A 55,300-nucleotide genomic window follows, 5' to 3' on the forward strand; every position below is an offset into this window, starting at 1 on the left:
TGCCGTTCATTGTCGGGGCGTTCATTGTCGTGGATTGTCATCGTCCATCATCCCGTTCGTGCCGCCTTGCCTGTCGGGTAGGGCGGGATGTTGTCCTCGGGCGACGGTTTAGCGCAACGTGCCGCGCGATGAAACCGCCCGGGTGTCGCAGGCGGCATCACAATATGGCTACAGCGTGCGGCCGTCCGGTCCGAACCGGTAGGTGCGGGCGGGATCGGGCGTGGCATGGAGCGTCGCCCCCGGCTCGGCATTGTAGACGCCGAACAGGCGCACGGTGATCAGCCCCGCCTTCTCGCAATCGAGATAGAGATTGGTGTCGGCGCCGAGATGCTCGGCATGGATGACGGTGCCCTTCCAGTCGCCCTTGTGCGGATCGACGGCGATATGCTCCGGCCGCACGCCGATGGTCTTGACGCTCTCGCCGAGCCTTGCACCGTCGATGAAGTTCATCTTCGGCGAGCCGATGAAGCCGGCGACGAACTCGTTGGCCGGCGAATTGTAAAGCTCCATCGGCGCGCCGATCTGCTCGATGCGGCCGCCGTTCAGCACCACGATGCGGTCGGCCAGCGTCATGGCCTCCACCTGGTCGTGGGTCACGTAGATCATCGTCGCCTTGAGACGGCGGTGGAGTTGCGCGATTTCGAGCCGCGTGTTGACGCGCAGCGCCGCATCCAGATTGGACAGCGGCTCGTCGAACAGGAACAGTTCCGGCTCGCGCACCACGGCGCGGCCGATGGCGACGCGCTGGCGCTGGCCGCCCGACAGTTCCGCCGGCCGGCGTTGCAGATAAGGTTCCAGCGACAGCATGGCCGACGCCTGGGCTATGCGCTTGTCGATCTCGGCGGTTGGCGCACCGGCCTGCTTGAGGCCGAGGCCCATATTGTTCCTCACCGTGAGGTGCGGATAGAGCGCATAGGTCTGGAACACCATGGCGATGCCGCGTTTGGCCGGCGGCGTCGAGGTGACGTCCTTGCCGTCGATGACGACGCGGCCCGACGTGGCGTCCTCCAGCCCGGCGATGACCCTGAGCAGCGTGGACTTGCCACAGCCCGACGGGCCGACGAAGACGACGAATTCGCCATCTGCCACCTCGAGGTCGATGCCTTTCAGCACATCGACCTTGCCGAAGGATTTTTTCACATTTTCGATGTTCAGCGAGCCCATGTGCGGTCCTTGTTGAATGTCGCGACCCGTCTCACAGCCGCACCGCCTTGCCGGTGCGTACGCTCTCGTCGGCGGCAAGGCAGACGGCCAGAGATTTCACGGCGTCGTCCATGTGGCGGGCGAGGTCGATGTCCTCGCGGATCGCCTTCAGCACGAAGGCCTGTTCGAGGTCGCACAGCTCCTGATGGCCGGGCTCGCCCTGCATGGACAGCAACCGGTCCTCATTCGGGAACCGTCCGTCCGCTCCGGTGGCGGCGCTGTGCAGGCGGATGGTCGAGGTCTTGGTGTGGGTGTCGATGTCGTCGGACTTCGCACCCTCGGCCATGACGATCGACACGCAGCCATTGGGCGAGATCACGTCCTTCACGAAGAAGGCGGTCTCGGAAATCATCGGCCCCCAGCCGGCCTCGTACCAGCCGACCGAGCCGTCCTCGAACAGTACCTGCAGATGGCCGTAATTGTACATGGCAGGATCGATTTCATCGGAAAGGCGCACGCCCATGCCGCGCACCTCGACCGGCCTGGCGTCGGTGATCTGGCACATCACGTCGAGATAGTGCACGCCGCAATCGACGATGGGCGAGGTCGTCTTCATGAGTTGCTTGTGGGTCTCCCAGGTCGAACCGGAAGACTGCTGGTTGAGGTTCATGCGGAACACATAGGGGCCGCCGAGCAGCCTAGCCTCCGCGATCAGCCGCATCCAGGACGGGTGGTGGCGCAATATGTAGCCGATCACCAGCTTGCGGCCATTGGCCTTTGCCGCGTCGACCACGCGCCGGGCATCGGCAACCGTCGTGGCCAGCGGCTTTTCCACGAAGACATGGCAGCCCGCCTCCAGCGCCTGCACCGCATAGTCGGCATGGCTGTCGGAATAGGTGGCGATGCAGGCGAGGTCCGGCTTTTCCCCGGCCAGCGCTTCGGTGAAGGAGCGGCGGATCGGCTGGCCGGCGAGCGGCCCCGGCAGCTCGACATCGGAGCGGTTGACGAGTGCTGCGATCTCGAAGCCCGGATTGGTCGCATAGGCCAGCGCATGGCTGCGGCCCATGTTGCCGAGCCCGGCGACGACGACGCGCAGGGGGGGTTCCGAGGGCATCATTGCCTCCTGCCAGTACACTTCGTTGATGAAACGAGGGCGCAGCCCCTCTCCGCCCTGCCGGGCACCTCTCCCCGTGAACGACGGGGAGAGGAACGTAGCTGCGACGCCGGTGTGCCCCTCTCCCCGCTTGCGGGGAGAGGGTAAGGGTGAGGGGCAATCGTGACGGCGTTCACTTCACCGCTCCCGACGTGATGCCGCGGATCAGTTGCCGCGAGAAGACGAGGTAGAGTAGCAGCACCGGCAGGATCGCCAGCGAGAGTGCGGCCAGCACCGCGTTCCAGTTGGTCACATACTGGCCGATGAACATCTGCGCGCCGAGCGTGACGGTCTTGGTCGCCTCGGATGGCGCAAGGATCAGCGGAAACCACAAATCGTTCCAGATCGGGATCATGGTGAACACTGCCACCGTCGCCATGGCCGGCCGCACCAGCGGCAGCACCAGACGGAAGAAGATGCGGTATTCCGACAGCCCGTCGATACGCCCGGCATTCTTCAGGTCGTCGGACACGCCGCTCATGAACTCGGTGAGGATGAAGATGGCGAGCGGCAGGCCCTGTGCCGTGTAGACCAGCACCAGCGCCGTCAGCGTGTTCACCAGCCCCGAAGCCACCATCATCTGGAGAATGGCGACGGTGCCGAGGCGGATCGGGATCATGATGCCGAGCGCCAGATAGAGCCCCATCAGCCGGTTGCCGCGGAAGCGGTACTCCGACAGCGCGAAAGCGGCCATCGCCCCGAACAGAAGCACGAAGAACAGCGAGGCGACGGTGACGACGAAGCTGTTCTGGAAATAGGTGAGGAAATCGCCCTGCGTCAGCACCATGCGGTAGCCGACGAGGTCGAACGTCTCCGGCGTCGGCGGCGCCATCGGCGCCCCGAAGATGGACCGGCGCGCCTTGAACGAGTTGATGAGGATCAGGAACACCGGAAACAGCGCGATGACGGTGTAGGTGATCAGGATCGCGTGGGCGGCGACCGAGCGGGGCAGCGAGGTGGTGGCGCGGCTCATCGTTTCCCTCCTCAGAACTGGTAGCGGCGCAGCCGCGTCTGGATGAGGAACAGATAGAGGCACACGCCCGCCAGGATGATGAGGAACATCATGGTGGCGATGGCCGCGCCCATGTTGCGGTCGCCCACCTGCAGCTGGAAGCCGAAGAAGGCGCGATAGAGGAAGGTGCCGAGGATGTCGGTCGAGTAGTTGGGACCGGCAAGCGCGCCCTGCGCCGAATAGATCAGGTCGAAGGCGTTGAAGTTGGCCACGAAGGTCAGGATCGAGATGATGCCGATGGAAGGCAGGATCAGCGGCAGCTTGATCTTCCAGAACTGCGCCATGCCGGTCACGCCGTCGCACTCGGCCGCCTCGATCACCTCGTCGGGAATGGACAGGAGGGCTGCATAGATCAGCATCATCGGTATGCCGACGAACTGCCACACCGAGATCAGGCTGAGCGCCGTCAGCGCATATTCCTCCTTGCCGAGCCACGGCGTGAACAGGCTTTTCAGGCCGACGAGGTCGAGCAGGTTCGGCGCGACGCCCCAGATCGGCGACAGGATCAGCTTCCAGGCGAAGCCGACGATGACGAAGGACAGGATGGTCGGGATGAAGATGGCGGTGCGGTAGAAGGCGGAAAAGCGCAGCTTGGGGCTTGAAAGCAGCGCCGCCAGCAATATGCCGACCGGGTTCTGCACCAGCATGTGGATGATGAAGAACCAGACATTGTTCCACAGCGCGTTCCAGAAGCCCCGCGACCAGTTCGCGTCGCCGAACAGGGTGCGGAAATTGTCGAGGCCGACGAAGGTCTGTCCGCCGGGAGCGTTGCGGAACAGCGCAAGCTGCAACGTGCCGAACAGAGGCACGATCATGATTGCCGTGTAGACCAGCACCGCCGGCGCCAGGAACACGACGATATGCCAGCGGAACGGTCTCTTGGGTGCAGCTTCTGCCGTCATGGATGCGATCTCATATGGCTGCCGGGTCTGGAAAGCATAGCCTTTTCGGGGCGCGCGGGCTCAGTCTTTTGCAAAGGCGTAACGGTCGTAAATTTGGCCAGCGCCTGTTTCGCGGGGAGGGGGCATGGATTCGCGACACCTGCCGCTCCCTGCGGTCGCTCAGGGTCGGGAATGATGAGGGGAAAAACCTGTCCGTCATTCCCGGCCTCGAAATGAGCGAAGCGAGTGGAGAGTGTCGGGAATCCATGCCGAGACGCGGGCAATGTCGTCTCCCGACAGCAAATCCGGTCTGCCCTCCCCGTCAGGAGAGGGCAGGCGCCATTGCTACGAGGCTCATTCGGCCGGCTTGTACCAGGCGTCGAGACCGGCCTGCAGCTTCTTGGCCGCGTCTTCCGGGGTCACGGTGCCGTTGATGACGTTGGCCGATTCCACCCAGGTCTCGTTTTCGAGGTTGGGCGTGCCGCGCGACAGGATCTGGTAGGTCGAGCGGATGGTCGACTTGCACTTGTCGCGCCAGGAGACGAATTCCTGCGCCAGCGGATCTTCCATCTTCACCGGGGTCGAGTTCAGGCTGAAGAAGCCGGGCAGGGCGTTGGCGTAGATCTCGGCGAATTCCGGCGAGGCCACCCAGGTGAGGAAGGTCTTTGCCGCGTCCGGGTTCTTGGTGGCGGCGTTCATGCCGATGCCGATGTCGGTGTGGTCGGAGATGTAGCAGGTGTCGCCGGCGGCCTTCACCGGCGGCGGGAAGGCGCCCATCTCGAAGTCGACCTGCGTGTTGAACACCGAAATCTCCCACGAGCCGGCCGGGAAGATGGCGGCGCGGCCGAGCGTGAACAGATTCTGGCTGTCGGGATAGGTCTGCGCCTCGAAGCCGTCGCCGAGATAGGGCTTCCACTTGGCCAGCGTGGCGAAGGGTTCCACCCATTGCGGGTCGGTCAGCTTCTGCTCGCCCTTGATGAGCGCCAGGCGGCCTTCCTCGCCATGCCAGTAGTTGGGGCCGATGTTCTGGTAGCCCATGGTGGCGGCTTCCCACAGGTCCTTGGTGCCCATGGCGAGCGGGATGAAGGTGCCGTCTTCCTTGATCTTGTCGAGCGCGGCGAAGAATTCGTCCTCGGTCGCCGGCGGCGTGATGCCGAGCTGCTCGAAGGCGCTCTTGTTGTAGATGAAGCCGTGGATCACCGAGGCCATCGGCACGCAGAAGGTCTGCTTGCCGTCGTCGGTGGTCCAGGCCGACTTGGCGACGTCGGAGAAGTTCTCCATGCCCGAAAGGTCGGTCAGGTCGCCGAGCTTGCCGTTCTTGAACAGGTCGAGCGAGGCGTCGAACGGCCGGCAGGTGATGAGGTCGCCGGCCGAGCCGGCATCCAGCTTGGCGTTGAGGGCGGCGTTGTATTCGGTCGGAGCCGAGGGCGAGAACACCACCTTGATGTCGGGGTGCTTGGCCTGGAAGGCGGGGATCAGCTTTTCCTGCCAGATGGCGAGGTCGTCATTGCGCCAGCTTTCGATGGTCAGCGTGGAGTCCTGGGCGAAGGCGGCCGAGCACAGGAGGCTCGAACCGAGAAGCGCTGCCGTGAAGAGTTTCGTGTTCATGCTCATTCTCCCTGTTGAGCCGTGTCAGGTCTGTTTGTCGAACGGTGTGGCGCGCCGGGACGAGGATGCCGCCGGCCGGCGTGGCGTGTCGCTGCATGGAGAAGAGGCGCGGGGCAGCCTGTCGCCGCCACGCCTTCCGGAGACCCTGTGGGGTCTTGCGGCGGTCTGGCGCGGTGCTTGGCAACGGATATCCATATACCCCTGTCCTCCCTGCCAAAAAGATACCAAAAAAATACCACTTGTCCATAAGGATTAACGTTTTCCTGCGAGCGGGCAACGCACTTCCTGAAATGCATTTGTTTTTAAAAGGATTTTAAAAGTATGTGACGCTGCGTCAGAGCGTGGAAATTAACGCTTGGATATTGGTATTTAAGTGGTATTGTATGGCTTGGAGGACCGGACGTGGATTTCATTCTCGGCATCGATGGCGGCGGGACGAGTTGCAGGGCAGCACTTGCCATGCCTGACGGCCGGGTACTTGCGCGCGCCAGTTCCGGCGCGGCCAATATCCGCACCGACCTGACCAATGCCCGCACCCATATCGTTGAGGCGGCGCAACGGGCCTTCACCGAGGCCGGCCATGACCCCGGGCTGGTGGCGCGCACCCCGGCCGTGCTGGGGCTTGCCGGCGCCAATGTCGGCACCTATCGCCAGCAATTGCAGGCCATATTGCCGTTCCGGGAAAGCCAGGTGGAAAGCGACGCAGAGATCGCGCTGGAAGGCGCGGTCGGCTCCGGCGACGGCGCCATCGCCGTGCTCGGCACCGGCAGTGCCTACCGGGTGCGCCGGGGCGGCGTATCGCGCCCCATCGGCGGCTGGGGGTTCCAGGTGGGCGATCAGGCAAGCGGCGCCCGCATCGGCCGCGACCTGCTGGAGCAGACCCTGCTCGCCTATGACGGCATCTGCGAGGCCTCGCCGCTGACGCGCGAGATCATGGCCGTCTTCCGCGACAATCCCGAGGATGTGGTCGAGTTCACCGTGGCCGCCAAGCCCGGCGACTATGGCGGTTTCGCGCCCAAGGTGTTCGAGCATGCGGCGCAAGGCGATGCCGTGGCGCGCCATATCGTTTCCAAGGCTGTCGCCGATGTCGAGGCGGCGCTCGGTGCCTTGGATCTGCGCGACGGCGATGTGCTGTGCCTGCTCGGCGGCCTTGCCGGGCTCTACGCGCCGCTGCTGGCGCCGCGCTACCGCGCGCTGCTCGGCCAGCCGCAGGGCGATGCGCTGAGTGGCGCGGTGCGCATGGCGGCGCGCTTCTTCGGCACCGCGGCGGCGGAGGCTGTCGATGGCTGACGCGGCCGAGACCCTGTTCGCCGATCTCAAGCGCAACGCGCGCGGGCAGCCGCTCTATCTGCGTCTGCGCCGGGTCATCGAGGATGCCGTCGACGGCGGCCTGCTGGGGCCGGGCGATGCCTTGCCGTCGGAGCGCGACATCGCCTTGCAGGCCGATATCTCGCGCGTCACCGTGCGCAAGGCGGTCAGCGATCTGGTCAAGAGCGGGGTGCTCGTCCAGCGCCACGGCTCCGGCACCTTCGTGGCGCCGCGCGTCGAGCGCGTCGAGCAGTCGCTGTCGCGGCTCACCTCCTTCACCGAGGACATGGCGCGGCGCGGCAAGACCGTGCGCTCGCAATGGCTGGATCGTGGCGTGTTCGCGCCTTCGCCGGACGAGATGATGGTGCTCGGCCTTTCGGCCAAGGAACTGGTGGTGCGCATGGCCCGCCTGCGCATCGCCGACGGCACGCCGCTGGCCATCGAGCGCGCCTGCCTTTCGGCCAGCATGCTGCCCGACCCCGAGCGCATCGGCTCCTCGCTCTATGCGGCGCTGGAGGAGACAGGCTATCGCCCGGTGCGCGCCGTGCAGCGCATCTCGGCCGCCAACCTGACCGGCCAGGACGCCGAACTGCTCGAAGTGCCGCCCGGTTCCGCCGGCCTGCGCATCGAGCGCATTTCCTATCTCGCCAGCGGCAGGGTGGTGGAGTTCACCCGCTCGATCTACCGGGGCGATGCCTATGATTTCGTGGCCGAGCTGCGCCTGAGCGGCCCCGCGGAGAATGACGGAGCAAGTGCATGACGACGGCCAAGACCCATATGCGAACCGAGGTCGAGGAGATTCCGCAGGCCGTGGCCCGCTTTCTCGACGGGGCGGCCGACGTGCTCAAGGAGGTGGGGCAGGACCTGCGCCGCTTCGATCCGGCTTTCGTCGTCACCGTGGCGCGCGGCTCGTCCGATCATGCCGCCACCTTCCTCAAATATGCGGTCGAATTGACGGCCGGCCTCGCGGTCGCCTCGGTCGGGCCCTCGGTCGCCTCGATCTATGGCGCGCGGCTGCGCCTGAAGGGGGCGGCCTGCGTGGCCGTGTCGCAATCGGGCAAGAGCCCCGACATCGTCTCCATGGCCGAAAGCGCCAAGGAGCAGGGGGCGCTCACCATCGCGCTCACCAACACGGCCGGCTCGCCGCTGGCGCGCGCCAGCGACCATGCCATCGACATCATGGCCGGACCGGAACTCAGCGTCGCCGCCACCAAGACCTTCGTCAACTCGGCCGTCGCCGGGCTGGCGCTGATGGCGCATTCCACCGGCGACGAGCCGTTGCTTGCCGCGCTGCGGGACCTGCCCTTTTGCCTCGAGCGGGCGGTGGCCTGCGATTGGAACGAACTGATCGCGCCCTTCGACAAGCAGCCCTCGCTGTTCATTCTCGGGCGCGGCCCCGCGCTCGCCATGGCCGGCGAGGCCGCCCTGAAATTCAAGGAGACCTGCGGCGTCCACGCCGAGGCCTACAGCGCCGCCGAGGTCATGCACGGGCCGATGGCGCTGGTCGGCCCCGGCTTCCCGGTGCTGGCGCTGGCCGCCCGCGATGCCGCCGAGCCGTCGCTGGTCGAGGTCGCCGATGCCCTGGCCGCCAAGCAGGCGGCGGCCTTCGCGACGAGCGATAAGGTGAAGCAGGCCGCCCGCCTGCCTTTCGCCGCCACCGGTCATCCGCTGACCGATCCGCTGCCGCTGATCGTGTCCTTCTATGCATTCGTCGAGGCTTTCGCCCGGCATCGGGGCCTCAACCCGGACAAGCCCCGCAACCTGCGCAAGGTGACGGAGACGATATGAGCGAGCGCTTCGCCCTTTCGGGGGCCAGGATATTCGACGGCGAGGCATGGCACGAGGATGCCGCCCTGATCGTGGCCAATGGCGAGATCGAGGCGATCCTGCCGGCCGGCACCGTTCCCGCCGGGGTGAAGCAGGTGGAGGCCGACGGCGCCATGCTGGTGCCGGGCTTCATCGACCTTCAGGTCAACGGCGGCGGCGGGGTGATGCTCAACGACCATCCCGATCTCGCCTCCATCGAAACCATCTGCGCCGCGCACGCGCCTTTCGGCACCACGGCCCTTTTGCCGACGCTGATCACCGACACGCCCGAAATCACGGCCAGCGCCGTGGAGGCTGGCAGGCAGGCGGCGAAAAGAAGGGTTCCCGGTTTCCTCGGCCTGCATCTGGAAGGCCCGCACCTGTCGCTCGCCCGCAAGGGCGCGCACGATCCGGACCTGATCCGCACGATGACCGATGCCGACCTCGAGGCATTGGTGGCGGCTGCCGATGAGATGCCGGTGCTGCTCACCACGGTGGCCCCGGAATCGGTCAGTGCCGAACAGGTCGAGACGCTGGTGCGCGCCGGCGTGATCGTCAGCCTCGGCCATTCCGACACCGCTTATGCGAATGTCGCCGCCTACGCGCAGGCCGGCGCCAGCATGGTCACGCATTTGTTCAACGCCATGAGCCCCCTGGGCAGCCGCGAACCGGGGCTTGCCGGCGCCGCGATCGATACCGGCACCTTGTTTGCGGGATTGATCGCCGACGGCATCCATGTCGACCCGGCCACGATGGGCATTGCGCTCAGAGCCAAGCGCGGCCCGGCGAAGATTTTCCTCGTCACCGACGCGATGGCGCCCATCGGCACCCCCATGACGTCGTTCACCCTGAACGGCCGCACCATTTTCCGCAAGGAGGGCAGCCTGCGGCTGGCCGACGGGACGCTGGCCGGCGCCGATCTCGACATGATCTCGGCGGTGCGCTTCATGCATCGCACCATCGGCCTCGAGCTCGGCGAGGCGCTGCGCATGGCCTCGCTCTACCCGGCCGAGGCGGTGGGCCAGTCGAACCGGCTCGGAAGGCTGGCCAGGGGCGCGCGCGCCAATATCGTCGCCCTGTCGGGCGATGTCGAAATCGGGTCGGTCTGGATCGACGGGGTGCGGGCGTTCAGGGCCTGAACCGATCAGCCGCGCGCCGCATCCGCGGCCTGGCGGATCGCCTCGATATTGGCGCGGTAGGCGTCGACCGTGCCGCCCTTGAACACGGCGGCTCCCGCCACCAGCACATCGGCGCCCGCCGCGGCTACCAGCGGGGCGGTTTCGGGCGTGACGCCGCCGTCGATCTGGATATGGATCGGCCTGTCGCCGATCATCGCCTTGACGCGCTTCACCTTCTCGACCACGGCCGGGATGAAGGCCTGCCCGCCGAAGCCGGGGTTGACCGTCATCAAAAGGATCAGGTCCAGCCGGTCGAGCACATATTCGATGACGCTTTCGGGCGTGCCGGGGTTGAGCGACACGCCGGCCTTCTTGCCGAGATTGCGGATGGTCTGCAACGAGCGGTCGAGATGCGGACCGGCCTCGGCATGGACGGTGATGCCGTCGCAGCCGGCCTCGGCGAAGGCGGCCAGATAGGGGTCGACCGGCGCGATCATCAGGTGGGCGTCGAAATAGGCGTCGGTGCGGTTGCGGATCGCCTTGATGATCGGCGCCCCGAAGGTGATGTTGGGCACGAAATGGCCGTCCATGACATCGAGATGCACCCAGTCTGCGCCGGCCTCGACAATGGCTTCGACCTCGTCGCCGAGCCTTGAGAAATCCGACGACAGAACCGACGGTGCGATCAGGGTTCCTGCGCTCATCCTTGCACTCCTGCCTTTCGATGCCGTGCCTGTGGCGTGAGGCCTGCCTATAGCATCGGATAAGAAACGGGAAACCGCTTTTTGGATTTATCCTGTGCTTGTCCCGGTCATTTGCCGGGGACAGCCCACACATTGCCAGAATCGTGCCATAAGCCAGCCGTGAATCATATTCCGGAGGCAGGATTGAACAGGGCGGTCACAACGATCCGGGTTTGTGTCGCCGGGGCCGGCATCATGCTGGTGGGGTGCGGCAACTCCCTGACCGAACGTCAGGATCAGGCGGTCGCCTCGGCCTTGCCCTATGACAGCGTGGCTTGCGATCAGCTCTTCGCCCGGCGCGATGCGCTGGCCATGCAATATGGACTGCCGCTGGATGCCAAGCCCGTCTTCATGCGGCAGCCTTACGGCATGGGGCCGCTGACGCCCGATATCCGCCCCGAACGCCGCCGCCAGGCAGAAGCGGCACGCGGCGAGATCGACGCCATGAACCGCTCCCTCACCCGCCGCAAATGCGCCGAGGAAACCGGCCGGATGGCAGCACAGGAACCGACGGCCCAGTAGTCGCTACTTTAGTAGCCGGCAGTGCGGTCGATCAGGTTTTCCAGCTCCTCGCCCCGCTCGTAAGCCTCCATCTGCTTCAGCATGACCGGCACCAGATGGTCGGGGTCGGAGGTCGCGGCCACATGCGGGGTGATGAACACCCTGGGATGGTTCCACAGCGGGCTGGTCTTCGGCAGCGGCTCGATCTCGAACACGTCGAGACTCGCTTCCTTGAGGGTGCCGTCGTCGAGGGCGCGCAAAATGTCGGCCTCCTTCTGCAACCGGCCCCGCCCGCCATTGATCAGGACGGCGCCGCCCAGCGCGTTGCGCTTCCGCAACTGCTTGAGAAGGGTGTAGTCGATGATGCCGGTCGTGGCCGGCGTCAGCGGCAGCAGCACCACCAATATGTCGGTCGCGTTGAGGAAGGGCACCAGCCCAGCCTCGCCGGAGAAGGTGGAGACGCCTTCCATTTCACGGGCCGAGCGTGACCAGCCGTTGACCTGGAAGCCGAGCGCCAGAAGGGCGCGGGCGGCGGCGCGGCCGAGATGGCCGAAACCCATGATGCCGACCGAAACGTCCTCGGCCGGGCGCTGCGTCAGGTCATGCCAGGCGCGCTGGCGCTGCTGCTCGCGATATTGCCGGCCCTGCCGGTGATGGTCGAGCACCCGCCAGACGACGAATTCCACCATATGCCGGGTGAGGTCCTCGGCCACCACCCGCACCACCGGTATGCCGGTGGGGATGGTCTTGTCCTCGATGATGTGGTCGACGCCGGCACCGACCGAGAAGATCACCTTGAGGTTCGGCAGCCCCGCCAGCAGGTTCGGCTTCTGCTTCCACACCACCGCATAGGAAATCGACGGATCGTTCGATCCCTCGGGTTCCAGCACCACCTCCCGCTTGCCGGAAAGCAGTTCGTACCAGCGTTGCGGATGGAACATGTTGACCGCAAGCAGGATGCGGTCTTGGCCAGGGGCGGACATTTCTTTCTCCTTTCGGGCCGGGGGCGCTCCCGCTTGCTCAACTCGCGAAAATGCCCCGGATTTTTCATTTTGACGCAATTCCGGGCGCAAACCGCGCCCTTGCCGGAACTGCCCTATTCGGAAACGACACCCTGCGGGGCGGTCTCGATCCGGAACGCGGCCGATATCAGGGCGCGTGTGTAATCGGTCTCGGGCGCTTCGAAGATCTGCGCCGAGGGGCCGGCCTCGACGATCCTGCCGTTGCGCATGACGATAACCTCGTTGGCGAGCGCGCGCACCACCTTCAGGTCATGGCTGATGAACAGATAGGCAAGGTTGTGTTTGGCCTGCAGGTCGCGCAACAGGTCCACGACCTGGGCCTGCACGCTCATGTCGAGCGCCGAGGTCGGCTCGTCGAGCATGACGAAGCGCGGCTTCAGCACCATGGCGCGGGCAATGGCGATGCGCTGGCGCTGGCCGCCGGAGAATTCGTGCGGATAGCGGAAGCGGGTGGCGGGATCGAGGCCGACCTCGGCCAGCACATCGACCACGCGCTGGTCGCGCTCGTCCATCGAGAGCTTCGGCTCGTGGATCTTCAGCCCTTCCTCGATGATTTCCGCCACCGACATGCGCGGGCTGAGCGAACCGTAGGGGTCCTGGAACACGATCTGCAGTTCGCGCCGCAGCGGCCGCATCTCGTTGAAGGACAGCGCATCGATATCGCGGCCGGCGAAGCGGATTTTGCCGGTGGACGAGATCATGCGGGCCAGCGCCAGGCCGAGCGTGGTCTTGCCGGACCCGGATTCGCCGACGATGCCCAATGTCTGGCCTTCCCGGACGGTGATGTCGATGCCGTCCACCGCCTTCACATGGTCGACGGTCTTGCGGAAGAAACCCTGCTTGATCGGGAACCAGACCTTCACGGCCTCGCCGTGCATCACCGGCCTGGCCTGCGGATCGGCGGCGGGGGGCCTGCCCTTGGGCTCGGCGGCGAGCAGGTGGCGCGTGTAGTCGTGCTGCGGGTTGGCGAAGATATCCTTCGTCACCCCGGTCTCCACCACCTTGCCCTTGGTCATCACGCACACCCGGTCGGCGATCTTGCGCACGATGCCGAGGTCATGTGTGATGAACAGCATCGACATGCCGTTCTTGGTCTTGAGCGTGTCCAGCAGTTCGAGGATCTGGGCCTGCACCGTCACGTCGAGCGCCGTGGTCGGCTCGTCGGCGATCAGCAGTTCCGGCTCGTTGGCGAGCGCCATGGCGATCATGACGCGCTGGCGCTGGCCGCCCGAAAGCTGGTGCGGATAGGCGGAAAGGCGCTTTTCCGGGTCGCGGATGCCGACCTCGTTGAGCAGGTCCAGCGTGCGCTTGCGCGCCTGGCTGTCACCCATGCCACGATGCAGCTTCAGCACCTCGACGATCTGCTGCTCTATCGTGTGCAGCGGGTTGAGCGAGGTCATCGGCTCCTGGAAGATCATGGTGATCTTGTTGCCGCGCACCTTGCGCAACGCGTTCTCGTCGAGCGCCATCAGGTCCTTGCCGCCGAACAGGATCTGGCCGGACGGATGGCTGGCCGGCGGATAGGGCAGCAACTTCAGCACCGACAGCGCCGAGACGGATTTGCCAGAGCCCGATTCGCCGACCAGCGCCAGCGTTTCGCCCTTGGCGATGTCGAACGACACATGGTCGACGGCGAGCGAGGTCTGGCCGCCTTGCGAAAAGGCCACCGAAAGGTCGCGGACGGAAAGCAGGGGAGAGGTCAAAGGACGGCCTCGATATCGGTGTGGCGGAAGTCATCGCCCTTGAACAGCAACGGTTCGCCGCGGGCCTTGGCGAGTGCATAGGCGAAGCAATCCCCGAGATTGAGCCGCGCCTCGTGGTTGCCCTTGCCGTAGCGCCGGTAGGCCTCGCGGGCGAGGTGGGCTTGCTCTGGCGTGATCCTGGCGATCTCGACCGAAGCGAGCCTCAGCAACTCATCCAGCTTTCGGGACTTGGATGCGGACTTCAACTGGTCGATGCGAACCGAGGCCTCGAGGAAATTCACTGGCGACATGGCCGGCGGGGTCAACGAGGCCGCCAGTGCGTCCTCCATTTCCCTGCCTTCTGGTTCCTCGAAGAGAATGGCCAAAATAGCCGATGCATCCACGATCAATTGGGTAGCCCCCATTCATCGTACAGATCAGAATGATCACTGGTGACGCCTTCAGGAACTGGCCCGAAGCTTTCGACAAGTTGCCTTATCTTGCGTTTGCGCTCCGCCACATCGCGTTCCCGGTGCAGGCGCGTGAGTTCAGCTTCGAGAGCCTGCTCAACGGCTGCCGTCATGCTCTGCCCGGTTTCCTGCGCGAGCTGCCGGGCAAGTCTTTGCGCCTTCTCACTCTTGATGTTCATGCCCATGACGGTCTCCATGGTAGAAATGGAGAGAAATTATACCATGGCTTGCCGGTCACCGGAACGTCTTCCTCGGGTCGAAGGCGTCGCGGGTGGCCTCGCCGATGAAGATCAGCAGGGAGAGCATGATCGACAGGGTGACGAAGCCGGTGATGCCGAGCCAGGGCGCGTTGAGGTAGCGCTGGCCCTGCTTGAGCATTTCACCCAGCGAGGCCGAGCCCGGCGGCAGGCCGAAGCCGAGGAAGTCGAGCGAGGTCAGCGTCGAGATCGAGCCGTTGAGGATGAAGGGCAGGAAGGTCAGCGTCGCCACCATGGCGTTGGGCAGAAGATGGCGGAACATGATGGTGCGGTTGGGCACGCCCAGCGCGCGCGCCGCGTTCACATATTCGAAGTTGCGCGCCCGCAGGAACTCGGCGCGCACCACGCCGACGAACGCCACCCATGAGAACAGCAGCATCAGGCCGAGCAGGATGAAGAAGCCGGGCGGCAGCACCGCCGCCACGATCAGCAGCAAATAGAGCACGGGGATCGCCGACCAGATCTCGATGAAGCGCTGGAACAGGAGGTCCACCCAGCCGCCGAAATAGCCCTGCACGGCGCCCGCCGAGACGCCGATGACGGCCGAGCCCAGCGTCAGGATCAGCCCGAACAGCACCGACACGCGGAAACCGTAGATGACGCGCGCCAGCACGTCGCGGGCCTGGTCGTCGGTGCCCAGCCAGTTCCAGTTGCCGAGGATGCAGTCGGGATCGGCCTCGCCTTGCGGATATTGCGCGCAGCGCGTGGCCGCATCGTAGCGCCACGAGGGCTTGGCCGGCGCCGCCTGCGGCACGGCGTTGTTGACGGTACGGTAGGAGTAGCGGATCGGCGGCCAGATCATCCAGCCATTGGCCTCGATCTCGTCGCGGATCACCGGGTCGCGATAGTCGGTGACGGCATAGAAGCCCCCGAATTTTTCTTCCGGATAGGCGACGATGACGGGGAAGAGGATCTCGCCCTTGTAGGAGGCGATGATCGGCTTGTCGTTGGCGATGAACTCGGCAAACAGCGAGGCGACGAACAGGACGAGGAAAATCCACAACGACCAGTAGCCGCGCCGGTTGGCCTTGAAGTTGGCCCAGCGCCGCTGGTTCAGCGGCGACAGCCACGGCCGCCGGCGCTTGGGCGCGCCGGCCTGTGCGCCGCTCTCCACAACCGCGTCCGCCATCACACGTCCCTCCGCTCGAAGTCGATGCGGGGATCGATCCAGGTATAGGTGAGGTCGGAGATGAGGCTGACGAACAGGCCGATCAGCGAGAAGATGTAGAGGTTGGCGAACACCACCGGATAGTCGCGGTCGACCACCGACTTGAAGCCGAGCAGGCCGAGCCCGTCGAGAGAGAAGATGTTCTCGATCAGCAGCGAGCCGGTGAAGAAGGCTGAGATGAAGGCGCCGGGAAAGCCGGCGATGACGATCAGCATGGCGTTGCGGAACACATGGCCGTAGAGCACGCGATGCTCGGACAGGCCCTTGGCGCGGGCCGTCACCACATATTGCTTGCGGATTTCATCGAGGAAGGAGTTCTTGGTCAGCAGCGTGGTGGTGGCGAAGGCCGACAGCACCATGGCCGTCAGCGGCAGCGCCAGGTGCCAGAAATAGTCGATGATGCGGTCCGGCCATGACATCTGCGACCAGTTATCGGATGTGAGGCCGCGCAGCGGGAACCAGTCATAGAAGGAGCCGCCGGCGAACAGCACCATCAGAAGGATGGCGAACAGGAAGCCGGGGATCGCATAGCCGATGATGACGATGCCGCTGGTCCAGGTGTCGAAGGCCGAGCCGTCCTTGACCGCCTTGCGGATGCCGAGCGGGATCGAGATCAGATAGGAGATCAGCGTGATCCACAGGCCGAGCGAGATCGACACCGGCATCTTCTCGAGGATAAGGTCGACCACCGAGATGTCGCGGAAATAGCTGTCGCCGAAGTCGAAGCGGGCATAGTTCCACAGCATCAGCCCGAAGCGCTCGAGCGGCGGCTTGTCGAAGCCGAACTGCTTCTCGAGCTTGGCGATGAATTCGGGGTCGAGGCCCTGCGCACCGCGATATCTGGTCGAGGCGCCGCCGCCGCCCGCCTCGAAGCCGCCCGCGCCGCCGAGGTCGCTGCCGCCGCCGGCGCCGAGCCGGTCGCTGGCATCGCCGCCCTGGCCGGTCAGGCGCGCGATGACCTGCTCCACCGGGCCGCCGGGCGCGAACTGGATGACGACGAAGGAGATCGCCATGATGCCGAAGAGGGTCGGGATCATCAGCAGCAGGCGGCGCAGGATATAGGCACCCATCAGGCGCTTCTCCCTCTTCTTGAACCGTCAGCCCTTGCCAATCTTCGCCGCCTTCTCGTGCTCGAACCACCACAGCGTCTCGACCGGGAAGCCGTAGTCGGGCTTGGGCTCCTTGAAGCCGAACATGTCCCAATAGGCGACCCGGTGATTCGCCAGATAATATGTTGGAATCCAGTCGAGCCTTGCGCGCAAGACCCGGTCGAGGGCGCGAAGCGCCGTGACCAGCTCGTCGCGGCTTTGCGCGCGGCCCGCCGCCTCCACCAGCGCATCGACCGCCGGGCTCTTCGTGCCCGGATAGTTGCGCGTGCCCGGCCGGTCGGCGGCGCGCGAATGGTAGAGCCCTTCCAGGGCCGAAAAGGCCGGCGTGGCGCCGATCAGCATCGCCATAAGCATCATGTCGAAGTCGAAATCGTTCTGGCGCGCCTGATATTGCGCCGAATCCACCACCCGCACCGAGGCGTCGATGCCGATGGATTTCATGTTTTCCGCCCAGGGCAGGAAGATGCGCGCCAGGGAATCGTCATTGGCCAGCATCTCGGCCTTCAGCGTCTGGCCCTTGTCGTTGGCCAGCAGCCGGCCGGACCGTTTCCAGCCTGCCTCGCCGAGCAGCTTCGCCGCTTGTCCCAGCATCCTGCGGTCGCGGCCGGAGGCGTCGGAAACGGGCTGCATCGCCGGTTCGCCGAAGGTTTCGGGCGGAAGTTCGTCACGGAACGGCTCCAGCAGCGCCAGTTCCTGCGCGGAGGGCGGGCCCGCCGCCTTGAAGTCGGACTTCTCGAAATTGGATTGGGAGCGGTCGTAGGAACCCGAAAACAGCGTGCGTTTCGTCCATTCGAAATCGAAGCACATGGCGATGGCGCGCCGCACGCGGACGTCGCGGAACTGCTCGCGGCGCTGGTTGAGCGCCATAGCCTGCATGGCAGGCCACTTTTCGCCGGCAAACTCGTGCTTCACGACGCGGCCGTCGGCAATGGCAGGAAAATTGTATTCCGAAACCCAGGTGCGCGCCGTGAATTCCTCGCGGAAATAGGTGTCGCCCTTCTTGAAGGCCTCGAAGGCGGCGTTGCGATCGCGATAGAAGTCGATGCGGATGCGGTCGAAATTGTACTGGCCGCGATTGACGGGCAGGTCGCGACCCCAATAGTCGGCCACCCGTTCGTATTCGATGAACTGGCCGGTCGCCACGCGGCCCACCTTGTAGGGGCCGGAGCCGAGCGGCGGGGCCATGCGGCCGGTGTCGAATTCGTTCTGCGTGTAGTAGGTCCTGGAGACGATCGGCATGCCGGTTACGGTCAGGATGGTCTGGGCCGACTGCTTGCCGGAAAAGGTGAGCCTCACGGTGTGTGTGTCGACCGCCTCGGCGGCGGTCAGTTCCGCCAGCGTCAGTGCCAGTTGCGGGTGGCCTTTCTCCTTGTAGAGCATCAGCGTGAAGGCGATGTCCTCGGCCGTCAGCGGCGTGCCGTCATGCCAGCGCGCTTCCGGTCGCAGCGCGAAATCGAAGCTGTTGCGGTCGTCGGAAATGGTGACGCTTTCGGCCAGCAGGCCGTAGAGGGCGTCGGGCTCGTCTAGCGCGCGCGCCATCAGCGCGTCGAAGCACAGTTCCATGCGCGGCGGGGCGTCGCCGCGCAGGGTGAAGGAATTGAGCGTGTTGAAGGTAAAGGGGCTCTGGTTGTAGGCCCAGTTCGGCGGCGGGAAATTGAAGGTGCCGCCCTTCGGCGCATCGGCATTGACATAGTCGAAATGCGGAAAATCGGGCGGATATTTCAGGTCGCCGAACGCCGACAGCCCATGCAGCTTCGTTCCCGTCGGGCTGTCGGCGAAGGCGTGCCGGGGCAAAAGCGCCGTGGCCGTCGCCGCGGCGCCGAGCGCGAGGAAATCGCGGCGGGGAAGGGCGGCCATCAATTGGCGCTCTGGTACTTGGCGGCCAGCGCCTTTTCCTTTTCCGGGTCGACCCACCAGGATTCGATATCGGCGCCGATATAGTCGGGCTGCTTGTCCGGCATGCCGAACTTGTTCCAGTAGGCCAGCCACAGGTTCGGTCGCGTGAACTGCGGCACGACGTAGTAGCTCCACAACAGCACCCGGTCGAGGGCATGCGTGGCGGCGATCAGGTCGTCGCGGTCGGTTGCGAAGATGACGCGGTTGACCAGCTCGTCGATCACCGGATCCTTGATGCCGGCCGTGTTGCGGGAGCCGGGCGTGTCGGCCGCGCGCGTGCTCCAGTAATCGCGCTGCTCGTTGCCGGGCGACTGCGACTGCGGCAGCACCTGAACGATCACATCGAAGTCGAAATCGTTGATCCGGTTGAGATACTGGCTGGTGTCGACGACCCGCAGGGTCACCGTCACGCCGATCTTGCGCAGCATCTCGATGAACGGATTGAGGGTCGGCCCCGAATCCTGGCTGGAATCGAGGATTTCAAAGCTGAACGGCTGGCCGGTCTCGACATTGGTCATGCGGCCGTTGCGGATTTCCCAGCCCGCTTCCTTGAACAGCGCCACCGCGTCGCGCAGGATCTTGCGCTCCGCCTGCGGATTGTCGAAGCGCGGCAGGGCAAATTCCTTCGTGAATACTTCCGGCGGCAGCTTGTCGCGATAATTTTCGAGGATTTCCAGCTCCTTGCCCTGGGGCAGGCCGCTGGAGGCGAAGTCGCTGCCCATGAAGTAGCTGGTGATGCGCGTGTTAAGCCCGAAGGACTGGGTGCGGTTCACCGTGTCGAAATCATAGGCGTAGGAAAGCGCCTGGCGCACGCGCCGGTCCTGGAAGATCGGGCGGCGGGTGTTCAGGATGAAGCCCTGCATATGTGCGCGGGCGTTCGACACGAACTCCTTCTTGATCACGTCGCCGGTCTTCACGGCGGGGAAATCATAGGCGGTCATCCAGCGGCGGCCGCTGTTTTCGGCGTTGATGTCCTCGAAGCCGCCCTTGGTGAAGGCCTGCCACGCGGCGTTGGAATCGAGGAAGTAGCGATAGCGGCGGGTGTCGAAATTCTCGCGGCCGATCTTCACCGGCAGTTTCGCGCCCCAATAGTCGGGCACGCGCTCCCAGATGATTTCCTGCCCCGGCCTGAAGCTCTTGATGCGATAGGCGGCGGAGCCGAGCGGCGGCTCCAGCGTTGGCCGGGTGATGTCGCGCTTGTTGCCCTTGGCGTCGGTGCCTTCCCACCAGTGCTTGGGCAGCACGGCGAGGTCGCCCATGATCTTGGGCAGCTCGCGGTTGCCCTTCTGGTCGAAGCGGAACTCGACCTCCCGCTCCCCTACCTTCACCGCTTCGGTGACGTTCTCGTAGTAGCGGTTGTACATCGGGCTGTTGGCCTTCAGCGTCTGGAAGGACCAGATCACGTCCTCGACGGTGATCGGCTGGCCGTCGTGCCAGCGCGCATCCGGGTCGAGCCGGTAGGTGGCCGAGGAATAGTCGTCCGGGAACTTGTAGGCTTCGGCCACCAGCGCATGGCTGACGCTGCCCTCGTCGGTCGCCTGCTCCATCAGCGTGTCATAGAGCAGCCCGCCGCCGAACGGGGCGAGGCCGGCGGCCGGTGTGCCCTGCACGATATAGGGGTTGAAGCTGTCGAAAGTGCCCTGCACCGTCGAATTCAGGATGCCGCCCTTGGGGGCGTCGGGATTGACATAGTCGTAGCGCTCGAAATTCTCGCCATATTTGGAGCCGCCGATGAGCGAGGAGGAAGTGTGCCATTCCTGGGCCTGCCCGGCGCCGACCCCGAGCGTCAGCACGGCGGTGGCAAGGAACGTGGTCATCGATGCCCTGATATGGTGAAAGCTCATCCCAATCCTTTCGCGACATGCCGGTGCGGCACTGTAATGGATTCCCCCGACGAGGGAATCGGATTGTGGCGATAATGCCGCGCCCGCCGTACAGTAGCAAAAAAGCCGGGCAGAACCCGGCTTTTTCAAGGATTTTCGGATTACGATTTCGTTATTCGGCCGGCTGCTCTGCGGGCTGGCCTTCCGGAGCCGGCGTGCCCTCGCTGGGCGCAGCCTCTTCGGCCGGCGCCTGCTCGGCGGGCGCGGCTTCAGTCGGGGCCTGTTCAGCGGGCGCTGCCTCGGTCGGAGACTGTTCGGCCGGAGCCTGTTCGGCAGGTGCTGCCTCGGCAGGCGCGGCATCGGCGGGGGCAGCTTCTTCGGCCGCGCCTTCGGGGGCGGCGCCCGCCTCGGGCAGCGGCACCGGGCTGTCGGCCTGCTCGCGCATATAGGCGATCAGGTTGGCGCGCTCGTCATCCTTCTTGAGGCCGGCGAAGCCCATGGCCGTGCCCTTCACGAAGCCCTTGGGCGAGGTGAGGAAGTGGTTGAGGTTCTCGAAGGTCCACTTCTCCTGGCCGCCCTTGGCGAATTCCTTCATGGCGCCGGAATAGGAGAAGCCCTCATGCGAGGCCACGGGACGGTCGACGATGGCCCACAGGTCCGGACCGACCTTGTTGGGGCCGCCCTTCTCGATCGAATGGCAGGCGGCGCACTTCTTGAACACGGCCTCACCGGCACCGGCGTCGGCGCTGGCCAGCAGATCGGCGATCGGGGTTTCCTCGGCTGCAGCACCGCCTGCCGCGCCGCCGGCATCGGCCTCGGCGGCCTCGATGGCGAAGCCCGGCGTCTCGGGAGCGTGGGTGGCAAACAGCGAATTGGAAACGATGCCGACCGAGAAAACGACGAAAACAGTTCCGAGCAAGCCGCCCAGGACCTTGTTGACCTCGAATGAATCCATACGCCCCAGGCTCCCTTTTCCGGCGGACCTCGCGTCCTCCGTCCGTCGGTAGTGCACGCACCGCCCCGAAAAGGCAGGGCGGCCAAATCGCGCGGAAACTAGGTCTTTTGCTCCGCTCTTGCAACACCTATAAGAGCGCTTCCAGTGAGACTTTTTGACACTTTATCACCAGTCCTTTCGCTCCATATGTCCACACTTGTCCTCATCCCGGCCCGCATGGCCTCCACCCGCCTGCCCGGCAAACCGCTGGCCGACATAGCCGGCGCACCGATGATCGTGCATGTGGCGCGCCGCGCCGCCGAAACGCGCCTTGGCCGGGTGGTGGTGGCGACCGACACCGCCGAAATCGCCGACGCCGTGAAGGCGCACGGCTTCGAGGCGGTGATGACGCGGGCGGACCATGAGTCCGGCTCCGACCGCATCTTCGAGGCGCTGACGCTGCTCGATCCGGGCCGCGAGGTCGAGACGGTCGTCAACATCCAGGGCGACCTGCCGACGCTCGACCCCGGCATCGTCGCCGCCGCGCTGCGCCCGTTCGAGGACGGCCGGGTCGACATCGCCACGCTCGGCGTCGAGATCGTGCGCGAGGAGGAAAAGACCAACCCCGCCGTCGTCAAGATCGTCGGCTCGCCGGTCTCGCCCGCGCGCCTGCGCGCGCTCTATTTCACCCGGGCCACCGCGCCGTGGGGCGAGGGGCCGCTCTATCATCATGTCGGGCTCTACGCCTATCGCCGTGCAGCGCTGGAGCGCTTCGTGGCGCTCGGTCCCTCGCCGCTCGAACAGCGCGAGAAGCTCGAGCAGTTGCGCGCGCTGGAAGCCGGCATGCGCATCGACGTCGAGATCGTGAAGTCGGTTCCGCTGGGCGTCGACACGCCCGAGGACCTCGAGCGCGCCAGAACCATTCTTTCCAGCTAAGTACTTTCCAGAACATACGGGGCCGGCCATGCCAGAAAAGACGAACAAGATTGCTTTCCAGGGCGAGCCGGGCGCCAATTCCGACACCGCCTGCCGCAACGTCCATCCGGCGATGGAGCCGCTGCCGTGCCCGACCTTCGAGGATGCGTTCAACGCGGTCGAGACCGGCAAGGCGGACCTTGCCATGATCCCCATCGAGAACACCATCGCCGGCCGGGTGGCGGATATCCACTACCTGCTGCCGGAATCGAAGCTGCACATCGTCGGCGAATATTTCCTGCCGATCCACTTCCAGCTCATGGTGCTGCCGGGCGTGGCGCGCAGCGAGATCAAGACGGTCCACAGCCACATCCATGCGCTCGGCCAGTGCCGCAAGTTCATCCGCAAGAACGGCTGGAAGCCGATGGTGGCGGGCGACACGGCGGGCGCGGCCAAGCTGGTGGCGGAAAAGGGCGAGCGCAGCATGGCCGCCTTGGCCCCCTCGCTGGCCGCCGAACTCTACGGGCTCGATATTCTGGAAGAGAATGTCGAGGACACCGAGCGCAACATCACCCGCTTCGTCATCCTGTCCAAGGGCAAGGACTGGGCCGAGCGTGCCGGCAACGCGGCGCGCATGATGACCACCTTCGTGTTCAAGGTCCGCAACGTGCCGGCTGCGCTCTACAAGGCGATGGGCGGCTTCGCCACCAACGGCGTCAACATGACCAAGCTGGAGAGCTACCAGCTCAACGGCGAGTTCACCGCCACCCAGTTCTACGCCGACATCGAGGGCCATCCGGACGATCCGCATGTCGCGCGGGCGCTGGAGGAGCTGCGCTTCTTCTCGCGCGAGGTGCGCATCCTCGGCGTCTACGAGGCCGATCACTATCGCGACGCGGCCGGTTCCGCCTACTGACGCTTATGCCGCGGCGTCCGCCCACGCCCTGATCAGGTGATGGGCGATGGCGCCCTGCGGCGGCACGACGAGCTGCTGCGGGTGCTGGCGGGCCAGCATGGCGCGCACCTCCTCGCGGCCGAACCAGCGGCAATCCTCCAGTTCGTTGGCATCGGTGCTGATGTCGTGGTTGAGCGGCTCGCCGTAGCAGCCGATCATCAGCGAATGCGGGAACGGCCATGGCTGGCTGGCGTGGTAGACGACGCGGCCGAGCCGGATGCCGGCCTCCTCGAAGGTTTCGCGCCGCACCGCGTCCTCTATCGTCTCGCCAGGCTCGATGAAACCGGCCAGCGCCGAATACATGCCGGGCGCGAAATGGCGGCCGCGCCCCATCAGGCATTTTTCCGGCGTGACGGTGAGCATGATCACCACCGGGTCGGTGCGGGGAAAATGGTCGATCCCGCAGGCCGGGCAATGGCGCCGGTAGCCGCCGGCGCGCATCCCGGTCTTCTGGCCGCAGCGGCCGCAGAAGCCGTGCGAGCGGTTCCATGCCAGCAAGGCCGAGGCCTGCGCCAGCGCGCCGATCTCGGCCTCGCCGATCAGGCCCTGCACATAGACGGTGCGGTGCTCCAGCATCTCCAGCCCGTCGAGCGGGTGCTCGGGATCGAGCCCGGCATGAAGGGCCAGCGCCGGCCCGTGGTCCGCAAGGCCGAGCAGGATGGCGGCTGCCGGATCGAAGCCGAGGCCCGCGCAGTCCGCGACCGTGAACCAGGGGTCGAAGCGCTCGCCGTCCGGTTTCAGCAGGATGCGCCCGCCGCCCAGCACCATGAGCCGCGCGGCGGGGTCGGTCAGTGCCTTCTCCACGCAGTCGTCTGGCCGTCGCTCGGACTGGCGGTCGATGCGGTTGCCGGCAAAGCCGACGAACTGGCTCGGTTCGCGCAGGGGTGCATCGAAGAAGGGGAAGCTCATCGGCGGGCTGGTCCGAAAACTGGCAGGCAAGCGCTTATAGCGCCGCCTTCACCTTTTCGGCAAACCGGCGCAGTTCCTCCGGCCGATAGGGTTCGCGCACGCCGTGCCCCCATACGGGGCCGGGCCATGCCGGGTCGTCCTCCCTGCGGGCGACGATATGGACGTGAAGCTGGCGCACGATATTGCCCAGCGCGCCCGTGTTGATCTTGGTGCAGTCGGTGACGCGCTTCAGCGCCTGCGCCACCATGTTGGTCTCGAAGGTGAGCATGGCCTGGTCAAGCGGCGCCATGTCGTGGATTTCCTCGGCCTCCGGGCGCTGCGGGACGAGTACCAGCCACGGCCAGCGGCGGTCGTTCATGACCCTCAGCTCGCACAGGCCGAGCCACATCAGCGGTTCGCTGTCCGCTTCGAGGCGGGCGTCGAGCGAAAAACCGGCCTTGAGCCCGGGCAGCATGGCGTCTCCCTTGAACCGGCGAAGCCGGGCATTGTGAACTGTGAGCGGTATTGTCGCCTATCCGGATCGAAACGGTAGTGCGAGGCGCTTTTCGCTGCAAGCGATTCCGCTCTTTAGCTATCATCGAATTTCGACTCGCCCTTGCATTTCGCGGTCGAATTGCCGATATGGACAGCGGGAGGTTGGTGGTGGACGGTCCACTCGCCAACCGGGTCAGGTCCGGAAGGAAGCAGCCCTAACGAGCCCGGAACGGGTCATTGTTCCAGCCTCCCGCCTTTCTTCGCCATCTTCGCGTTCATGACGGCATGCTCATTGACTGTGTCGGGGCGTGCGGGCGAAACTGGCTTTGCAGACGGCCGCTTCCGGTCGCGGTCCCCTGATGCTGGCTTGGAGCAGTGCTGATCGATGAACGACGCCGGAACCAGCGACGCAGGCGCTTTCGCAGCCGGGCAGGCGCCCGGGGCCTACCGGGTTCTCGCCCGCAAATACCGTCCTTCCGATTTTTCCCAGCTCATCGGCCAGGAGCCGATGGTGCGCACCCTCACCAACGCCTTCTCTTCCGGGCGCATCGCCCAGGCCTGGATGTTGACCGGCGTGCGCGGCGTCGGCAAGACGACGACCGCGCGCATCCTCGCCCGCGCCCTCAACTACCGCACGCCTGAGGTCGACCAGCCGAGCATCGACCTGTCGGTGCCCGGCGAGCACTGCCAGGCGATCATGGAGGGCCGCCATGTCGACGTGATCGAGATGGATGCCGCCTCCCACACCGGCATCGACGACATCCGCGACATCATCGACCGGGTGCGCTACGCGCCGGTGTCGGCCCGCTACAAGGTCTACATCATCGACGAGGTGCACATGCTGTCCACGCAGGCCTTCAACGGCCTGCTGAAGACGCTGGAGGAGCCGCCGCCGCATGTGAAGTTCATCTTCGCCACCACCGAGATCCGCAAGGTGCCGATCACGGTGCTGTCGCGCTGCCAGCGCTTCGACCTCAGGCGCATCGATGCCGGCCAGCTCGTGAACCATCTGGGGGCCATCGCCGCCAGGGAAGGCATCTCCATCGACGACGAGGCGCTGGCCATGATCGCGCGCGCGGCCGAGGGCTCGGCACGCGATTCGCTGTCGATCCTCGACCAGGCCATCGCACATAGTGGTGGGGCAGCGGGTGGCGGCGCGGTCACCGCCGAGGCGGTGCGTGCCATGCTGGGTCTCGCCGACCGCGGCCGCATCATCGACCTGTTCGAGCATCTCATGAAGGGCGACATCGCCGCCGCGCTGGCCGAATTCCGCGCCCAGTACGACACCGGCGCCGATCCGGCCGCCGTGCTAACCGATCTTGCCGAGTTCAACCATCTGGTCACCCGCCTGCGCTTTGTGCCGGACGCGGCCGAGGACGCATCGCTCTCCGAGGCCGAGCGCCGGCGCGGCGTCGAGTTCGCCGCCGCCCTTTCGGTCAAGGTGCTGTCGCGCACCTGGCAGATGCTGCTCAAGGGCATTCCCGAAGTGCAAAGCTCGAACCGTCCGGTCAGCGCGGCCGAGATGGTGCTGATCCGCATCGCCCACGCGGCCGACCTGCCGACGCTGGACGAGGCGCTGAAGTCGCTGGATGGCCAGCCGGCTCCCACGCCACGCGCCCCGGCTCCGCAGCCGCGCCCGGCGCCGGTCGAGGCCGGAAACGGCGCGCCGGCAAGTGCCATGGCCCAGCCGGCGATGCCTTCCATCATGCCGTCGTCCTCGGGCGGCGCGCAGACCATGCGGCTGGTCCAGGCCGCACCTGAACCGGTTTCCTTCACGCCGCCGCAGCCGGAACCGGAAGCGGTCCCGTCCCAGGTTTCGATCAAGTCGCTCGACGACATCGTGGCTCTGGCCGACAGCCATCGCGACGGGCTGTTCAAGGCGTTGGTAAGGCGGTGCGTGCGCCCGGTTCGCATCGAGCCGGGCCATGTCGAGGTCAGCCTGACCGAGGAAGCGCCGCGCACCCTGCTCAACGACCTCACCGTCAAGCTGAAGCAGTGGACGGGGCGGCACTGGGTGGTGTCGTTGTCCAAGGAGGAGGGCGGCCAGACGCTGGCTGAGATGGAATCGGTCCGGCGCGAGACGGCGCTGCTCGACGCCCGCAGCGATCCGGCCGTAGCGGCGATTCTCGCCCGCTTCCCTGGCGCGAAGATCATCGATGTGCGCATTCCCGACGCCCTGCAGGCGGAATCGGCGGATGAGGACACGCTGCCCGAACCGGAAGCCGACGAAGAAGATTGAACCAGTCCAGCCGGAACAACGCCGACAGGCGCTCCGGCCCAGCAACGCAAAGGATATCGCGATGAAGGATCTGCTCGGCCTGATGGGCAAAGCCAAGGAAATGCAGGCCAAGTTCCAGTCCATGCAGGAGGAGATCGCGCAACTCGAGGCGAGCGGGCAGGCGGGCGGCGGCATGGTCACCGTGACGCTGAGCGGCAAGTTCGAGATGAAGGCGCTGAAGATCGACCCCTCGCTGCTCAAGGAGGACGAGGTGGAAATCCTCGAGGACCTGATCCTCGCCGCCCACAACGATGCCAAGGTCAAGGTCGAGCAGGTGATGCAGGAAAAGACCCGGGAGCTGACCGCCGGCCTGCCGATCCCGCCCGGCATGAAGCTGCCGTTCTGAGACCCCTGGAAATACCGGGGCCCGCCTCGGCGGGCCGGTCCCGGAAGCCACAAGCCGGCAAAAAACGGCGCCTGCCATCATTTCGCCCGAAACTGTCTCATCTTAGCCACATCCGGGGATGTGGCGGCGACAGGAAGAGGGGACGATTTTTGATCGCCAAGCGATGGAAGACGCCAGCTTTGCTGGGCGCCGCCGGATCACTTGTGCTGCTCGCCGGCTGCAGCCAGACCACGCAAAGCCTTGCTCTGCACGACAAGACGGACACGTCGCCGTCGAAGACCTACACCTACCGCTATACGGAAAAAGACCGCGAATGCCTGCAGCGCGCGATCTTCTTCGAGGCCAACCGTTCCAGCCGTGACGGCATGATCGGTGTCGGCACGGTGGTGATGAACCGCCTCAAATCGGGCAAGCATGGCGACACGATCTGCCAGGTCGTTGGTGCGCCGCGCCAGTTCGCCCCCGGCGTGCTCAGCCGCAAGATGAATTCGAAAGCCCTGCCGGATGTGGTGGAAGCGGCCGATGCCGTGCTCAAGGGCGAGCGCCACCCGAAGATGAAGAACGCCATGTTCTTCCATACGGCCGGCCTCAAGTTCAAATACAACAACATGCATTATGTCGCGGTGGCCGGCGGCAACGCCTTCTATGAGAAGCGCGGCCGCAATTTCGAGCCGCTGCCGCCGGATTCCGAATTCCGCGTGGCCGCCGCGAGCCCGGCCGCCGCCGTGCCCCCTGTCACGACGAAGCTCCCCTCCGCCCCGGCGATCGCCAAGGAAAAGCCGGAAGCCGCGCCGGTCATGGTGGCAGCGGCCGCACCTGCGCCGCAACCTGCCGCCAAGCCGGACACGGACGTCATCACCACGGCTTCGGTGTCCGATACCGCGCAGCAGCAGCCGGTGATGGCCTTCGAGCAGACGCCGCAGGACACCAGCGCCATCGGCTCGCTGATCGTCAGCCAGGCAAGGCCGATGCCCGAATATTGAGGGCGCTCGCATTCCGCGAAACCTTGGGAAACGAAACGGTTCCCAGTTTCGCGGGACATGCTTTAAAACCCGGCTATGTCCAAGCGAATCGCCGGCCCCGAAATCGAACGTCTGATCCAGCTTCTGGCCAAGGTGCCGGGGCTCGGCCCGCGTTCGGCGCGCCGCGCGGCGCTGCATCTGATCAAGAAGAAGGACCAGTTGCTGGGGCCGCTCGCCGCCGCCATGGGCGAGGCGCTGGACAAGGTGCGCGTGTGCTCCACATGCGGCAATGTCGACACCGCCGATCCGTGCATCATCTGCAGCGACCCGCGCCGCGATCCGGCGACCCTGATCGTGGTCGAGGACGTATCGGACCTGTGGGCGCTGGAGCGCGCCTCGGCCATGAACGTGCGCTATCATGTGCTGGGCGGCACGCTGTCGCCGCTCGACGGCATCGGCCCCGACCAGCTCAATATCCGATCGCTGGTCGACCGTGTCTCCGCCGGCGAGGTCAAGGAAGTGATCCTCGCCGTCAACGCCACCGTGGAAGGCCAGACCACCGCGCATTACCTCACCGACCAGCTTTCCGGCCTCGACGTGAAGGTGACGAGGCTTGCCCACGGCGTGCCGGTGGGCGGCGAACTGGATTACCTCGACGAGGGCACTTTGGCGGCGGCGCTGAAATCGAGAACCGCATTCTGACCGGGAGGGCATCTGGATGAAGCGTGGATTGGTCGCTCTCTGTGCCGGCATTTTCGCCGTGCTGGCGCATGCCTCGCCTGTCTTGGCCGCGCCCGTCGATGACCAGTTCCGCGCCTGGCTGGCGAATGATCTGTGGCCGGAGGCGCGTTCGAAAGGCATCTCCAGAAAGACCTTCGACGCCGCCTTCGCCGGCGTGAAGCCCAATCTCAAATTGCCCGACCTCGTCCTGCCGGGCGAGAAGCCGAAGACGCCGAAGACCCAGCATCAGGCCGAGTTCGGGGCGCCCGGCGCCTATTTCGCCGAAAAGACGGTGGGCGCGGTGACGGCGGGCGGTCGCGCCCGCGCCGCCAGCCATGCCCGCACGCTGGCGGCGGTCGAGCGGCACTTCGGCGTGCCTGGCCCGGTCGTGCTGGCGATCTGGGGCCGCGAATCCGGCTTCGGCGCGGCCCGCATGCCCTATGACGCCTTCGAGGTGCTGGGCACCAAGGCGTTCATGGCCACCCGCAAGGACATGTTCCGCAAGGAGGTGCTGGCCGCCCTAGCCATGGTCGAGCGCGGCACTGTTACCCGCGGGGCGATGAAGTCGTCATGGGCCGGCGCGCTCGGCCAGCCGCAGTTCCTGCCCTCGTCCTTCCTCGAACATGCCGTGGACATGGATGGCGACGGCCGCGCCGACATCTGGAATTCGGTGCCCGACACATTGGGCTCCATCGCCAACTATCTCGTCCACCACGGCTGGCAGAAGGGCCGCGACTGGGGCTTCGAGGTGGTGGTGCCGGACAATGTGTCCTGCGCGCTGGAAGGGCCGGACATCGGCAGGCCGATCTCGAAATGGGCCGCAATGGGCATCCGGCGCGTCAATGGCAAGCCGTTCCCGGCGCATGAGGCGCGGGCCGAAGGCTTCCTTTTGATGCCGGCCGGGCGCAACGGGCCGGCCTTTATCGTCACGCCCAATTTCTACGTCCTCAAGGACTACAATATGAGCGACCTCTATGCCCTGTTCATCGGCCATGCGGGCGATCGCATCGCCTATGGCGACAAGGGCTTCGCCGGGCGCTGGGGCGCGGTGGACAAGCTCTACAGATCCGACATCGCCGGCCTGCAACGGGCGCTGGAGGCCAAGGGCTACGATGTCGGCGGCGCCGACGGCCTGCCCGGATTCAAGACGCGGCGCTCGATCGGCGACTGGCAGGCGAAGAACGGTCGCCCGGCCACCTGCTTCCCCGATGCCGGGCTGGTGCGCGCGCTGAAATAGCCCCGCTACAGACTTAAACCTATGCCGCCTCGGCCATTTGCCGGTGCACGTCCGCCAGGATTTCGAACGAGCGCAAGCGCGCCGCATGGTCGAACACCTGTGCGGTCACCATCAGTTCGTCGGCGCCGGTGCGGCGGATGAAGGCGTCGAGCCCGAGCCTCACGGTTTCGGGCGAGCCGGTGATGGCGCAGGACAGCGCATGGCCGAGCATGGCGCGCTCCTGCGCCCCGAGTTGTTCCGCATAGTTCTCCACCGGTGCCGGCAGCTTGCCGGGACGGCCGCTGCGCAGATTGACGAAGGCCTGCTGGAGCGAGCTGAACAGGTAGCGCGCCTCGTCGTCGGTCGGCGCGGCGACCACGTTGAGGCCGAGCATGACGTGCGGCTTTTCCAGGTGCGCCGAGGGTTCGAAGCGCGAGCGGTAAAGCTCCAGCGCCCGCTCCATCTCTGCCGGGGCGAAATGCGAGGCGAACGCATAGGGAAGGCCGAGCATGGCTGCGAGCTGCGCGCCGTAGAGGCTGGAGCCGAGGATCCAGACCGGCACCTTCTCACCCTCGCCGGGAATGGCGTGCACGCGTTGGCCTTCCGCCACCGGTTCGAAATAGGCCATCAGCTCGACCACGTCGCGCGGGAAATTGTCGACCGAGGCGTCGAGATTGCGGCGCAGTGCCTGCGCGGTCACCATGTCGGTGCCCGGCGCGCGGCCGAGGCCCAGATCGATGCGGCCCGGATGCAGCGCCGACAGCGTGCCGAACTGCTCGGCGATGATCAGCGGCGCGTGGTTGGGCAGCATGATGCCGCCCGCGCCGACGCGGATCGTGCTGGTGCCCGCCGCGACATGGGCGATCACCACCGCCGTGGCGGCGCTGGCGATGCCGGGCATGTTGTGGTGCTCGGCCAGCCAGTAGCGCTTGTAGCCGAGTCGTTCCGCATGGCGGGCGAGGTCGAGCGTGTTGGCGAGCGATTGCGCGACGGTGCCGCCTTGGGTGACGGGCGACAGGTCGAGGACGGAGAGTGATGTCATGCCGGGCTTCCGTGTCAGGTTGTGCCGGATATAGGGTGCGTGCATGGCGTGCGCAAACAGGGCGCCGGAAAGTGTCGTCGCAGTGCAACATGCCAGGAATTCATGGCTGGCATGCCGTTTTGGCGCTTGAAGTCTGGCGTTTGACCCGTATGTAGGGCACGCGAACCGATTTCAGGGAAGTAAAGTTGGCTATCTACAGGGAAAAAGACATTTTTGAGCGGCGCAATGCCGCTAGTGATGCAAAGAAGGCTCTTCTCGAGCGTTTCAAGCAGCGTCCGGCCGAAGACGATCCGCGCGTTCTCGCCCGCAAGGCCGAGCGTGAGGCCATTCTGGCCGCCCGTGCCGAGCGCGAGGCCGAGAAGGCCCGCCTGAAGCAGGAAAAGCTGGCCCGCGAGGCTGCCGAGCGTGCCGAGGCGGAGCGTATCGCCGCCGAGCAGGCCCGTATCCGCGAGGCCGAGGAAGCCGAGCGAATCGCTGCCGAACTGGCTCTCGAGGCTGAACGCAAGGCCAAGCGCGACGCGCGCTACGCCGCTCGCAAGGCCCGTGGCGGCCGCATGCCGCCGGGCTTCACCGTCCGCTGAACGCGCTATGGTCGTAAGTCCGAAGGACCGGCCCCGAACGGGGACCGGTCTTTTGGTGTTTGTGGCCGAAGCGCTGCCCGGAACCGGCGTGGTCGTAAATCGCCGCGAGTGATGGCAATTCCGGTCGAGATGCAGCAGTCTCTCATCCCGGCCGGGATCGCGGGAACCGATCTGTTCGTCATCCGGACAGGCTGCGCTTCGCCGTCCGCCGATAGGCAGGAATCACGGGACCGGCTATCAGGCGGCCAGTTTCAGGCCGATGATGCCGGCAACGATGAGGCCGATGCAGGCGAGCCTCGCCACGGTTGCCGGCTCGCCCAGCAGCCAGATGCCGAGCAGGGCCGTGCCCACCGTGCCGATGCCGGTCCACACCGCATAGCCGGTGCCGACCGGCAGATGCTTGAGCGCGAGCCCCAGCAGCACGACGCTTATAATCATCGACAGCGCGGTGAGAACCGTCGGCAGCGGCTTCGTAAAGCCATCGGTGTATTTGAGGCCGATCGCCCAGCCGGTTTCGAACAGGCCGGCGATGAACAGCAAAATCCAGTGCATGGAACGCTCCGTCTCGATGGCGGGTCGTCCCGACCTTGATCATGAATTTCAGCCTGCCTCAATCCGCCGATACCAGCCGGGCGTGCCAGTGGCTAATGGACCAAGCCTGAAACGGTGGGGTCGTCCCCACGGTTCGGGACATAAGTCCGGACGGAAAAAGGATCAAGGGCCGCAATCGCATCACTGCAATGCACCGGAGCAAGTCAGGATCGGGTTCGGGGCTTGAGGCCGAGCGACCGGTCCCGGCGATGCCGTGAAAGGAGCTTTCCTTGCTTCTTTGCGGCGGCGGCGGCGGCGGATGGGAGCCTGAGGGACCCTTGCAGCTCCATCCGGCCCGACCAGTCGCCGGTGCCGCTTCAAAGGTGAAATGATCTGGTCTGCCCGTCATTCCCGGCCTCGAAATGAGCGAAGCGAATTGAGAGCGTCGGGAATCCATGCCGGACCCTTCAAACGTCACGGGATGGATCGCGGACAGCCGCCGCTTCGCTGCGGCTTCCGGGATGAAGGGAGGGAGTTGCGCTGCCAACCGGCATGGGCCGGCCGGTTCGGCGGTCGTTAGCTGCAAGCGAAAATTTTCCCCTTCTCTGCCGGGAATTTCCCTCCGTTTGCGGTGAGGATACCTTCTGCAACGCCGCCTTCCTTGCGGGACGGTAAAAGGGCTACTCCGTCAAAATCCGAAATGTTATCGCCTACTCGGCGTCCTCGACGACGCGCAGCCGGAGTTGTCCGGTCTTCGAAGCCGCTGTGCGCGCGGTCGAGGCGCCGGTCTTTTCGTCCGTCTCATCCGCCGTGCCGCCGCCGAATTCCAGCGCCTCGATCTTCTGCCCGCGCTTTGTCACCTTGGTGGTGGAGACGAGGATGTCGTCGATATCCTTCGAGGCCTGCCCGAAATGGGTCTGCAATTTGCGCACCCGCTCGTCCAGCCGGCTCACATCCTCCATCAGGCGGATCACCTCGCCCTGGATGACGTGGGCCTGCTCGCGCATGCGGGCGTCCTTGAGGATGGCCTGGATCACCTGGATCGACAGCATCAGCAGCGAGGGCGAGACGATGACGATGCGCGCGCGGTGCGCGCGCTGCACCAGCGCCTCGAAATTCTCGTGGATCTCGGCGAACACGGATTCGGAGGGCACGAACATGAAGGCCGTGTCCTGCGTTTCGCCTTGCAGCAGGTATTTGTCGGCGATGTCGCGGATATGAACCTCGACGTCGCGGCGGAAGGCCTGTGCCGCCGCCTTCTGCGTCTCCGCCGTTTCGGCGGCGCGAATGGTGTTCCAGGCCTCGAGCGGGAATTTCGCGTCGATGACCAGCGACGGCGCGTCGTTCGGCATCTTCACCAGGCAATCCGGCCGGCTGCCGTTGGAAAGCGTGGCCTGGAACTCGTAGGAGCCCATCGGCAGGCCGTCGGCGACAATCGCTTCCATGCGCGACTGGCCGAAGGCGCCGCGCGTCTGCTTGTTGGAAAGGATCGCCTGGAGCTGCACCACCTGCCCGGCCAGCGCCTGTATGTTGCCCTGCGCGCTGTCGATGGTGGCCAGTCGCTCCTGCAATCTGGCGAGGTTCTCGTGGGTGGCGCGGGTCTGTTCGCTGATGGTCTGGCCGAGCCGCCCGCTCATGGCGTCGAGGCGCTGGCCGATCGACTGCGTCAGCTCCGCCTGCCGCGAGCCGAACACTTCGGCGATGGCGCCCATGCGGCCCTGCATCTCGGCCTGGCTGCGCAATATCTCGGCCATGCGCGCTTCCGCGTCGCGGGCATTGTCGGCCGCTTCCGCCGCGGCGGCCGCGCGCGCATTGGCCGATCGCCACAGGGCGACGACCATCGCCACCAGCAGCGCGGCGAACAGCAAGGCGCCGAACGCCAGCAACTGGCCGAGCGTGATGGTCGTGGCGCCGAGCTGGATAATGGGCAGGGAGAGGGGGCCGGGCAGGTCGTTCATCGGCGCACCATAACAGATTCGCCCCCTTCGGCCAGATCAAAACGTGAACGGATATCGATCTGCCCGGTTGACGCCGCACCGGCGAGGTCTTAGGTGAGCGCAATGACGATCAAGCCGCTCATCATCCTTCCCGATCCGTTGCTGCGCCAGATGTCCAGGCCGGTGGAGCGTGTCGACGATTCGCTGCGCAAGCTGGCCGACGACATGCTGGAGACGATGTATGAGGCGCCGGGCATCGGCCTTGCCGCCATCCAGGTCGGCCTGCCCCTGCGGCTTCTGGTGATCGACCTTGCCAAGGAGGACGAGGAGCCGGCCCCCCATGTCTTCGTCAACCCGGAAATCCTGCACAGCAGCGACGAGCGTTCGGTTTACGAGGAAGGCTGCCTGTCGATCCCCGAATATTATGCCGAGGTCGAGCGCCCGGCCACGGTGCGGGTGAAATATGTCGACCGCGACGGCAAGGCGCAGGAGATGGCTGCCGAAGGGCTGATGGCCACCTGCCTGCAGCACGAGATCGACCATCTCAACGGCGTGCTGTTCATCGATCACATCTCGAAGCTGAAACGCGACATGGTCATGCGCAAGTTCCGCAAGCTGGCGCGCGAGAAGCCGGCCGGCCGTCTCGTCGGCTGAGACCATGGCCTTGCGCGTCGTCTTCATGGGCACGCCGGATTTTTCCGTGCCCACGCTGCGCGCCATTGCCGAAGCCGGCCATGACGTCGCCGCCGTCTACACGCAGCCGCCGCGGGCGGCCGGAAGGCGCGGGCTGGAACTGACCCCGTCGCCGGTGCAGCGCGAGGCCGAAAGGCTGGGCATCGCCGTCTCGACGCCGCTGTCGCTCAAGGGAGACGAGGAGCAGCAGGCCTTCCGGGCGCTGCAGGCCGATGTGGCGGTGGTCGTCGCCTATGGGCTGCTGTTGCCGCGCGCCATTCTGGACGCCCCCCGCTTCGGCTGCCTCAACGGCCATGCCTCGCTGTTGCCGCGCTGGCGCGGTGCCGCTCCCATCCAGCGCGCCATCATGGCCGGCGACGCCGAAACCGGCGTCATGGTCATGCGCATGGAAGAGGGGCTGGACACCGGCCCGGTGGCGCTGACCAGCAAGCTGTCGATCGGGCCGGACATGACGGCCGGCGAGCTGCATGACGAATTGATGCCGGCCTGCGCGGCGCTGATGCTGGAGGCGCTGGCGAAGCTGGAAGCCGGAACGCTCGCCTTTACCCCGCAGCCGCAGGAAGGCGCGCTCTACGCCAGAAAGATCGCCAAGGCGGAAACACGGGTCGACTGGAGCTGGCCGGCGCGGGACGTGCACAATCATATACGCGGCCTGTCGCCGTTTCCCGGCGCCTGGTGCGAGTTCGAGGCGGGCGGCAAGCCCGAACGGCTGAAGCTGCTGCGCTCGACGCTGGCGGATGGTGCCGGCGAACCCGGCACGGTGCTCGACGACGGTCTCACCATTGCCTGCGGGGCCGGCGCGGTACGGCTCACCGAGGTGCAGCGGGCCGGCGCGCGCCCTGTCGCTGCGCCAGAGTTCTTGCGCGGGGCGCGGCTGTCGACGGGGATGAAGCTGTCATGAATGCCATACGTACCGCCCGCCCGGAGGATCGCGCCGCAATCCGCACCGTCGAGGAACGGGCCTTCGGCCGCACCGACGAGGCCGATCTGGTCGATGCGCTCGTCGCCGCCGGCGATGCCGTGCTCGAACTGGTCGCGGAGCGGGACGGACACATCGTCGGCCATATCCTGTTCACCCGCCTTGCCGTGGAAAGTGGGGAGCAGGACATCGATGCGGTCGCGCTCGCGCCGCTGGCGGTCCTGCCCGATTTCCAAGGCAAGGGGATCGGCAGCGCGCTGATCGTCGAGGCGCATCGGTGTTTGCGGGATCAGGGCGAAACATTGTCGGTGGTGCTGGGCGATCCCGCCTATTACGGCCGCTTCGGTTATCGTCATGACCGCGCGGCGGGGTTCGACAGCGTTTTCCAGTGCGAGGAACTGATGGCGCTGGCCTGGGGCGCCGCGCCCTTGCGCGGCCGGCTGGCCTATGCGCCGGCCTTCGGCGCCGAAGCGGGCGGCTGAGGACGTCATGCCGCGCTATCGGCTCGATCTGGAATATGACGGCGGCCCCTATGCCGGCTGGCAGCGGCAGGCCGGCCATCCTTCGGTGCAGCAGGCCATCGAAGAAGCCATTTTCAAGCTGAGCGGCGAGACGGTGTCCATTCGCGGCGCCGGCCGCACCGATGCCGGCGTGCATGCCACGGCGCAGGTCGCCCATGTCGATCTGGCCAAGGACTGGCGCGGCGACACGGTGCGCGATGCGCTCAACGCCCATCTCCAGCAGGCCGGCGAACGGGTGGCCGTCCTCAAGGCGGCACAAGTGGCCGATGACTTCGACGCCCGGTTCTCGGCGCTCGGCAGGCACTATATCTATCGCATCTCGAACCGCCGCGCGCCGCCGGCTCTGGAAAAGGGCAAGGTGTGGTGGGTGCCGAGGCATCTCGACGCCGGGGCCATGGACGAGGCGGCCAGGCTGTTGCTCGGCCGCCACGACTTCACCACCTTCCGCTCCGCCCAGTGCCAGGCCAACAGCCCGGTGCGCACGCTCGACCGGCTCGACGTCACGCGCCTTGGCGATGTGATCGAGATCAGGGCCTCGGCCCGCTCCTTCCTGCACAACCAGGTGCGCTCCATGGTCGGCTCGTTGAAGCGGGTCGGCGACGGGGCGTGGACGGCGGCCGACCTCAAGGCCGCGCTGGAGGCCGCGAGCCGGGCGGCCTGCGGCCAGGTGGCGCCGCCCGACGGGCTCTATCTGATCGGCGTGGACTACCCCGATCAGCTTCGCTGAAGCGCCAGATGCGCGCCGAGGCCGATGAGGATCGCGCCTCCCGCCCGTTCCATGAGGCGGCGCGCCGAGACCGACCGCGACAGTCTTTCGGTGAGGCTGCGCGCCAGCAGAACGCTGGCGATGTCGGCCGAGGTGAAGATCAGGTTGGTCATGGTTCCGAGGATGAGGAACTGCGCCCATACCGGAAGGGCGGCCGCCGGATCGATGAACTGCGGCAGGAAGGCCACGAAGAAGATCGCCGTCTTGGGATTCAGCACATCCACGATCACGCTTTCGATGAAGGCGCGCCGCGTCGACTTGGCCGGCATGGCCAGCGGCGGCGCGCCGTCCTTCGCCTTCTTGCGGAAGAACGAGATGCCGAGCCACACCAGATAGGCCGCGCCGGCGAGCTTCACCACGGCGTAGAGCGTGGGGACGGCATGGAACAGCACCGAAAGCCCGGCCGCGGCCGCGATCACATGCACATAGCCGCCGACATGGATGCCAAGCACCGCCATCAGGCCGCCGCGGGTGCCGCGGGCCAGCGTCTGCGCGGCGCTGTAGAGCATGGCGGGCCCCGGAATGTAGGCGAACAGCACCGCTGCGATCAGGAATTGCAGGATGGTTTCCAGTGCGGGCATGGCTTTCTCCCTCGGCCGGACCCGTCCGGCGGTTGTTCTAGCGTGGAATGACGATCCCCAGCAAAGACTGGAGGCTGAACAGGACGACCAGCGATGTGGCGAACATGCCGGCGAAGACCGCCGAGCCGACCGCGGGGCCCTTGCCGATGGCGGCATTGGTCATGCGCCAGCCCAGCACCAGCGATGCGAGGAACAGGAGCAGCGCCACCAGCGTGGCCGCCTCGCCCGCCGAAGGCATGAACAGCCGCATCAGGGCGGAAGGCAGAAGCATCCAGGCAATGATGGCCGAGGCCCAGTTGCTCGCCACCACGTAGTGCACGAAGCGGTTGCCGATGCCGGCATAGGGGGCCACCAGAGCCAGCGCCACCAGCGGCAGCACCCAGCTTCCGAGATCGACCAGCGCCAGCCGCACGACCATGGAGAAGCGCCCGGAGACGATCAGCGGATCGCCGATCTCGTTGGCGACGCCGACCCAGCCGACGACCAGCGCCGGGACAGCGACCAGCAACGCCTGGAAGGAATTCCAGAACCCTTCGGCGGAAAGATCGAGCAGGCGCAGCCCGTCCGGCTTTCCCATCATCAGGCGCCAGGCGCCGGCAAGCGATGTCTGGATTTCGTCCGCCGACAGCACGTCTACCTGCTCCCGAACCAGTCGCCGATGAAGCGTCGGTAGATCTGCGTCAGCGTCTCGAGGTCCGCCAGCTGCACCCGCTCGTCGACCATGTGCATGGTCTGGCCGACAAGGCCGAACTCGACCACCGGGCAATAGTCCTTGATGTAGCGGGCGTCGGAGGTGCCGCCCGAGGTGGACAGGGCCGGGTGCATGCCGGTCACCGCCTCGACCGAACGGGCCAGCGTGCCGATCAGCTTGTCGTCATGCGTCAGGAAGACATGGCTGGGGTTATCGCGCCACGCCAGCTCGAACTCGACCGGCTCCTTGCGGTCCTTGCGGTATTTGCGGCGGCGGCTGGCGGTATCGAGGCGGTTGTGGATCTCGGCCTGCAGGCTTTCCACGGTCCAGGTGTCGTTGAAGCGCACGTTGAAGGCAGCGCTTGCCCGCGCCGCGATGACATTGGTGGCCGGGTTGCCGACATCGATGGAAGTGACCTCCAGATTGGTCGGCTGGAAGCGCTCGGTGCCGGCATCGAACGGGGGATCGAGCAGGGCGTCGACCAGCGTCATCAGCCCGCGCACCGGATTGTCGGCCAGATGCGGATAGGCGGCGTGGCCCTGCCGGCCGAGCACCGTGAGCGTGGCCGACAGCGAGCCGCGGCGGCCGACCTTGACCATGTCGCCGAGCCTTTCCGGGTTGGTCGGCTCGCCGAGCAGGCAGGCGTCCCATGCCTCGCCCCTGGCGGACGCCCATTGCAGCAGCTTGGCGGTTCCGTTGATGGCCGGGCCTTCCTCGTCGCCGGTGATCAGCAGCGAGACGGAGCCCGAAGGGCCGCCGGTTTCCTCGACATGCCTTGCAAGTGCGGCCACGAAGCAGGCGATGCCGCCCTTCATGTCGACGGCGCCGCGCCCGTACATTTCGCCATTGGCGATCTCGGCGGCGAAGGGAGGGTGCTTCCAGGCGGCCTCGTCGCCCACCGGCACCACGTCGGTATGGCCGGCGAACATCAGGTGCGGGCCGTCGCCGGCGCGGCGGGCGTAGAGGTTTTCGATGTCCGGCGTGCCGGCCTCGGAGAAGGTCGGGCGTGCCACCGCGAAGCCGAGCGGTTTCAGCATGTCCTCCAGCACCGCCAGCGCGCCGCCTTCCGCGGGGGTGACGGAGGGGCAGCGGATCAGCTTGGCGAGGTTCTGGGCGGGGTCGGTCGGCAGCATCATGGCCAAACCGATAGAGCATTTTGCCGCCGAGTGGAATCACCTGCCGTGGCCCAAAGCCGGCAGCAACGAGCGGTCCACGGCCGGCTGCCGTTCGTGGGCCTCAGGCCGGCGCGTTGGGCTGCTTGCCGTAGCGGTTGGGGCCAGGCTGGCCGGGGAACAGGCACAGCACCAGGAAGGCGACGATCGACACGACCGGCACGAACAGGATGACGGCGATGAGGCCGGTCTTGTCGAGGTCGTGCAGCCGCTTCACCGCCAGTGCGACGTTCGACCACAGCGAGGCGAGGAAGGCGACCATGAACAGCGTCGACCACATCATGCTTTCGGGCGAACCTTCCGGCGCCAGCGTGAAGCGGTAGAGCGGGAAGGCCTGCACGACCGCCACCAGCATGCCGCCGAGGAAATAGGCGGCCCGGCTGACGCGCCCGGAGACGCTGAAGAAAAGCCAGACGAATTTCGACATCTCGGGCATCCTTGGCCTTTCCGAAGCTTCGGCCGTCAGTCGCGCAGCAACTCGTTGATCGAGGTCTTGGAGCGGGTCTTCTCGTCGACGCGCTTGACGATGACCGCGCAGTAGAGGCTGGGCCCCGGCGCGCCGTTGGGCAGCGGCTTGCCCGGCATGGTGCCGGCCACGACCACCGAATAGGGGGGCACCTCGCCATAGAACACGTCGCCGGTGGCGCGGTCGACGATCTTGGTCGACTTGCCGATGAACACGCCCATGCCGAGCACCGAGCCCTCGCGCACGATGCAGCCCTCGACCACCTCGGAGCGCGCGCCGATGAAGCAATTGTCTTCGATGATGGTGGGCCCGGCCTGCATCGGTTCCAGCACGCCGCCGATGCCGACGCCGCCGGACAGGTGCACGTTCTTGCCGATCTGGGCGCAGGAGCCGACGGTCGCCCAGGTGTCGACCATGGTGCCGGCATCGACATAGGCGCCGAGATTGACGAAGGAGGGCATCAGCACCACGCCGGGCGCGATATAGGCGGAGCGACGCACCACGCAGCTCGGAACGGCGCGGAAGCCGGCCTTCTCGAAATCGACCGCGCCCCAGCCGTCGAACTTGGAGGGCACCTTGTCCCACCAGCCCGATTCGCCCGGGCCGCCCTTGACGATCTCCATCGGGTTCAGCCGGAAGGAAAGCAGCACGGCCTTCTTCAGCCACTGGTTGACCTGCCAGGAGCCGTCCGCCTGCTTCTCGGCCACACGGGCCTCGCCGGCGTCGAGCAGCCGCAGCGAGGTTTCAACTGCGTCGCGGACTTCGCCACGCGTCGAGGTCGAGATCTCGTCTCGTCGTTCAAAAGCGAGATCGATGGTGGTTTCGAGGTTTGCCAGATCGGTCTGCGGCATCTATTGCTCCTGCACAGGCTTTGAAGGGGCAGCGGTTTAACGGGATTGAAAGCCGGGCGGACCCTATTTGAAGGTATGGTGAGGGTCAACGCGGCGTGCCGCGTGGCGGGCGAGATTTTTTAAGGGTGTAGACGATGAATCCGGAAGACAAGACGGGCTGGACGCCTCTGCCGCATTCGGACGAGGACCTGGAGCGGGCGCGCAGCGCGCCCGACACGCCCCAGACCCGTGCGGCGACCTATCGCCTGGCCTGGAACGACGAGGAGTTCATGACGCGGCGCGAACTGCGCCCGGTGCGCCTCCAGCTCGAACTGCTGAAGCCGGAGATGACGCTGGCCGAGCGCGGCATCCGCTCCACCGTCATCCTGTTCGGCGGCGCGCGCCTGCCCGAGCCGGGTGGCGAGGCCTGGGCGGCCAAGAACGAGACCCAGAAGCGCAATCTGGAACTGAACAGCGTCTATTACGACGAGGCGCGCAAGTTCGCCCGCCTGTGCTCGCAGCACTCGGCCGTCACCTACTACCGCGAATTCGTGGTGGTTACCGGCGGCGGACCGGGCGTCATGGAAGCCGGCAACCGCGGTGCCGACGATGTCGGCGCGCCGTCGATCGGCCTCAACATCGTGCTGCCGCACGAGCAGGCGCCCAACCTCTACGTGACGCCGGAGCTGTGCTTCAACTTCCACTATTTCGCCATCCGCAAGATGCACTTCGTCATGCGCGCCAAGGCGGTCGCGGTGTTCCCCGGCGGTTTCGGCACCATGGACGAGTTCTTCGAGACGCTGACGCTGATCCAGACCGGGCGCATGGAGCGGGTGCCGGTGATCCTGTTCGGCAAGGAGTTCTGGCACCGGGCCATCGATCTGGACTTCCTGGCAGAGCAGGGCACCATCAGCCCCGGCGACCAGGACATCATCGACTTCGTCGACACGGCCGACGAGGCCTGGGAGATCATCAAGAAATTCTACAGGCTGTGAGCGCTCACGCCATTTCCCGTGTGCCGGCCGCCACGCCCTGGGGCTCTTCCTGCGCGACATAGGGTCGGGGCCGGTGCACGAGCGTCACCAGCACGACCGATATGATCATCAGCAGGTACCATGAACCGAGCTTGCCGAAAGAAACCGGCACCCATGCGTCGTGCTGGTTGGGGTAGAGCCACGCCCGCGACCATGTGCCGATGTTTTCGGCGATCCAGATGAACAGCGAGGTCAGCAGGAAGGCGACGAGCAGCGGCATTTTGTGCCGGAACCGGAACACGCGGTAGTGCATGGTCGTGCGCCAGTACAGCGCGAACGTCGCCGCGAACAGCAGCCAGCGCATGTCCCACACGAAGTGGTGCGAGAAGAAGTTGACGTAGATCGCGCCGGCCAGAACGACGGTCGTCCACAGGGGCGGATAGCGGTTCAGCCGGATGTCGAAGATGCGGTTGATGCGCGCCATGTAGGAGCCGACCGCGGCGTACATGAAACCCGAAAACAGCGGCACGCCGCCGATGCGCAAGAGGTTCTCTTCCGGATAGACCCATGAACCGGCATGGGTCTTGAACAGTTCCATCACCGTTCCCACGACATGGAAGATGAGGATGACCTTGGCTTCTTCCCAGGCCTCGAGCTTGAAGGCCAGCATGGCAAGCTGGATGACGAGGGCGGAGAGAAACAGGAAATCGTAGCGGGCGATGAAGCCGGCGCCGCCTTCCGGCCACAGCCAGCGGGTGAGGAGGATGAGGCCCAGCATCGCCCCGCCGAACAGGCAGGCCCAGGCCTGTTTCAACCCGAAGACCAGAAACTCGACCAGCGAGTCCGCGACGCGATGGCGGGGCAGACCGGCGAGGAAACGGTGCGCGGCCTCGTCGATGCGCCTTTCCAGGCCGGTGAAATGCCTATCTGTCCGCAACTATTCTTTCCAGAAACCCGGCGAGATCGTCGGTCACGTAGTCGACGTCGTCCTCGTGGTCGGGATCGCTTTCCCAGATTTCGGAGAAGGTCGGCTCGAAATTGTTGGGAACGACGAGAACCGTGGTCATGCCCATCTTTTTCGGCACCGCGAGGTTGCGGGCGATGTCCTCGAACATCACCGCCTTCTCGCCGATGACGGAATGCAGGGCGGTGAACTTCTCGTAGGTCTTGAGGGAGGGCTTGGGGGTCAGTCCGGCCGCCACGATGTCGAAGATGTCGTCGAAATGGTCGAGGATGCCGAGCTGGCGCGCGGCGCGCTCGGCATGGGTGCGGTCGCCATTGGTGAAGATGAACCGGCGGCCGGGAAGCTGGCGGATGGCCGCGCCCAGCACCGGGTCCGGCACCAGCCAGGAATAGTCGATGTCGTGCACTTTCATCAGGAAGTCGTCGGGATCGATGCCGTAGCGGTTCATCAGCCCGTTGAGGGTGGTGCCGTATTCGCGGTAGAGGTCCTTTTGCAGCTTGCGCGCATCCTCGCGCGACAGCGTCAGGAGTTCCGACACATAGGCCGTCATGCGCACGTCGATCTGTGAGAACAGATTCGTGTGGTGGGGGTAGAGCGTGTTGTCGAGATCGAAGACCCAGTCGGTGACATGGGCGAATCGGGAGGGGTCGAGTGTCTGGGTCATAGGGGGCCTTATGGCATGAAAATGGCGCTATGGCTGCTCATTCATCGGCGGTTCAGGGACGGTCGGGCCCATAGCGGATTATCTGGGATTTGCATCCGGCAGGAAACGCAAATTTCAGGTTTTGGGGCTTAATGGGCGCGACCGGGGGTTGAGTATGGCGCTGGTGATCTTCAAGGCATTCTGGACGGCGATCGCTTCGGCGGCGGCTTCGGTGCTGCTCGCCCTGCTGGTGCTGCCGTTCTTCGGCGCCACGCTCGGCTCGCTGGGCCTCATGATGTGCATCGTGTGCCCGCTGGTCATCGCCTGGCCGGCCAGCGCCTACATGTTCTGGCAGAACGACAAGCTGCAGGCGGCGCACCGCGAGCTTTCGCGCGCCCATGCCCAGCTTGCCGCCGCCCACCGCCGCCTCGCCGAAAAGGCCCGCCACGACGACATGACCGGCATGCTCAACCGCGAGAGTTTCTTCGGCGTGCTGGAGCGGGCGCGGCGCAAGACCGATTCGGGCGCCCTGCTGATCATCGACGCCGACCACTTCAAGTCGATCAACGACCGCTTCGGCCACCTCACCGGGGACGAGGCCCTGCTCCAGATCGTCGCCGCCCTGCGCGGCGGCGTGCGCAGCGGCGATGTGCTGGGCCGCATCGGTGGCGAGGAGTTCGCGGCCCTGCTGGTCGGGGCCAGCGAGGAGGAGGCGATCCGCATCGCCGAGCGCATCCGCCGGCAAGTGGAGGAGATCCGCTTCCGCGTCGAGGGCGACCGCGTCATTCCGCTGACGGTGTCGATCGGCGGCACCCTGTGCGCGCCGGGCGCGACCGTGTCCGAGCTGATGCGCAGCGCCGACCGGCGGCTCTACGAGGCCAAGAACCGCGGCCGCAACCTCGTCATCTTCGGCAGCGGCGGGAAGGACGAGACCGAAGCGGCCTGACATCGGGCCGCTTCAGGCTTCCTGGCCGGTCAGGGCACGATCAGCGTGCCGGCGCCGTGCTCGGTGAACAGTTCCAGCAGCACCGAATGCGCCGTCTTGCCGTTGAGGATGACCACGCCCTCGACGCCGCGTTCGATGGCCTCGATGCAGGTTTCGACCTTGGGGATCATGCCGCCCGAAATGGTGCCGTCGGCAATCAACTTGCGCGCCTGCGACACCGTCAGCTCGTCGATCAGCTTCTTGTCCTTGTCGAGCACGCCGGGCACGTCGGTGAGGAACAGGAGGCGCGAGGCGCCCAGCGCGCCGGCGATGGCGCCGGCGAAGGTGTCGGCGTTGATGTTGTAGGTGTGGCCATCGCGGCCGGGGGCGACCGGGGCGATCACGGGGATCATCTCGGAGCGGGCGAGCAGGTCGAGCAGGGTGCGGTCGACCTCCACCGGTTCGCCGACGAAGCCGAGGTCGAGCACGCGCTCGATGTTGGAATCCGGGTCCTTGATGGTCTTGCGCGCCTTCTGGGCGAAGACCATGTTGCCGTCCTTGCCGCACAGGCCGATGGCCCATTCGCCCTCGGCGTTGATGAGAGCGACGATCTCCTTGTTGATCGAGCCGGCCAGCACCATCTCGACGATCTCGACCGTCTTCTGGTCAGTGACGCGCAGGCCGCCCTCGAACTTCGATTCGATGCCCATGCGGGTCAGCATCGAGCCGATCTGCGGCCCGCCGCCATGCACCACGATGGGGTTGACGCCCGACTGCTTGAGCAGCGCGATGTCACGGGCGAAGGCGCGGCCGAGTTCGGTGTCGCCCATGGCGTGGCCGCCATATTTCACCACCACGGTCTTGTTCTCGTAGCGCTGCATATAGGGCAGCGCCCTGGAAAGAAGTGCTGCCTGCATTTCGGCGTTGGCGGCCATTTCCGTCATCGGTCAGTTCCCGTCACTGGATGAATTGGCGCGTCTTAGCCGGAAACCGGGGCGCGGGCAAATCTCCTTGAAACTTGCCCGCGCCGTTCTTCATGCCTTGCCGGAGGCTGCCGCGGGCCGGGCCTTGCCGTTCCAGGCCCTGATCGCCATGGCGAGCGCCAGTGCGGCGACCAGCACGGTCGCCAGCCCGTAGCTGGCCAGCGCGCCCTGGTCGAAGGCGGTCCGTGCCGCCTCGGTCAGCCGTGCGGCCGCGTCGGGCGGGAGGGATTCGGCGGCGAGCAGCGCCTGGTCGATGCTGTCGCGGACCAGCGGGCCGGCCTGTATGCCCGCCGGCGGCACCAGCGACAGGCTGTAGATGGCGGCCAGCAGGCTGCCCAGTATGGCGACGCCGAGGGTGCCGCCCAGCTCATAGGCCACCGATTCGACCGAACCCGCCATGCCGGCCCGGTCCTCCGGCGCGCTGATCATGATGGCGGTGGACGCGACCGACATGGTCCCGCCGGCACCGAAGCCCAATATGGCCAGGATCGTCGCCTGCCAGACCAGAGACATGTCGCCCGACAGGGTGAGCAGGCCGAGCCCGAGGCCGGTCAGGGCCATCATGGCGGCCAGCATGCGCTCCACGCCGACCCGCATGAGCACGGCGCCGACCGTCGGGCCGGCGAGGATGGCGGCGATGGCGATCGGCAGCAGGAACAGGCCGGCCTGCAGGGGCGTGTAGCCGCGCGAGAGCTGCAATTGCTGGCTGAACACGAACTCGACGCCCATCAGCGCAAGGCTGGCGATCAGCGCCGCCACCGTGCCGGTCGCGAAGCGCGCATTGCGGAACAGCGCGAAATCGATCAGCGGCGAGGGCAGGCCCTTCTGGCGGCGGTGGAACAGCCAGCCGAACAGCACGCCGATGCCGGCGGCGGCCAACGCCTGCACCAGGTCCGGGTCGGGCTTCATCGCCTCCTTCAGCGCGTAGATGAGGCCGACCAGCGCGACGGTGACGAGCGCCGACGTCCACAGGTCCCAATGCCGTTCGGGATTGCCGGGGTGGTCGGGAACGTAGAGGCGGGTGAGGACCAGGGTGGCCAGCACCACCGGCACGTTGATGAGGAACACCGATCCCCACCAGAAATGCGCCAGCAGCGCCCCGCCGATCAGCGGGCCGATGGCCGCCGCGCCGGAGGCGATGGAACCCCAGATGCCGATAGCGATGGCCCGCTCGCGGTCCTGAAGGAAGGTCAGCCGCAGCAGGGAGATGGTGGCCGGCATCATCATCGCCGCGCCCACGGCAAGCAGCGAGCGGGCGGCGATGAGCAGCGTGGCGCTGGGGGCAAAGGCGGCGGCCAGCGAGGCGAGGCCGAAGACGACCAGTCCCCACATGAACACGCGGCGGTGGCCGATGCGGTCGCCCAGCGTGCCGAAGCCCGGCAACAGGCCCGCCATGACCAGCGAATAGGCGTTGATCATCCAAAGCTTCTGCGAATTGGTCGCGTCGAGATCGTGGACGACGCGCGGCAGGGCCGTGTGCAGCACCGTCATGTCGATGCTGACCATGAACAGGGCGCTGGAGACGATTGCGAGAACCATCCATCGGGAGGTCATGATTTCACCTGGATTTCAAACTAAATAATTCAATACGTATGTATTTATATTTGGTCAAGTCGACTCCAATTTTGGCGGAAATCAGGCATTCTTGCCGGATTCGTCCAGAATCTTGTCGATTTCCTCGCCGAGGGCATCCCACGCGTCGTCGCGAAACGTCATGAAGCCGAAGCCGCGCATTATGAACGCGCCTTCCATGGCCATCAGCGCCAGCAGCAGGCGGCGATCCTCCTCGCGGGTGAAGTCGAGGCCGTCGAGGCGTTCGGTGCAATCCTTGCGATAGCGTTCGAGCTGCTCGGGAGACTGCATCAGCACGGCCATCATGACGGCCGTGCGGTCCCGCGTGACCGGATCATATTCCTCCTCGCGCGCAACGATGATCTGCGCCCTCAGGATGGCGCGCCGGTCGGCATCGTCGCCCGCCAGCGCGGCGACCTTGGTGTCGTATTCCTCTGCCCAGCGGTCGTACATGGCCGTGAGCAGATGCTCCTTGGTGGCGAAGCTGTACTGCACCCCGCCATTGGTGATGCCCGCCGCCCTGGCCAGCGCCGCGACGGTCAGCGCCGCCGCGCCCCGCTCGCGCACGATCGATTCGGCCAGGTCGAGCAGTCTGTCGCGGTCGATTTTCTTGCGGCGGGACATGGGACGGCTCCCTCAGGCCCAGTCGAACTGCAGCGTCTCGCGGAAGGCGAAGCGCACGATATGGGATTCCACCACCCGGTTCAGCTCGGGCAGGCGGCTTGCGTCCTCGGCGGTAATGTGCACGCGCAGCCTGTCCGGCTCGGCGTTGAGGTCGATCACCTCGCCTTCGCGGAACCGGATGCGGCCCTGCTGCGGGTCGAAGCTCACCTCGAAACGGTGCGACCAGTGTTTGCACAATTGCTGCAGATAGCGGCTGGCATGTTCGGTCGTTACGGTTGCGCTGGATGCGGGCATGTCGAACCTTTCCGTCGTTCGCCAGGATGTCGGTTTCGATCGAATAAATATGCACGTAATGTTTTCTTGCCGCCGCTTCAATCACAGAGGCTGCGCACCTCCGCTTTTCTCCGGAGGCGCGTGACGAATGCCGCCGTGGCATGGTACGCACATGCGGGCAATGGTCGGGTGCGCGGATGATAAGTGAGGAGCAATTTCTGACCTCGGTGTTCTGGGCGCGGGAATTGCCACGCGAGGAACAGGAGCGGGCGCGTCGCGGCATCACCTTGCGCACCCTCGAGGCCGGCACCTATTTCATCCATCGCGGCGACCGCATCGACAGCTGGATCGGCGTCATCAGCGGGCTTTTGCGGCTGGGCTCGATCACCACGTCCGGCAAGGCGGTGACCTATGCCGGCCTGCCGCCGAGCTGCTGGTTCGGGGAGGGGTCGCTGCTCAAGGACGAACCGCGCCAGTATGACGTGCTGGCGCTGCGCCGCACGCAGGTCGCGCTGCTCAACCGCTCCACCTTCCTTTGGCTCTACGACAACAGTGTCGCCTTCGACCGGCTGCTGGTGCGGCTCATCAACGAACGCCTCGGCCAGTTCATCGCGCAGGTCGAGCATGACCGCAGCCTCGCTTCGGCCGGCAAGGTGGCGCGCAGCCTCGCCTCGCTGTTCAATCCGGTGATCAGTCCTTTCGTCGGCTCGCATATCGACATCAACCAGGAAGAGATCGGCCTGCTGGCGGGCGTGTCGCGGCCCGTCGCCAATCGCATCCTGCAAGAGCTGGAAAAAGCCGGCCTGCTGCGCAACGAGGGCGGCGGCGTGACCATTCTGGATCTGGAAAGACTGCGGCGCTACGGCGAATAAGCCAGTGCCTGCAAGGGTTTGGGAGTGGCAAGGATTCGCCTAAAGCCCAATGGCCAAATAGATTCCCGTCAGATTACATTCAACAAGGCTTCTTGTCTGTCAAGGCAGAAGTTGAAAAAGAGCGATGAGGCTTGCAAGCTTCGTCCTACAAGTCGGGACCAACACCGGCGCCGAATAAATCGGGAGGAGTTGCTTTGGCACCAGGGAGTGAGATGCCAATGCTCGATACGTTCGCCAAGCTCTTGTGCGAGCACGCTCGCGTGCGGCCTGACCGGCCCGCCATGCGGCACAAGGATCTGGGCATCTGGCACACATGGACATGGCACGAGATGGCCGAGACCATCCGCGCCTATGCGGCGGGCCTTCGCGAACTCGGCCTGCAGCGCGGCGCGACCATCGCCGTGATCGGCGAGAACCGGCCGGCCATGTACTGGACGATCCTGGCCGCCCAATGGCTGGGCGCCGTTCCGGTGCCGGTCTATGCCGACGCCGTGGCCGACGAGATGGCCTATGTGCTCGACCATGCCGAGGTCGGCTTCGCGGTCGTGCAGGACCAGGAGCAGGTCGACAAGCTGCTGGCGATCCAGGACCAGGTGCCGAAGCTGCGCGTCGTGCTCTACGACGAGCCGCGCGGCCTGCGCGATTACGACCATACGCGCCTGCATGCGGTCGCCGACATCATCGGGAAGGGGCGGGCGCTGCTGGCGGCGGACCCGGCGGCCGCCGCTTCCATCGATGCCGAGCGCGACAATGGCGGCGGCGACGACATCTCCATCATCCTCTACACCTCCGGCACCACCGGCCGCTCCAAGGGCGTGCTCCTGTCGGCCGGCCGCTCCATCGCGGCGGCGCGCGACACCGTCGCCTTCGACGGCCTGACCGATCGCGACGAGGTGCTGGCCTATCTGCCGCTGGCTTGGGTGGGCGACCATTATCTCAACTATGCGCAGTCCATGGTGTCGGGCTTCTGCGTGGCCTGCCCGGAGAGCCGGGAAACCGCCGAGAGCGACCTCCAGGAGATCGGGCCGACCTTCTATTTCGCCCCGCCGCGCATCTTCGAGGCGCTCCTGACGCGCGTCACCATCCGCATGGAGGACGCGAGTGCCCTCAAGCGGCGCATGTTCGACTATTTCATCGGGCTGGCCCGCCGCTGGGGCGAAAAGATCCTCGACGGCGAGAAGGTGCCGCCCGGCGCTCGCCTCGGCTATGCGCTCGGCAATCTGCTCGTCTATGCGCCGCTGAAGAACGTGCTCGGCTTCTCGCGCATCCGCGTCGCCTACACCGCCGGCGAGGCGATCGGTCCCGACCTGTTTTCCTTCTACCGCTCGCTCGGCATCAACCTGAAGCAGCTCTACGGCCAGACCGAGGCCTTCCTCTATGTCACCGCCCATCCCGACGGCCAGATCCGGGTCGGCACGGTCGGGCCGGCGACGCCCAATGTCGAAATCCGCATCACTGAGGAGGGCGAGGTGCTCTACCGCTCGCCCGGCCAGTTCCTCGGCTACTACAAGGACGACGAGCGGACCGCCGAGACCGTCACCGCCGACGGCTATGTGCGCACCGGCGATGCCGGCTTCTTCGACGAGGATGGCCATCTCACCATCATCGACCGGGCCAAGGATGTTGGCCGGCTGCGCTCCGGCGCGATGTTCGCGCCGAAATACATCGAGAACAAGCTGAAGTTCTATCCCAACATCAAGGAGGTGGTGGCTTTCGGCCAGGACCGCGACTTCGTCACCTGCATGATCAATATCGAGCTGACGGCGGTGGGCAACTGGGCCGAGCGCAACAACATCCCCTATGCCTCCTATCAGGAGCTGGCGCAGCGCCCCGAGGTCTACGCCATCTGCGCCGGGCATGTGGCGGCGGTGAACCGGGCGCTGGCGGCCGAGCCGCGCATGGCGGCGTCGCAGATCTGCCGCTTCCTCATCCTGCACAAGGAGCTGGATGCCGACGACGGCGAGATGACCCGCACCCAGAAGGTGCGGCGCGGCTTCATCGCCGAGCGCTACAAGCCGCTGGTCGATGCCCTCTACAACGGCGCCGCGCTTGCCGACATCTCCACCGAGGTGACCTTCGAGGACGGCCGCAAGGGCGTGATCTCGGCGCGCGTGAAGATCGCCGATGCCGAAGTCCAGGAAATCGGCACGCTGGAGGCCGCGGCATGAACGCCCTTGGCGCAACCATCGGCGAAACCCTGCTTGCGGTCGATGGCGTGTCGCTCGCCTTCGGCGGCGTCAAGGCGATCACCAACGTCTCCTTCGACATTCGCAAGGGCGAGATCCGCGCCATCATCGGTCCCAACGGCGCCGGCAAGACCTCCATGCTCAACGTGGTCAACGGCTTCTACCATCCCCAGCACGGCCGCATCACCTACAAGGGCCAGACCCGCTCGCGCATGCGCCCCTACCAGGCGGCGAGCCAGGGCATCGCCCGCACCTTCCAGAACGTGGCGCTGTTTCGCGGCATGACCACGCTGGACAACATCATGGTCGGCCGCACGCTGAGGATGCATCGCGGCTTCTTCTGGCAGATGCTGCGCCACGGCCCGGCCATGCAGGAGGAGATCGAGCATCGGCGCGTGGTCGAGGACATCATCGACTTCCTGCAGATCGAGGCGATCCGCAAGACGCCTGTCGGCAAGCTGCCCTACGGCCTGCAGAAGCGGGTGGAGCTTGGCCGCGCGCTGGCCATGGAGCCGGAGCTTTTGCTGCTCGACGAGCCGATGGCCGGCATGAACATGGAGGAGAAGGAGGACATGTGCCGCTACATCCTCGATCTCAACCGGCATTTCGGCACCACCATCGCCCTCATCGAGCATGACATCGGCGTGGTCATGGACCTGTCCGACCGGGTGGTGGTGCTCGAATACGGACACAAGATCGCTGACGGCACGCCGGAGGAGGTCAAGGCCGACCCCAAGGTCATCGACGCCTATCTGGGGGTCGGACACTGAAACGCGAGGATACGGCACGCCGTCCGTGATGGCGCTGACGTCGATCAGGGAGGATCGATGCTCTACAACATCTTCATCGACCCATTCGTGCAGATGGTGCAGATGCCCGATCTGCTGGTGCAGACCCTGTGGGAGGGGCTGGTCTCGGGCGTGCTCTATGCGCTGATCGCGCTCGGCTTCGTACTGATCTTCAAGGCGTCCGGCGTCTTCAATTTCGCGCAGGGCATCATGGTGGTGTTCTCGGCGCTGACGCTGGTCGGCTTCTACGCCAAATTCTCCTCATGGGGCTTTTCGGGCCATGCCGCCGCCTTCCTCGCCCTTCTCCTGGCGGCCGGCGTCATGCTGGTGCTGGCCGTATTGGTCGAGCGCGTGGTGCTGCGGCCGCTGGTCAACCAGCCCGACATCATCCTGTTCATGGCCACTTTCGGCATCACCTATGTGCTGATCGGCTTCGGCGAGATGGTGTTCGGCGGCGATCCCAAGCAGATGATCGCCGACGAGCTGTTCCTGCCGAGCGGTTCGGTCGACATCGAGATGCTGGGCGGGCTGGTCAGCCTCCAGAAGATCGACATTGCCGCCGCCGTCATCGCCTCGCTGATGATCGTGGGGCTGGCGCTGTTCTTCCAGAAGACGCGCATCGGCCGCGCGCTGCGTGCCGTCGCCGACAGCCACAAGGCAGCCCTTTCGGTCGGCATCTCGCTCAACCAGATCTGGGTGATCGTGTGGTTCGCCGCCGGCCTCGTCGCGCTGGTCACCGGCATCATGTGGGGCGCGCGCTCCGACGTCTCCTTCGCGCTGGAGATCGTGGCGCTGAAGGCGCTGCCGGTGCTGGTTCTGGGCGGCTTCACCTCGGTGCCCGGCGCCATCGTCGGCGGCCTTATCATCGGCGTCGGCGAGAAGCTCGGCGAGTTCTACTGGGGCCCGCTGCTCGGCGGCGGCATCGAGAGCTGGCTCGCCTATGTGATCGCCCTGGTGTTCCTGCTGTACCGGCCGCAGGGCCTGTTCGGCGACAAGATAATCGAGCGGATCTGACACGATGTTCTATCGCGAAACCGGCCAGTTCAAGCAAGGCTACGCCGCCGACTCCGCGGTCTTCCCGATCCTGCAGGATCGCTACGGCCTCGCCATCATCATGGCCATCGCCTTCGTCGCGATCCCGCTGTTCGGCAACGAATTCCTGCTGGCCTCGGTGATGGTCCCGTTCCTGATCCTGTCGCTGGGGGCGATCGGGCTCAACATCCTCGTCGGCTACACCGGCCTCCTGTCGCTCGGCACCGCCGGCTTCATGGGGGTGGGTGCCTATGCCGCCTACAAGCTCTCGACGCTCTTCCCGCAGGTCAACATCCTGGTGTGGATCCTGTGCTCGGGCTTCTTCGCGGCCGGCATCGGCGTGATCTTCGGCCTGCCCTCGCTGCGCATCAAGGGGTTCTATCTCGCGGTCGCCACGCTCGCCGCGCAGTTCTTCCTGCAATGGTGCTTCGTGCGCATCGCCTGGCTCTACAACTACAACCCATCCGGCGCCATCGAGGTGCCGGGCCGCACCCTGTTCGGCATCGCCATCACCGGGCCGATGGCCACGCCCGTCACCCGCTATTACGTGGTGCTGGGCGTCGTGGCTGTGATGACGCTGATCGCTTCCAACATCGTCCACGGCCGCATCGGGCGGACATGGATGGCGGTGCGCGACATGGACATCGCCGCCCAGCTCATGGGCATCCGCCTGCTGCCGGCAAAGCTGCTCGCCTTCGCCGTCTCGTCCTTCTATTGCGGCGTGGCCGGCGCGCTGATGGTGTTCCTGTGGCTGGGCGCGGCGGAGCCGTCGGCCTTCGACATCAAGCTGTCCTTCCTGCTCTTGTTCATGGTCATCATCGGCGGCCTCGGCTCGCTGATCGGCAGCTTCATGGGCGCGGCGCTGATCCACATCTTGCCGATCTTCATCCGTGGCCTGCCGGAATCGCTGGGCCTGCCGATCGCCGCCGCCACGGTCGAGCACCTGACCTTCCTGATCGTCGGCGCGCTCATCATCTTCTTCCTCATCGTCGAGCCGCACGGACTGGCCCGGCTTTGGCAGATCACCAAGCAGAAGCTTCGCGTGTGGCCGTTCCCCTATTGAGGGCGGCCGGCGCGGTGGAAATGGAAACTGGAGGAGAACGAAATGTCGCTTAAGAAACTGGTATTTGCGCTTTCGGCCGCATCGATGCTGGCCATGCCGGCGATGGAGGCCGCCAAGGCGGAGGATTCCATCTATGTGCCGCTGTTCACCTACCGCACCGGCCCCTTCGCCGGATCGGGCGCGCCGATTGCCGACGGCATGCACGACTATCTCACCATGCTCAACGAGCGCGACGGCGGCATCGGCGGCGTCAAGCTGGTGATCGAGGAGTGCGAGACCGGATACGACACCAAGAAGGGCCTCGAATGCTACGAGGCGGTGAAGCCGAAGAAGCCGGTCATGGTCAACCCGTGGTCGACCGGCATCACCCTGCCGCTGATCCCCAAGGCCGCCGTCGACAAGATCCCGGTGCTGTCCATGGCCTATGGTCTCTCGGCCTCGGCCAAGGGCGACATCTTCCCGTGGATCTTCAACCCGCCGGCAACCTATTGGGACGGCTTCACCCAGATCCTGAAATACATCGCCGAGCAGGAAGGCGGCGGCATCGAGAAGCTGAAGGGCAAGAAGATCGGCTACATCTATCTCGACGCCAGCTTCGGGCGCGAGCCGCTGCCGCTGATCGACCAGCTTTCGAAGGAACTCGGCTTCGAGGCCAAGCTTTATCCGGTGGCCGCCGCCGACATGCAGAACCAGTCCTCGCAATGGCTGAGCGTGCGCCGCGACCGCCCGGACTACATGATCCTTTACGGCTGGGGCGCGCTGAACTCCACCGCCATCAAGGAAGCGGTGAAGACCAACTTCCCGATGGAGAAGTTCATCTCGATCTGGTGGCCGGGCGAGGATGACGCGCGTGGCGGCGGCGAGCGGGCCAAGGGCTTCAAGACCCTGAACTGGCATGCCGCCGGCGACGACTTCCCGCTGCTGGCCGACATCGAGAAATATGTCGTCGATGCCGGCAAGAGCCAGGTGTCGGACAAGTCCAAGGTCGGCCAGGTGCTCTACAACCGCGGCGTCTACAATTCCATGCTGATCGCCGAGGCCATCCGCACCGCGCAGGAACTCACCGGCAACAAGGTGGTGACCGGCGAGGACGTGCGGCGCGGGCTGGAGAACCTCGACATCGACGAGGCACGGCTGAAGGAGATCGGTCTGGAAGGCTTCACCCAGCCGGTCAAGCTCTCCTGCGCCGACCACAACGGCCACTTCTCGACCTTCGTGCAGAGCTGGAACGGAACCGCCTTCGAGAAGATCACCGACTACAT

At 65.8% G+C, this 55,300-nt stretch carries 57 protein-coding genes and 1 other RNA gene (2 of these 58 cut by a window edge); 26 read left to right on the forward strand and 32 right to left on the reverse strand.

Annotated elements, in window-relative coordinates:
• The 6 genes from ABID37_RS11010 to ABID37_RS11035 all read right to left on the reverse strand — a co-directional run.
• A protein-coding gene (locus ABID37_RS11010; protein WP_354194585.1) for an FAD-dependent oxidoreductase crosses the window boundary here: on the reverse strand, positions 1-41 show its 5' portion. Its footprint begins 1,231 nt before the window's first position; the window shows 41 of its 1,272 coding nt (coding positions 1-41); its start codon is at positions 39-41; the stop codon falls past the left edge of the window.
• 127 nt (positions 42-168) lie between these two features.
• Entirely contained in the window at positions 169-1,164 is a 996-nt protein-coding gene (locus tag ABID37_RS11015) for an ABC transporter ATP-binding protein (RefSeq protein WP_354194587.1), read from the reverse strand.
• 31 nt (positions 1,165-1,195) lie between these two features.
• Entirely contained in the window at positions 1,196-2,257 is a 1,062-nt protein-coding gene (locus ABID37_RS11020) for a Gfo/Idh/MocA family protein (RefSeq protein WP_354194589.1), read from the reverse strand.
• A gap of 172 nt (positions 2,258-2,429) precedes the next feature.
• A complete protein-coding gene (locus tag ABID37_RS11025) occupies positions 2,430-3,269 on the reverse strand; it encodes a carbohydrate ABC transporter permease (protein WP_354194591.1) in 840 nt (279 codons plus the stop codon).
• Between the two features lie 11 nt (positions 3,270-3,280).
• Complete coding sequence (locus ABID37_RS11030; protein ID WP_354194593.1) at positions 3,281-4,210, reverse strand: carbohydrate ABC transporter permease; 930 nt, start codon at positions 4,208-4,210, stop codon at positions 3,281-3,283.
• A gap of 333 nt (positions 4,211-4,543) precedes the next feature.
• Complete coding sequence (locus tag ABID37_RS11035; protein WP_354194595.1) at positions 4,544-5,797, reverse strand: ABC transporter substrate-binding protein; 1,254 nt, start codon at positions 5,795-5,797, stop codon at positions 4,544-4,546.
• Between the two features lie 402 nt (positions 5,798-6,199).
• Here ABID37_RS11035 and ABID37_RS11040 point away from each other — a divergent pair, with 402 nt between their 5' ends.
• Genes ABID37_RS11040 through nagA form a run of 4 tightly spaced genes read left to right on the forward strand, consistent with a single transcriptional unit; the run spans position 6,200 to position 10,050 of the window.
• Positions 6,200-7,087, forward strand: coding sequence for a glucosamine kinase nucleotide-binding domain-containing protein (locus ABID37_RS11040; protein WP_354194597.1), 888 nt, complete (start codon positions 6,200-6,202; stop codon positions 7,085-7,087).
• Positions 7,080-7,865 carry a GntR family transcriptional regulator gene (locus tag ABID37_RS11045; RefSeq protein WP_354194599.1) on the forward strand — a complete coding sequence of 262 codons (786 nt, stop codon included), beginning with the start codon at positions 7,080-7,082 and terminating at the stop codon, positions 7,863-7,865. Before ABID37_RS11040 ends, ABID37_RS11045 begins: the two co-directional genes overlap by 8 nt.
• On the forward strand, positions 7,862-8,893 hold the full coding sequence (locus ABID37_RS11050) for an SIS domain-containing protein (protein ID WP_354194601.1): 1,032 nt from the start codon (positions 7,862-7,864) through the stop codon (positions 8,891-8,893). Before ABID37_RS11045 ends, ABID37_RS11050 begins: the two co-directional genes overlap by 4 nt.
• Positions 8,890-10,050: an N-acetylglucosamine-6-phosphate deacetylase gene (nagA, locus tag ABID37_RS11055; protein WP_354194603.1), complete on the forward strand. Its 1,161-nt coding sequence runs from the start codon at positions 8,890-8,892 to the stop codon at positions 10,048-10,050. The genes ABID37_RS11050 and nagA overlap by 4 nt, the downstream gene beginning before the upstream one ends.
• Before the next feature lie 5 nt (positions 10,051-10,055).
• Here nagA and rpe read toward each other — a convergent pair whose 3' ends face one another.
• Complete coding sequence (rpe, locus tag ABID37_RS11060; RefSeq protein ID WP_354194605.1) at positions 10,056-10,733, reverse strand: ribulose-phosphate 3-epimerase; 678 nt, start codon at positions 10,731-10,733, stop codon at positions 10,056-10,058.
• Positions 10,734-10,916: 183 nt separating this feature from the next.
• Between rpe and ABID37_RS11065 the strand changes: the two genes are divergently transcribed.
• Entirely contained in the window at positions 10,917-11,294 is a 378-nt protein-coding gene (locus tag ABID37_RS11065) for a hypothetical protein (protein WP_354194607.1), read from the forward strand.
• Positions 11,295-11,302: 8 nt separating this feature from the next.
• Here ABID37_RS11065 and ABID37_RS11070 read toward each other — a convergent pair whose 3' ends face one another.
• From ABID37_RS11070 to ABID37_RS11110, 9 genes are all read right to left on the reverse strand, one after another.
• The gene (locus ABID37_RS11070) at positions 11,303-12,256 is read right to left on the reverse strand and encodes a 2-hydroxyacid dehydrogenase (protein WP_354194609.1); all 954 of its coding nucleotides are present in this window, start codon (positions 12,254-12,256) and stop codon (positions 11,303-11,305) included.
• 113 nt (positions 12,257-12,369) lie between these two features.
• The gene (locus ABID37_RS11075) at positions 12,370-13,998 is read right to left on the reverse strand and encodes an ABC transporter ATP-binding protein (protein WP_354194611.1); all 1,629 of its coding nucleotides are present in this window, start codon (positions 13,996-13,998) and stop codon (positions 12,370-12,372) included.
• Positions 13,995-14,402, reverse strand: coding sequence for a type II toxin-antitoxin system VapC family toxin (locus ABID37_RS11080; RefSeq protein ID WP_354194613.1), 408 nt, complete (start codon positions 14,400-14,402; stop codon positions 13,995-13,997). The genes ABID37_RS11075 and ABID37_RS11080 overlap by 4 nt, the downstream gene beginning before the upstream one ends.
• Positions 14,384-14,632 carry a type II toxin-antitoxin system VapB family antitoxin gene (locus ABID37_RS11085; protein WP_354194615.1) on the reverse strand — a complete coding sequence of 83 codons (249 nt, stop codon included), beginning with the start codon at positions 14,630-14,632 and terminating at the stop codon, positions 14,384-14,386. The genes ABID37_RS11080 and ABID37_RS11085 overlap by 19 nt, the downstream gene beginning before the upstream one ends.
• Positions 14,633-14,681: 49 nt before the next feature.
• Positions 14,682-15,833, reverse strand: a complete 1,152-nt coding sequence (locus ABID37_RS11090; RefSeq protein ID WP_354194617.1) for an ABC transporter permease — start codon at positions 15,831-15,833, stop codon at positions 14,682-14,684.
• Positions 15,833-16,942, reverse strand: a complete 1,110-nt coding sequence (locus tag ABID37_RS11095) for a microcin C ABC transporter permease YejB (protein ID WP_354194619.1) — start codon at positions 16,940-16,942, stop codon at positions 15,833-15,835. Before ABID37_RS11095 ends, ABID37_RS11090 begins: the two co-directional genes overlap by 1 nt.
• A gap of 27 nt (positions 16,943-16,969) precedes the next feature.
• A complete protein-coding gene (locus ABID37_RS11100; protein ID WP_354194621.1) occupies positions 16,970-18,838 on the reverse strand; it encodes an extracellular solute-binding protein in 1,869 nt (622 codons plus the stop codon).
• A complete protein-coding gene (locus ABID37_RS11105) occupies positions 18,838-20,694 on the reverse strand; it encodes an extracellular solute-binding protein (protein ID WP_354194623.1) in 1,857 nt (618 codons plus the stop codon). The genes ABID37_RS11100 and ABID37_RS11105 overlap by 1 nt, the downstream gene beginning before the upstream one ends.
• Positions 20,695-20,872: 178 nt before the next feature.
• The gene (locus ABID37_RS11110) at positions 20,873-21,655 is read right to left on the reverse strand and encodes a c-type cytochrome (protein WP_354194624.1); all 783 of its coding nucleotides are present in this window, start codon (positions 21,653-21,655) and stop codon (positions 20,873-20,875) included.
• Between the two features lie 186 nt (positions 21,656-21,841).
• Here ABID37_RS11110 and ABID37_RS11115 point away from each other — a divergent pair, with 186 nt between their 5' ends.
• A complete protein-coding gene (locus ABID37_RS11115) occupies positions 21,842-22,570 on the forward strand; it encodes a 3-deoxy-manno-octulosonate cytidylyltransferase (protein ID WP_354194626.1) in 729 nt (242 codons plus the stop codon).
• A gap of 28 nt (positions 22,571-22,598) precedes the next feature.
• A complete protein-coding gene (locus tag ABID37_RS11120; protein WP_354194628.1) occupies positions 22,599-23,465 on the forward strand; it encodes a prephenate dehydratase in 867 nt (288 codons plus the stop codon).
• A gap of 3 nt (positions 23,466-23,468) precedes the next feature.
• Here the strand turns inward: ABID37_RS11120 and nudC are convergent, their stop codons facing one another.
• Positions 23,469-24,413 carry an NAD(+) diphosphatase gene (gene nudC / locus ABID37_RS11125; RefSeq protein WP_354194629.1) on the reverse strand — a complete coding sequence of 315 codons (945 nt, stop codon included), beginning with the start codon at positions 24,411-24,413 and terminating at the stop codon, positions 23,469-23,471.
• 34 nt (positions 24,414-24,447) lie between these two features.
• A complete protein-coding gene (locus ABID37_RS11130) occupies positions 24,448-24,867 on the reverse strand; it encodes an HIT family protein (protein WP_354194631.1) in 420 nt (139 codons plus the stop codon).
• A gap of 177 nt (positions 24,868-25,044) precedes the next feature.
• On the opposite strand from ABID37_RS11130, the gene ffs reads away from it, so the two are divergent.
• The 6 genes from ffs to ABID37_RS11160 all read left to right on the forward strand — a co-directional run bounded on the left by ffs (position 25,045) and on the right by ABID37_RS11160 (position 30,430).
• Positions 25,045-25,141: signal recognition particle sRNA small type (gene ffs, locus ABID37_RS11135), an RNA gene on the forward strand.
• A gap of 131 nt (positions 25,142-25,272) precedes the next feature.
• The gene (locus tag ABID37_RS11140; protein WP_354194633.1) at positions 25,273-27,126 is read left to right on the forward strand and encodes a DNA polymerase III subunit gamma/tau; all 1,854 of its coding nucleotides are present in this window, start codon (positions 25,273-25,275) and stop codon (positions 27,124-27,126) included.
• A 61-nt stretch (positions 27,127-27,187) separates the two neighbouring features.
• Positions 27,188-27,511 carry a YbaB/EbfC family nucleoid-associated protein gene (locus ABID37_RS11145; RefSeq protein ID WP_354194635.1) on the forward strand — a complete coding sequence of 108 codons (324 nt, stop codon included), beginning with the start codon at positions 27,188-27,190 and terminating at the stop codon, positions 27,509-27,511.
• Positions 27,512-27,660: 149 nt separating this feature from the next.
• Positions 27,661-28,494, forward strand: coding sequence for a cell wall hydrolase (locus ABID37_RS11150; RefSeq protein WP_354194637.1), 834 nt, complete (start codon positions 27,661-27,663; stop codon positions 28,492-28,494).
• A 75-nt stretch (positions 28,495-28,569) separates the two neighbouring features.
• The gene (recR, locus tag ABID37_RS11155; RefSeq protein WP_354194639.1) at positions 28,570-29,175 is read left to right on the forward strand and encodes a recombination mediator RecR; all 606 of its coding nucleotides are present in this window, start codon (positions 28,570-28,572) and stop codon (positions 29,173-29,175) included.
• 16 nt (positions 29,176-29,191) lie between these two features.
• Positions 29,192-30,430: a lytic murein transglycosylase gene (locus ABID37_RS11160; RefSeq protein WP_354194641.1), complete on the forward strand. Its 1,239-nt coding sequence runs from the start codon at positions 29,192-29,194 to the stop codon at positions 30,428-30,430.
• A gap of 19 nt (positions 30,431-30,449) precedes the next feature.
• Here the strand turns inward: ABID37_RS11160 and ABID37_RS11165 are convergent, their stop codons facing one another.
• Positions 30,450-31,451, reverse strand: coding sequence for an LLM class flavin-dependent oxidoreductase (locus ABID37_RS11165; protein ID WP_354194643.1), 1,002 nt, complete (start codon positions 31,449-31,451; stop codon positions 30,450-30,452).
• Between the two features lie 185 nt (positions 31,452-31,636).
• Here ABID37_RS11165 and ABID37_RS11170 point away from each other — a divergent pair, with 185 nt between their 5' ends.
• Positions 31,637-32,032 (forward strand): DUF6481 family protein, encoded by a 396-nt coding sequence (locus ABID37_RS11170; RefSeq protein WP_354194645.1) that lies wholly within the window; start codon positions 31,637-31,639, stop codon positions 32,030-32,032.
• A 237-nt stretch (positions 32,033-32,269) separates the two neighbouring features.
• Here ABID37_RS11170 and sugE read toward each other — a convergent pair whose 3' ends face one another.
• Entirely contained in the window at positions 32,270-32,584 is a 315-nt protein-coding gene (gene sugE / locus ABID37_RS11175) for a quaternary ammonium compound efflux SMR transporter SugE (RefSeq protein WP_354194647.1), read from the reverse strand.
• Between the two features lie 689 nt (positions 32,585-33,273).
• Complete coding sequence (locus ABID37_RS11180; RefSeq protein ID WP_354194649.1) at positions 33,274-34,521, reverse strand: DNA recombination protein RmuC; 1,248 nt, start codon at positions 34,519-34,521, stop codon at positions 33,274-33,276.
• Positions 34,522-34,623: 102 nt separating this feature from the next.
• Between ABID37_RS11180 and def the strand changes: the two genes are divergently transcribed.
• Genes def through truA form a run of 4 tightly spaced genes read left to right on the forward strand, consistent with a single transcriptional unit; the run spans position 34,624 to position 37,360 of the window.
• Entirely contained in the window at positions 34,624-35,154 is a 531-nt protein-coding gene (gene def / locus ABID37_RS11185; protein WP_354194651.1) for a peptide deformylase, read from the forward strand.
• Positions 35,155-35,158: 4 nt separating this feature from the next.
• Positions 35,159-36,094, forward strand: coding sequence for a methionyl-tRNA formyltransferase (gene fmt, locus ABID37_RS11190; RefSeq protein WP_354194653.1), 936 nt, complete (start codon positions 35,159-35,161; stop codon positions 36,092-36,094).
• Positions 36,091-36,594, forward strand: coding sequence for a GNAT family N-acetyltransferase (locus ABID37_RS11195; protein WP_354194655.1), 504 nt, complete (start codon positions 36,091-36,093; stop codon positions 36,592-36,594). Before fmt ends, ABID37_RS11195 begins: the two co-directional genes overlap by 4 nt.
• Before the next feature lie 7 nt (positions 36,595-36,601).
• Positions 36,602-37,360, forward strand: coding sequence for a tRNA pseudouridine(38-40) synthase TruA (truA, locus tag ABID37_RS11200; RefSeq protein WP_354194657.1), 759 nt, complete (start codon positions 36,602-36,604; stop codon positions 37,358-37,360).
• On the opposite strand, the gene ABID37_RS11205 is transcribed toward truA, so the two are convergent.
• The 5 genes from ABID37_RS11205 to dapD all read right to left on the reverse strand — a co-directional run bounded on the left by ABID37_RS11205 (position 37,348) and on the right by dapD (position 41,160).
• Entirely contained in the window at positions 37,348-37,980 is a 633-nt protein-coding gene (locus ABID37_RS11205; protein ID WP_354194659.1) for a LysE family translocator, read from the reverse strand. The two genes, truA and ABID37_RS11205, sit on opposite strands and share 13 nt — an antisense overlap.
• 37 nt (positions 37,981-38,017) lie before the next feature.
• A complete protein-coding gene (locus tag ABID37_RS11210; protein ID WP_354194661.1) occupies positions 38,018-38,611 on the reverse strand; it encodes a transporter in 594 nt (197 codons plus the stop codon).
• 2 nt (positions 38,612-38,613) lie between these two features.
• Positions 38,614-39,807 (reverse strand): succinyl-diaminopimelate desuccinylase, encoded by a 1,194-nt coding sequence (dapE, locus tag ABID37_RS11215; RefSeq protein ID WP_354194663.1) that lies wholly within the window; start codon positions 39,805-39,807, stop codon positions 38,614-38,616.
• 100 nt (positions 39,808-39,907) lie between these two features.
• Positions 39,908-40,279 carry a DUF805 domain-containing protein gene (locus tag ABID37_RS11220; protein ID WP_354194665.1) on the reverse strand — a complete coding sequence of 124 codons (372 nt, stop codon included), beginning with the start codon at positions 40,277-40,279 and terminating at the stop codon, positions 39,908-39,910.
• A 26-nt stretch (positions 40,280-40,305) separates the two neighbouring features.
• A complete protein-coding gene (gene dapD / locus ABID37_RS11225; RefSeq protein WP_354194667.1) occupies positions 40,306-41,160 on the reverse strand; it encodes a 2,3,4,5-tetrahydropyridine-2,6-dicarboxylate N-succinyltransferase in 855 nt (284 codons plus the stop codon).
• 134 nt (positions 41,161-41,294) lie between these two features.
• Here dapD and ABID37_RS11230 point away from each other — a divergent pair, with 134 nt between their 5' ends.
• Positions 41,295-42,134: an LOG family protein gene (locus tag ABID37_RS11230; protein ID WP_354194669.1), complete on the forward strand. Its 840-nt coding sequence runs from the start codon at positions 41,295-41,297 to the stop codon at positions 42,132-42,134.
• 4 nt (positions 42,135-42,138) lie between these two features.
• Here ABID37_RS11230 and ABID37_RS11235 read toward each other — a convergent pair whose 3' ends face one another.
• Positions 42,139-43,050, reverse strand: a complete 912-nt coding sequence (locus ABID37_RS11235; protein WP_354194671.1) for a DUF817 domain-containing protein — start codon at positions 43,048-43,050, stop codon at positions 42,139-42,141.
• The gene (locus ABID37_RS11240; RefSeq protein WP_354194673.1) at positions 43,037-43,741 is read right to left on the reverse strand and encodes a pyrimidine 5'-nucleotidase; all 705 of its coding nucleotides are present in this window, start codon (positions 43,739-43,741) and stop codon (positions 43,037-43,039) included. The genes ABID37_RS11235 and ABID37_RS11240 overlap by 14 nt, the downstream gene beginning before the upstream one ends.
• 154 nt (positions 43,742-43,895) lie before the next feature.
• On the opposite strand from ABID37_RS11240, the gene ABID37_RS11245 reads away from it, so the two are divergent.
• Positions 43,896-44,666, forward strand: coding sequence for a GGDEF domain-containing protein (locus ABID37_RS11245; RefSeq protein ID WP_354194675.1), 771 nt, complete (start codon positions 43,896-43,898; stop codon positions 44,664-44,666).
• 29 nt (positions 44,667-44,695) lie between these two features.
• On the opposite strand, the gene argB is transcribed toward ABID37_RS11245, so the two are convergent.
• From argB to ABID37_RS11265, 4 genes are all read right to left on the reverse strand, one after another.
• The gene (argB, locus tag ABID37_RS11250) at positions 44,696-45,589 is read right to left on the reverse strand and encodes an acetylglutamate kinase (RefSeq protein ID WP_354194677.1); all 894 of its coding nucleotides are present in this window, start codon (positions 45,587-45,589) and stop codon (positions 44,696-44,698) included.
• A gap of 90 nt (positions 45,590-45,679) precedes the next feature.
• Entirely contained in the window at positions 45,680-47,182 is a 1,503-nt protein-coding gene (locus ABID37_RS11255) for an MFS transporter (protein WP_354194679.1), read from the reverse strand.
• 81 nt (positions 47,183-47,263) lie between these two features.
• Positions 47,264-47,824: a TetR/AcrR family transcriptional regulator gene (locus ABID37_RS11260; RefSeq protein ID WP_354194681.1), complete on the reverse strand. Its 561-nt coding sequence runs from the start codon at positions 47,822-47,824 to the stop codon at positions 47,264-47,266.
• 12 nt (positions 47,825-47,836) lie between these two features.
• The gene (locus ABID37_RS11265) at positions 47,837-48,118 is read right to left on the reverse strand and encodes a DUF2218 domain-containing protein (protein ID WP_354194682.1); all 282 of its coding nucleotides are present in this window, start codon (positions 48,116-48,118) and stop codon (positions 47,837-47,839) included.
• Between the two features lie 176 nt (positions 48,119-48,294).
• On the opposite strand from ABID37_RS11265, the gene ABID37_RS11270 reads away from it, so the two are divergent.
• The 6 genes from ABID37_RS11270 to ABID37_RS11295 all read left to right on the forward strand — a co-directional run.
• Positions 48,295-48,969, forward strand: coding sequence for a Crp/Fnr family transcriptional regulator (locus ABID37_RS11270; protein WP_354194684.1), 675 nt, complete (start codon positions 48,295-48,297; stop codon positions 48,967-48,969).
• Positions 48,970-49,187: 218 nt separating this feature from the next.
• Entirely contained in the window at positions 49,188-51,137 is a 1,950-nt protein-coding gene (locus ABID37_RS11275; RefSeq protein ID WP_354194686.1) for an AMP-binding protein, read from the forward strand.
• Positions 51,134-51,925 (forward strand): ABC transporter ATP-binding protein, encoded by a 792-nt coding sequence (locus ABID37_RS11280; protein ID WP_354194688.1) that lies wholly within the window; start codon positions 51,134-51,136, stop codon positions 51,923-51,925. Before ABID37_RS11275 ends, ABID37_RS11280 begins: the two co-directional genes overlap by 4 nt.
• Before the next feature lie 57 nt (positions 51,926-51,982).
• Entirely contained in the window at positions 51,983-52,957 is a 975-nt protein-coding gene (locus ABID37_RS11285; RefSeq protein ID WP_354194690.1) for a branched-chain amino acid ABC transporter permease, read from the forward strand.
• Between the two features lie 4 nt (positions 52,958-52,961).
• Positions 52,962-54,038: a branched-chain amino acid ABC transporter permease gene (locus ABID37_RS11290; RefSeq protein WP_354194692.1), complete on the forward strand. Its 1,077-nt coding sequence runs from the start codon at positions 52,962-52,964 to the stop codon at positions 54,036-54,038.
• Positions 54,039-54,080: 42 nt separating this feature from the next.
• On the forward strand, positions 54,081-55,300 hold the 5' portion of the coding sequence (locus ABID37_RS11295; RefSeq protein WP_354194694.1) for an ABC transporter substrate-binding protein. The gene runs 109 nt beyond the window's last position; the window shows 1,220 of its 1,329 coding nt (coding positions 1-1,220); its start codon is at positions 54,081-54,083; its stop codon lies off the right edge, out of view.

It is taken from the genome of Aquamicrobium terrae, from assembly GCF_040545735.1.
GTDB lineage: Bacteria > Pseudomonadota > Alphaproteobacteria > Rhizobiales > Rhizobiaceae > Mesorhizobium > Mesorhizobium terrae_A.

Excerpts from the sequence above, each read along its gene's own strand:
- ABID37_RS11100 (WP_354194621.1), bottom strand. The coding sequence starts at position 18,838 with ATGGCCGCCCTTCCCCGCCGCGATTTCCTCGCGCTCGGCGCCGCGGCG.
- ABID37_RS11070 (WP_354194609.1), bottom strand. The coding sequence starts at position 12,256 with ATGTCCGCCCCTGGCCAAGACCGCATCCTGCTTGCGGTCAACATGTTC.
- def (WP_354194651.1), top strand. The coding sequence starts at position 34,624 with ATGACGATCAAGCCGCTCATCATCCTTCCCGATCCGTTGCTGCGCCAG.
- ABID37_RS11205 (WP_354194659.1), bottom strand. The coding sequence starts at position 37,980 with ATGCCCGCACTGGAAACCATCCTGCAATTCCTGATCGCAGCGGTGCTG.
- ABID37_RS11045 (WP_354194599.1), top strand. The coding sequence starts at position 7,080 with ATGGCTGACGCGGCCGAGACCCTGTTCGCCGATCTCAAGCGCAACGCG.
- ABID37_RS11080 (WP_354194613.1), bottom strand. The coding sequence starts at position 14,402 with ATGGGGGCTACCCAATTGATCGTGGATGCATCGGCTATTTTGGCCATT.
- dapD (WP_354194667.1), bottom strand. The coding sequence starts at position 41,160 with ATGCCGCAGACCGATCTGGCAAACCTCGAAACCACCATCGATCTCGCT.
- nagA (WP_354194603.1), top strand. The coding sequence starts at position 8,890 with ATGAGCGAGCGCTTCGCCCTTTCGGGGGCCAGGATATTCGACGGCGAG.
- ABID37_RS11025 (WP_354194591.1), bottom strand. The coding sequence starts at position 3,269 with ATGAGCCGCGCCACCACCTCGCTGCCCCGCTCGGTCGCCGCCCACGCG.
- ABID37_RS11220 (WP_354194665.1), bottom strand. The coding sequence starts at position 40,279 with ATGCCCGAGATGTCGAAATTCGTCTGGCTTTTCTTCAGCGTCTCCGGG.
- dapE (WP_354194663.1), bottom strand. The coding sequence starts at position 39,807 with ATGATGCTGCCGACCGACCCCGCCCAGAACCTCGCCAAGCTGATCCGC.
- ABID37_RS11050 (WP_354194601.1), top strand. The coding sequence starts at position 7,862 with ATGACGACGGCCAAGACCCATATGCGAACCGAGGTCGAGGAGATTCCG.
- argB (WP_354194677.1), bottom strand. The coding sequence starts at position 45,589 with ATGACGGAAATGGCCGCCAACGCCGAAATGCAGGCAGCACTTCTTTCC.
- ABID37_RS11245 (WP_354194675.1), top strand. The coding sequence starts at position 43,896 with ATGGCGCTGGTGATCTTCAAGGCATTCTGGACGGCGATCGCTTCGGCG.
- ABID37_RS11115 (WP_354194626.1), top strand. The coding sequence starts at position 21,842 with ATGTCCACACTTGTCCTCATCCCGGCCCGCATGGCCTCCACCCGCCTG.
- fmt (WP_354194653.1), top strand. The coding sequence starts at position 35,159 with ATGGCCTTGCGCGTCGTCTTCATGGGCACGCCGGATTTTTCCGTGCCC.
- ABID37_RS11240 (WP_354194673.1), bottom strand. The coding sequence starts at position 43,741 with ATGACCCAGACACTCGACCCCTCCCGATTCGCCCATGTCACCGACTGG.
- ABID37_RS11020 (WP_354194589.1), bottom strand. The coding sequence starts at position 2,257 with ATGCCCTCGGAACCCCCCCTGCGCGTCGTCGTCGCCGGGCTCGGCAAC.
- sugE (WP_354194647.1), bottom strand. The coding sequence starts at position 32,584 with ATGCACTGGATTTTGCTGTTCATCGCCGGCCTGTTCGAAACCGGCTGG.
- nudC (WP_354194629.1), bottom strand. The coding sequence starts at position 24,413 with ATGAGCTTCCCCTTCTTCGATGCACCCCTGCGCGAACCGAGCCAGTTC.
- ABID37_RS11195 (WP_354194655.1), top strand. The coding sequence starts at position 36,091 with ATGAATGCCATACGTACCGCCCGCCCGGAGGATCGCGCCGCAATCCGC.
- ABID37_RS11280 (WP_354194688.1), top strand. The coding sequence starts at position 51,134 with ATGAACGCCCTTGGCGCAACCATCGGCGAAACCCTGCTTGCGGTCGAT.
- ABID37_RS11165 (WP_354194643.1), bottom strand. The coding sequence starts at position 31,451 with ATGACATCACTCTCCGTCCTCGACCTGTCGCCCGTCACCCAAGGCGGC.
- ABID37_RS11260 (WP_354194681.1), bottom strand. The coding sequence starts at position 47,824 with ATGTCCCGCCGCAAGAAAATCGACCGCGACAGACTGCTCGACCTGGCC.
- ABID37_RS11130 (WP_354194631.1), bottom strand. The coding sequence starts at position 24,867 with ATGCTGCCCGGGCTCAAGGCCGGTTTTTCGCTCGACGCCCGCCTCGAA.
- ABID37_RS11160 (WP_354194641.1), top strand. The coding sequence starts at position 29,192 with ATGAAGCGTGGATTGGTCGCTCTCTGTGCCGGCATTTTCGCCGTGCTG.
- recR (WP_354194639.1), top strand. The coding sequence starts at position 28,570 with ATGTCCAAGCGAATCGCCGGCCCCGAAATCGAACGTCTGATCCAGCTT.
- ABID37_RS11290 (WP_354194692.1), top strand. The coding sequence starts at position 52,962 with ATGTTCTATCGCGAAACCGGCCAGTTCAAGCAAGGCTACGCCGCCGAC.
- ABID37_RS11030 (WP_354194593.1), bottom strand. The coding sequence starts at position 4,210 with ATGACGGCAGAAGCTGCACCCAAGAGACCGTTCCGCTGGCATATCGTC.
- ABID37_RS11265 (WP_354194682.1), bottom strand. The coding sequence starts at position 48,118 with ATGCCCGCATCCAGCGCAACCGTAACGACCGAACATGCCAGCCGCTAT.
- truA (WP_354194657.1), top strand. The coding sequence starts at position 36,602 with ATGCCGCGCTATCGGCTCGATCTGGAATATGACGGCGGCCCCTATGCC.
- ABID37_RS11035 (WP_354194595.1), bottom strand. The coding sequence starts at position 5,797 with ATGAACACGAAACTCTTCACGGCAGCGCTTCTCGGTTCGAGCCTCCTG.
- ABID37_RS11095 (WP_354194619.1), bottom strand. The coding sequence starts at position 16,942 with ATGGGTGCCTATATCCTGCGCCGCCTGCTGCTGATGATCCCGACCCTC.
- ABID37_RS11255 (WP_354194679.1), bottom strand. The coding sequence starts at position 47,182 with ATGACCTCCCGATGGATGGTTCTCGCAATCGTCTCCAGCGCCCTGTTC.
- ABID37_RS11120 (WP_354194628.1), top strand. The coding sequence starts at position 22,599 with ATGCCAGAAAAGACGAACAAGATTGCTTTCCAGGGCGAGCCGGGCGCC.
- ABID37_RS11275 (WP_354194686.1), top strand. The coding sequence starts at position 49,188 with ATGCTCGATACGTTCGCCAAGCTCTTGTGCGAGCACGCTCGCGTGCGG.
- ABID37_RS11105 (WP_354194623.1), bottom strand. The coding sequence starts at position 20,694 with ATGACCACGTTCCTTGCCACCGCCGTGCTGACGCTCGGGGTCGGCGCC.
- ABID37_RS11140 (WP_354194633.1), top strand. The coding sequence starts at position 25,273 with ATGAACGACGCCGGAACCAGCGACGCAGGCGCTTTCGCAGCCGGGCAG.
- ABID37_RS11180 (WP_354194649.1), bottom strand. The coding sequence starts at position 34,521 with ATGAACGACCTGCCCGGCCCCCTCTCCCTGCCCATTATCCAGCTCGGC.
- ABID37_RS11015 (WP_354194587.1), bottom strand. The coding sequence starts at position 1,164 with ATGGGCTCGCTGAACATCGAAAATGTGAAAAAATCCTTCGGCAAGGTC.
- ABID37_RS11145 (WP_354194635.1), top strand. The coding sequence starts at position 27,188 with ATGAAGGATCTGCTCGGCCTGATGGGCAAAGCCAAGGAAATGCAGGCC.
- rpe (WP_354194605.1), bottom strand. The coding sequence starts at position 10,733 with ATGAGCGCAGGAACCCTGATCGCACCGTCGGTTCTGTCGTCGGATTTC.
- ABID37_RS11090 (WP_354194617.1), bottom strand. The coding sequence starts at position 15,833 with ATGGCGGACGCGGTTGTGGAGAGCGGCGCACAGGCCGGCGCGCCCAAG.
- ABID37_RS11270 (WP_354194684.1), top strand. The coding sequence starts at position 48,295 with ATGATAAGTGAGGAGCAATTTCTGACCTCGGTGTTCTGGGCGCGGGAA.
- ABID37_RS11230 (WP_354194669.1), top strand. The coding sequence starts at position 41,295 with ATGAATCCGGAAGACAAGACGGGCTGGACGCCTCTGCCGCATTCGGAC.
- ABID37_RS11285 (WP_354194690.1), top strand. The coding sequence starts at position 51,983 with ATGCTCTACAACATCTTCATCGACCCATTCGTGCAGATGGTGCAGATG.
- ABID37_RS11110 (WP_354194624.1), bottom strand. The coding sequence starts at position 21,655 with ATGGATTCATTCGAGGTCAACAAGGTCCTGGGCGGCTTGCTCGGAACT.
- ABID37_RS11085 (WP_354194615.1), bottom strand. The coding sequence starts at position 14,632 with ATGGGCATGAACATCAAGAGTGAGAAGGCGCAAAGACTTGCCCGGCAG.